Source organism: Enterobacter cloacae complex sp. 2015409 (assembly GCF_041365315.1).
Taxonomy (GTDB): Bacteria; Pseudomonadota; Gammaproteobacteria; order Enterobacterales; family Enterobacteriaceae; genus Enterobacter; species Enterobacter pseudoroggenkampii.
Genome location: NZ_JBFTVM010000002.1, coordinates 57672 through 115342, shown reverse-complemented (window position 1 = coordinate 115342; position 57671 = coordinate 57672). Strand labels below are relative to the sequence as shown.

The window sequence follows — 57671 nt, the reverse complement described above, 5'->3', positions numbered from 1 at the left end:
GCTCGTCAGCCACGCCGCCGTCGATTACCCCTTTCAGCGTTTTCTGGGCCAGGGCAACTTCCTGATTGATGTTTTTTACCGCGTTGGCCGCATCGTCCAGCATGCCGATTTCCATCATGCGGACGGCCTGACCCGCTTCATTGCGCGCGCGCAGGATCAGCGTATAGCCAGAATTAAGCTGCACCATCTGCTCACCCTGAAGGTGATTAATACGCTGCAGCGAAGAAGAACTCTGTGTGAGGGCATAAATGCCAATGCCGCTGACAATCAGCAGCAGAAGGGTCATAACGGCCAGTAAAGAGAGCAAGCCGGTACGAATCGATAGCGTTTTAAGCATGATATTATTTCCGGTAGCGAGATATTTCTGGGCATAAAAAAAGAGTATCGGCCGCTACCGGAAAATGTTTAGACTTTAAGCAAATTCAGCATGTTATCGCTCTGTTACCGATGTGTTTACGCGGGTAACAGGCGAGCTTTGACGGTTCTCCCAGAGCACCGTCAGCCCCCGCTGCAGGGCAATAAAAATAAACAGCAGAATGCCGATGGCGATCTTCGTCCACCAGGAGCTGAGCGTGCCGTCAAAGTTGATATAGGTTTGTATCAGCCCCTGAATCGCCACGCCGAACAGCGTCCCCAGCACCGTGCCCACCCCGCCGCTGAGCAGCGTGCCGCCGATAACCACAGAAGCAATCGCATCCAGCTCAACGCCAACGCCCGCCAGCGCGTAACCGGCCTGGGTATAAACCGAGAAGACAATGCCCGCCAGCGTCGCCAGCCCGGTAGAAAGCATATAGATGCGGATGGTGGTGCTGCGGGTGGAGATCCCCATCAGGTTGGCCGACGTGGCGTTGCCGCCAATGGCGTACACCTGGTTGCCAAACCGGGTGCGGTGGGCGAGGAAGATGCCAATGACCACCACGCCCAGCATCAGAAGCCCCATCGCGCTCAGACGGCCGCCGCCGGGGATTTTCCACGCCAGGCTGGAGAGCGTGTCGTAGATGGGGTGGTTAATTGGAATCGACTCTTCCGACACCAGATAGCTCACCCCACGGAGGAAGAACATTCCCGCGAGGGTAATGATAAACGCCGGGATTTTCAGCGCGTCGATCAGTAGCCCCATAAAGGCGCCAAACGCGCAGCCCATCGCCAGCACCAGCGGAAACGCCACCAGCGGAGAGATGCCCCAGAAGCCGATTGCCTTCGCGAGGAACACGCCCGTAAACGCGATCACCGACCCAACGGAGAGATCGATCCCGCCGGAGAGGATCACAAAGGTCATACCGACGGCGATAATGCCTAAAAAGGCGTTATCGGTCAGGATATTGCAAATCACGCGCGTCGAGGCAAAACCGGGGAACTGCGTCAGACAGTAGAGGTACCCCAGCACAAACACGCCCAGCGTGATCATTAACGGTAAATTACGTTTTATCATGGCCACGGATCCCCTTAATGATGCTGACAAAGCGCGGCGACTGGACGATCAGCACGCAGAGCACGACCACCGCCTTCACCACCTGGTTAAGCTCCGGCTGGAATCCCGACAGCAGGATCCCGGTGTTCATGCCCTGAATGATCAGGGCGCCGATCACCGAGAGCAGCAGGTTAAAGCGCCCGCCCATCAGCGACCCGCCGCCGATCACCACCGCGAGGATCGCGTCCAGCTCCAGCCAGAGTCCCGCGTTGTTGGCATCGGCCCCGCGAATATCCGCCGCGACGATGACCCCGGCGATGGCGGCGCAGACGCCGCTCAGCACGTAGGTCAGCATTACCATCAGCCGGGTGTTGACGCCGGCGTTCCGCGCGGCGCGGATGTTGATCCCGACGGCCTCAATGAACATGCCCAGCGCCGTTTTGCGGGTGAAGAGCCAGAAGACAACGAGCGTGACCAGGGCAATAATCACCGGCGTCGGGAAGAACAGAAGGTTGCCGCTACCGAGCCACGCCAGGCTCGGGGAGTTGAAGGTCACAATCTGGCCGGAGGTTATCAGCTGCGCGACGCCGCGCCCGGCCACCATTAAAATCAGCGTGGCAACGAAGGGCTGAATTTTCAGTACCGCCACCAGAATACCGTTCCATAATCCTGCCAGCACGCCGGTGCCTAAGGCTGCCAGCAGGATCACCGGCAGGCTATGTCCGGCCACGGTCATGGAGGCGGCCGTAGCCCCGGCGATAGCCATCACCGCGCCGACGGAGAGGTCAATCCCGCCTGTGGCGATGACCAGCGTCATCCCGATGGCCAGCAGCGCCACGGGCGCGGCACGGTTTAAAATGTCTATCGGGCTGCCAAACAGGCGGCCATCCTGCACGATGATCTGGAAGAAATGCGGCGCGACCAGGCTATCCACCAGCAGAACCACCAGCAGCGCCGCGATTTGCGGCGTGCCGGTTGGCCAGCTGAAGCGGCGCTTTGACTCACCGGTTTGCGAAAGCGAACGGGGCATCACGATTCACTCCTTATGCCGCGATGGCATTCATGATCGCCGGAACGGACAGCTTATCCAGCGGGATCTCTGCCACCTGCTTGCGATCGCGCATGATGATGACGCGATCGGCATAGCCCACCAGCTCTTCCAGCTCGGAGGAAATGACCAGCAGCGCCAGACCGTCCGCGCACAGGGTTTCGATAAGCCGGATAATTTCGGCGTGCGCCCCCACGTCAATGCCGCGGGTCGGTTCGTCGAGGATCAGGAACTGGGGTTTGGTCAGCAGCCAGCGCGACAGCAGCACTTTCTGCTGGTTACCGCCGGAGAGAAATTCAATGGGCTGTTCCGCGCTCGGGGTGCGGATGCCGAGCTGGCGGATAAAGCGCTCGGCAATGGCGTTTTGCTCGCGTTTAGGGATCGGCCGTAGCCAGCCGCGCTGCGCCTGTAGCGCCAGAATGATATTTTCCCGCACCGAGGCCGCGGCAATAATGCCGTCCGTTTTCCGGTCCTCCGGGCAGAAGCCGACGCCCAGACAGGAGGCCTGATGCGGCGATCGCAGGGTCTGCGGTTTGCCCTTGATCAGCGCGCTGCCGCTGTCGGCTGGCTTGATCCCGAAGATCACCTCGGCGGTCTCGGTCCGGCCGGAGCCCAGCAGGCCCGCCAGCCCGACAATTTCGCCTGGTCGCACCTCAAGGTTAAACGGCGAGATCACCCCTTTTTTGCCGTAATCACTGAACGCGGCGACCGGTTTCTCGCTCAGCAGCGTGCGCCCTGCACGCTGGAGGGCGTTGGTCTCGAGCTCGCGGCCAAGCATCATTTTTACCAGCTCGATTTGCGGCAGCTCGCGGGTTTCGCGGCAGCCGACAAAGCTGCCGTTGCGCAGCACCGTAATGCGATCGCTCACCTCATACACCTGATCGAGGAAGTGGGTGACGAAGATCAGGCTGACGCCCTGATCGCGCAGCTGGCGCATCAGGGTAAAGAGCATCTCCACCTCCTGGGTATCGAGGCTGGCGGTGGGTTCGTCAAGGATCAGCACCTTTGCCGAGAGATCGATCGCGCGACAAATGGCGACGATCTGCTGCATCGCCACGGAAAAGCGGTTCAGCGGCTCGCGGACGTCGAGGGAGAAGCCGTACGATTCCATCAGCGTTGTCGCCCGCGCTTCCATCTCTTTGCGGCGCAGCAGGCCAAAACGACGTGGTTCACGGCCAATAAACAGGTTATCCGCCACCGACATATTCGGCAGCAGGTTCACTTCCTGGTACACCGTCCCGATCCCCAGCTGCTGGGCATGGGCGGTATTTTTGGGCGAAATGGCGTTGCCTTCCAGCCAGATGGTGCCACGGTCGGCGTGATAAACACCGGTCAGAGATTTAATCAGCGTCGATTTTCCCGCCCCGTTCTCGCCCAGCAGCGCCATGATCTCCCCGCGCCGCAGGCTGAAATCAACGCTATCCAGCGCTTTTACGCCGGGGAAGAATTTACTCAAGCCCTCTGTGCGGAGGATTTCCTGGTGTTGTTCAGTGGTCATGGTTTCCCCCTCACCCTGACCCTCTCCCCGGAGGGGAGAGGGGATTGATCGTGCCAATTGTTAATATCCAGCTCCGCCCTGCCTTTCTCCCTCTCCCCTCCGGGGAGAGGGCTGGGGTGAGGGGCGCGGGTCTTAATAGCCCATATTTTTCTTCTTCTCTAACTCTTCTTTCGCCGTATCAGGCAGGTAGAGGGTGGACTTGGTGACCGTCACTTTCTCCGGCATCGTGCCGTCTTTCTTGAATTTCTCCAGCGCGTCGAATGCCGGGCCCGCCATGTTTGGCGTCAGCTCCACGCTGGCGTTGGCTTCGCCGTCGATCATCGCTTTGTAGATGTCCGGCACACCGTCGATAGAGCCGGTGAGGATATCTTTGCCCGGCTTCAGGCCCGCTTCTTTAATTGCCTGAATCGCACCGATCACCATGTCATCGTTGTGGGCGTAAACCATGCAGATGTTCTTGCCGTTGTTTTCAGCCTTAATGAAGCTCTCCATAACCTCTTTACCTTTACTACGGGTAAAGTCGCCGGACTGAGAGCGGATAATCTTGATGTTTGGCGCTTTCGCGATGGCTTCAGCAAAGCCTTTTTTACGGTCGATGGCCACGCTCGCCCCGACGGTACCCTGCAGCTCAACGACGTTACACGGCTTGCCGTCGACCTGCTTCACCAGCCAGTCGCCAATCAATTGCCCTTCAAGCACGTTGTTGGCGGTGACGGTGGTCATATAGAGGGATTTGTCTTTGACGTCGATGGAACGGTCGAGCAGGAAGACCGGGATCTCAGCGTCTTTCGCTTCCTTCAGGACGGGTTCCCAGCCGGTCGCCACGACGGGTGCAATAAAGATGGCATCCACGCCCTGGGCGATAAAGGAGCGCACGGCTTTGATCTGATTCTCTTGTTTTTGCTGACCATCGGCGATTTTCAGGGTAATGCCGCGTTTCTGAGCCTCGCTTTTCGCCACGTTGGTTTCAGCCGCTCGCCAGCCAGATTCAGAGCCGACTTGCGAAAAACCTACGGTTAAGGGAGCGGCCATCGCCATAGACGACATGGCTGCCGAAACTGCTGTGACCAGGAGTAAGCGCTTCCACATATGAACGTCCTCGTAGGGTGAGTTATTGTTGGTTAAAAGATGTTCTGCGGAATGACTATAGCCCATGAAATATGTAACGAATTGCGTTACATCACACTTCAGAAAAGTGAATAAAACGTTAATCACAAGTTTGTAATCGCTTTCATTTCGCCATGAAAAATGCGGCTGAGTTTATGGATTTTCCTGTCATGGAATCGGTCTGAAAAGTGGAGAAAGCGGGGAGATAAAGCGAAAACAGGCGGAGACATTCAGCGCGAGTTGGCTATAATACCTGCCACTTGTTTACCATCCATTTTAAAGGACACCGACATGAGCTTACTCAACGTCCCAGCGGGTAAAGAACTGCCAGAAGACATCTACGTAGTTATCGAAATCCCGGCTAACGCAGATCCGATCAAATACGAAGTGGACAAAGAGAGCGGCGCCCTGTTCGTAGACCGTTTCATGTCTACCGCGATGTTCTATCCGTGCAACTACGGTTACATCAACCACACCCTGTCTCTGGACGGTGACCCGGTTGACGTGCTGGTCCCAACGCCATACCCACTGGAGCCAGGCTCCGTCATTCGCTGCCGTCCAGTTGGCGTGCTGAAAATGACCGACGAATCCGGTGAAGATGCGAAGCTGGTTGCGGTACCGCACACCAAGCTGAGCAAAGAATACGATCACATCAAAGATGTGAACGACCTGCCAGAGCTGCTGAAAGCGCAGATCACTCACTTCTTCGAGCACTACAAAGACCTCGAAAAAGGCAAGTGGGTTAAAGTTGACGGCTGGGACAACGCAGAAGCAGCGAAAGCGGAAATCATCGCCTCTTTCGAACGCGCTGCTAAGAAGTAATTCTTACTGCTGATTGATGAAAGCCCCGCATGTCGGGGCTTTTTGTTGCCTTTGAAAAAGACATACACTCCTGACCATCAAGATCGTGAGCGTTATACATGCTAAGTTTCTTTCTTCAAAGCATCAAGATGGGCTACATAAAGGCGTTTGACTGTTACGGCAAAGACAGCAAATGGCAGTATCTCTGCATCATGACATTCCAGCTTGCCTGGTTTTTGTTTTACTTATGGATCCCTTATCGAAGCGATTATGCGATTCTGCTGTTTTTACTGTTTTTCCTGCCCGTCATTTCAAGCAATACGCGGTGCATAAACTACTATGGCCGTTCACGCGCCCTGTGTTTGTTATGGCTTATAGCCCCCTACATCATGCTGTTCGTTCCTCTTTTTTTAACCCGGCGCCGGGATACGGAAGAGAGTTGAAGGAACAAAAAAACAACGCCACCTCACGGTGGCGTTGTCTTTTTTCAGTACTGGTCTCTGTCTAACCAGTTACCGCTTACAATCCGCGTTAACCCTTCGACCGGACGCTGGTAGACATACATCCACGCACTTCCGTACGGCGTCTGGATCAACTGGCGCGCGTATTCACCGCCCCTGGTGCGCAAGGCATCAAGTTCGGCAAGCGTCGCGTTATCAATACGATAGACTTCACCCTGTACTGTTCCTTCGCCCGGAACCGCGCCTGGATAGTGGCCCAGGCTGTACAACTGGTAGTTCTCGATATTGTAATTCCCCAGCAGCAGGGCATTGGTCATCCAGTGACTGTTGCCTTGCCTGGTTCTTAAACTGCCGTAGACAAATATTCGCATTGCTAAAACTCAAACTGATAGAGCAGATCAAGTGCCTGGTCTACGCCGGACACTGCTTCCAGATATAGCTTAGGCATCAGGCGATAGCGTAGCGTGAGTGTTGCCAGTGAGTCAAAGATCCCCACACCATATTTTACCTGCAGACCCGGCAGTACATAGCCGCTGACCACCACCTGCGAGGAGTCACCCACGCCCTGGGTGTCCAGCGCCAGATTGCTTACGCCGAACGTCTCGCCGATTTTACCCACAACCTGCCCACTTTGTGCAACCCCCAGACCCACTAACATCGAGGTCATCGCCGCACTGTCGCTTTGTCCGCTGTCCAGACCTTGTCCACGCAGCAGATAAGAGAGGGCTTCCTGCTGCGACATCGCCGGGTCAGAGAAGATCTCCGCCTTCGGTTCGTCGGCGGAACCGGTGACGCGAACGCCAGCAATAACGTCGTTTTCCGTCGCTTCCGGGTTACGAATCGCTTCAATGTTCAACAGGGGCTGATCCGGTGGGCCGGAGAACAGCAGCTCGCCTTTACGAACAATCAGATCCTGACCATAGGCATGGAAACGCCCTTCAGGAATGTTGATCTGCCCGTTCAGGCCAAGCCCTTGTTTATCCTGCGCCACTTTCAGGTCGCCCGTGAGCCTCGCCTTCAGCCCAAACGCATCCAACCGCACGTTATTCCCCACGTGCACGGTAAGGTTACTATTAATCGGTATGCCAGCGCTCTTCTGTTCGGCAGGTTTCAGATTTTCATTGAGCATAACTTCATCACTTGAGACGCCGACCGCACTTTCCGGCACGTCGTGAACCACGATGCGCGCCCACGGCACGTCGACGCGACCGTCAAGCGTGAAGAGGCTTGGCGTGGCTTCAAAGACCACATCAGGCGAGACGTCCAGACGCACCATCGGTGGTACGGTGATGCGCACCTTACTGCCCTTCGCGGCAATACGGGCGCGCCAGTTGTCGAGCTGGCTCCAGTCCGCGTCACCGCTCAGGTTGATTTGCCCTTGCTGCGTTAATACCGAGCCGCTCAGCGTCGAGCTCATGCCGTTGAAGTTCATCGCGATCTGGCTGGGCTGCATGTCAAACGGCATGAAGTTGCCGTCAATATCCACGCCGCTGAGGCGCAGCTGGCCAAACAGCTGAGGGCTTTGCGCGTTGCCGGCCAGGCGCAGGTTAGCGTTCAACATGCCTTCGGCTTTTTCCCCACGCGCGAAAATCGGGTTCACCATCGCCAGGTTGAAGTTTCGGATGTTAACGTTGCCGCCCAGATTACGCCGTCCCTGCGGGTCGGTAATCTGGACCTGACCATCCAACTGACCGTTATTGGTCAGGCGGATTGTCCACCCCAGCTGCGCGCGATTGTTATGCAGATCGGCACTCAGGTTCAGGGTGTCGAACGCCACCGGCAGCGGCGCGTCGTTGACCTCCTGCGTCACCTTCACGTTACGCCCGGAGAGCGTCACGCTGCCCTGCGGCAGCCCCTCTTTGGTGGTGTCCCAGGCGACATCGGCTTTCCCGCTGAAGACGCCGCTCGCCTGCGTGGTATCCGGCATAAACGGTTTTAGCATCGCCAGATCGAAGCGGTTGAGGTTGATCTGCGCGCGCCCTTCCGCGCCCGCATCGATGGTCTGCGGCACGCACAGTTCCGCATTCGGGTTGGTCCAGCAGTGTGGCCCAATGCTGATCTTCTGCTCGGCGTTGCGGTAGTCCAGCGCAATCGAGCGAGACAGCGCCAGCGGCCCAACAGGGGTGTTGAAACGGGTGTTATCCAGCGTCCCTTTCCAGCGCTCCTCTTTGCGGTCGAAGCTGCCGGTCAGGTGCAGCTGGCCGGAGACCGGCTCGCCCTGCACCCGCAGCTGCAGGTCGTGCTGCTTCTCGTTGCCTTTAGCGTCCAGGGTGACCAGGCTAATGTTCACGTCCGGCTGAGAAATACGCTCCACGCGCAGGTTCAGGTTACCGCCGATCTGGTCGGTGGATTTCACATCCCCCTCCACGCGAACCCGGGCAACGCTCAACTCCTGCCAGCGCAGGCTATTGGCGGTGATATCCGCCAGCAGCTGCGGCGCGTCTACCGTGCCGCGCACCTTCACGAGCCCCTTCGCCGTACCGCCAAGCCCCGGCAGGGCGTTATCCAGATTCGGTGCGTCGATGGTGGCATCCAGATTGAGATCTTTCACCCCCAGCTCGCCTTTGATATCCGCCGTGTTGCGACCCAGGGCCACGTGCAGGCCCGGGATAACCCACTGCAGATAGCTGTTGCCTTTCACCGAGCCTTCAACGTTTACCTTGTTCTGCTTCACGTTCCCGGTGAGCTTGATCTCCGGCACGTCCATCTGCCACGTGCCGCCGTACAGGCTGCCGCGCGTTTTTATCAGGCCATCCAGCTTCGACGGCCAGTCCGGCACCTCTTTGGCGGTGTTAATGCCCGTCAGCTTCAGTTCGCCGCGCCAGCTGATCGCCTGCTGCCAGTCGAGCAGCGCGGTCAGCTCGGTTTTGCCCTCCAGCGCCGCGACGGTCAGCTTGTCGAGGTTGACCTGCTGCTCGTTGCCCTTCGCATCCAGGGTGATGTTCGCGGGCGGCACGCCCTGCCCCTTCACCGCGGTGCGGAACGAGAGCGTGTAGTCGGTCATCTTGCCGCTCAGCTTCAGCTTCAGGTCATCGGCCTGGAACTGCTTTTCACCGGTGAACGGCCAGGAAAGCTGCTTGCTGACAACCTCAAGATTGAGCGGCAGCCCGGCCTCCGCCAGCTGGGTTTGCGCACGCAGGGCCATATCCACCGGGCCGGAGAGATTCACGCCAACATCGAGCTTATCGCGCAGCGCCCCGCCCACCTTGACCTTCACTTTCTCGCCTTTCAGCGGGTCAATGTTCAGGGTGCTATTCAGCGTGATATCCACCGGCCAGCTGTCGCGCAGCAGCGCATTACCCGACGCATTTACCGAGCCCTGGTTGGTGTCGATATCCAGCGCGTCGAGCTTCATGTTGCCGTCAATGCTGCTGACCTTCAGCAGCATGTTATAGACCGTCAGGTCGGTATCACCGGTCAGGCGCAGCTGTTCGCCTTTGAATTCCTCAATGTTAAGGTTCAGCGGCAGATGAACGTCGGTCATTTCCGGCAGCACTGGCTTCGAGAAGAGGTCTTTCAGCGTTTCGCCCAGCGGCTTTTCTTCCGGCTGCGGGTTCTGGATCTTCGGCTCGACGATTTCTTCCTGCGCCACGTCGGCCACTTTCGGCAGCGCGATCAGCAAGCCCTGCAGGGACGTTGGCGTCAGGGTGAGGTTTTTCTCCTGCCAGCGCAGGCCGGAGGTGAAATCCATCACGGACACGGTGGTGTCGTCGATTTTGATGTTGACGTTATCGAGCGCCACCCGATAAAGCGCGATCGGGTATGGCGTGGAGAGATTCAGCGGGCCGCTGTCTTCTTCTTCAACCGGCGCAGACTTCGGCATTTTCTTCGAGTCTATCGCCACGTTGACATCTTTTAGCGACAGATCGTTGACGCAGAGCTTGCTGTCCCGCAAACAGCCCAGCTTTACCGCGAGGTGGAATTCCCCGGCGTTCACCGCCACGCCCGGCTGCTCATAGCGGATGTTCTTCAGGCGCAGGTCGCGCCAGCCGCCCGTCACCTGACCAATCTCCAGCCCCGGCACCCAGCGGTTCGCGGCGTTAAACAGCAGATGCAGCCCGGTCGTCGTTCCTACCAGAAACGCCACCGTCCCGAGCAGCAGCACGATAAAGATCAGCACTCCGAGGCTTATTTTCTTCCATAAACTCATAATTCAGGCCCCAGACCGATGTAAAACTGTAATCCGTGTTCATCTTTGTCGCCGACAGGCACGGCAAAATCGAGCTTGATGGGCCCGACGGGTGACTGCCAGCGCACGCCGACGCCCGCGCCGGTTTTAAAGTCGCTGCGGCGGATATCGTTTACCGCTTCACCGCCGTCAACAAACATCGCGCCCCACCACTTTCCGCTGACGTTGTACTGGTACTCCAGCGATCCCGTGGCCAGTTTTGACGCACCGGTCAGCTGGCCCTTTTCGTTCTCAGGTGAGATCGATTTGTACTTATACCCGCGAATGCTGCGGTCGCCCCCGGCGAAGAAGCGCAGGTCCGGCGGAACGCGCTCGAAATCTCCCGTTTCAATCCAGCCGAGATTGCCGCGCATCACAAAGCGATGTTTGTCGTACAGCGTACGGATCCAGACGTTTTGCGCCTGCATGACGGAGAAGTCCACGTCGGAGCCCCAGGCGGAGTTGGAATAATCGATGGAGTAGCGCTGCGAGTCGCCCCAGGTCGGCATCAGGCCCCCACGCGAGCGGGTACGGCTGATCATCACGCCCGGATAAAGCAGCATGGTGGTATTGGTGACGTTGGCCTGGGTAAAGTGGTCCAGGCTCCAGCGCAGGTTAATGGCGCGCTGCCAGCCGCTGGAGAGATCCCAGAAGCGGGAGACCGCAAGCGTCGTAGAGTCCTGCTTTGTGTCGTTTAAATCGGTGCGCTTAAAACCGCCCTGCAGAAGGTAATATTGCTCAAGCGGATTTTTCAGCAGCGGCATTTTGTAGCTGAAGTCCAGCTGCTGCTCGGGCGCAGAGAGGCTCAGGCTGGTGGTCAGGCTGTGACCGTACGAGTTCATCCACGGTTTTTTCCACGAGGTTTTCACGCGTGGTCCCACATCCGTCGAGTAACCAACACCGGTCTCAATGGTGTTCTCGGTGCGCGGCGAAACAACGCCATGCAGCGGCAACACCTTGGTTTTGCGAGACTTATCAAATTCCGGCGCGACAACCACGGAGTTAAACCAGCCGGTAGCAGAGAGGCGTCGGTTCAGCTCTCCGAGATCGCTCGACTGGTAGTAATCCCCTTTTTTGAACGGCACGAGGTTTTGCAGGTACTCTTCACGAATTTGCGAACCTTCAAACGTCACGTCGCCAAAGCGGTAGCGTTCCCCGCTGTCGTAGTCGATATCCCAGAAGGCCTGACGTCGCGCCAGCGCAATGCCCAGCTGGCTTTTGTTGAACTGGCTGTCAAAGTAGCCCTTACGCAGGGAAACGCTCGTCAGCTCTTTTTTGAAATGGTCGTAGTCACCGTGGTTGAGTACGGTGCCGACTTTTGGCCGCGTGCTGAGCAGGTCCAGGTAGTCCCGATCGGTACGCGCCCCGCCGCGCAGGATGACGTTCGTGCCGCCAATCAGTACCGGCTCACCGGGCGAAACGCGGGCAATGAGGACCTGGCGCCCCTTCTTTGGCGGCGGGCGAAGATCAAAATCAATGGTGGGTTCGTAATACCCCAGCGCTTTCAGCCCCTCGCGGATCGCATCATCGACGCGCGCGCGAAAACGCCGGTCCGGCGTCACCTCATCACTCTGGATGGTCGATAGCTGCGCACGCACGTTTTTTTCCAGCGCCCCGGATAACCCCTCAACCTGCAAACGGACATTCGCCGCGCTGGCAATCCCGCTTGTCAGCAACACACTGACTAAACATAACTGGCGGATTTTTGTCACGTTTTCTCCTGAATATCCCTGTTTCCACCCTGGAAGCAAATGAAGTGCCGCTCCGCGGCAAAATACGGCCTGTTGGCCAAAAACCCGAATCGCGGGTTGAAAATGGGTGTAACACCCAAATATTTCTTATGATTAAATCTAGACTCATTCAGCGCATTTATTGTGTTCAATTAAACGCTTCGTGACAACCTTAACTGAAACATCGCACCCCGGGAGGCCCCATCGTGAGTTTATTCGACAAAAAGCATCTGGTTTCACAAACCGATGCATTACCGGGACGCAACACCCCTATGCCTGTGGCGACCTTACACGCCGTCAATGGCCATTCCATGACCAACGTGCCGGAGGGAATGGAAATCGCCCTGTTCGCCATGGGCTGCTTCTGGGGCGTTGAGCGCCTCTTCTGGCAGTTGCCCGGCGTTTACAGCACGGCGGCTGGCTACACGGGCGGCTACACGCCAAATCCTACCTATCGCGAAGTCTGTTCCGGCGAAACCGGGCATGCGGAAGCGGTACGCGTGGTGTACGACCCTGCGGTAATTAGCTACGAGCAGCTTCTGCAGGTCTTCTGGGAAAACCATGACCCGGCGCAGGGCATGCGTCAGGGCAACGACCACGGCACCCAGTACCGTTCGGCTATCTATCCGCTCACGCCTGAGCAGAATGCCGCCGCGCGCGCCAGCCTGGAGCGTTTCCAGCAGGCCATGCGTGAAGCGGGCGATACGCGCGAGGTGACCACGGAAATCGCGACGGCGAAACCGTTCTACTACGCCGAGGACGATCACCAGCAGTACCTGCATAAAAACCCGTACGGCTACTGCGGCATCGGGGGCATCGGCGTCTGCCTGCCGCCACAGCTAGCCTGATTACTCATCCAGCGCCACGCGAGCCGCGTGGCGCGTGGCGTTGCTGACTGAACCGTAATCCATCACTTTGCCCTGTAACAGCAGGTTAAAGACCGCTGCCTGCGGTCGGTTGAGCCGCGTTTGCAGCAGGTGAACGGCCTCAATCCCCAGCTCGCGGCAGGGCACCGTGACGCCGGTGACCGGTTTTTCCAGACGGTGCGCTAAATTCCATGCAAAATCGGTCGTAATCAGCGAAATGTCTTCCGGAATGCGCAGCCCGTGGCGCGTTAACACCCTCACCACCCCTTCCACCATGCGGGTACTGTTCGGGAAAATCACCTCCGGCCACTGGGATCGGTCATGACTCACTAACCACGCATCCAGCGCCTGCTCGGCCTCTTCAGCGGTAAACCACTCCGTCACGAGCAAATCGCGCTGCGGGTCAAAGGCGACGTGAAAATGGCGATACGCCTCTTTGATGCCGTCCAGACGCGCGTACAGCGTATCCCGACGCAGGCAGGTGAGCGTTAACACGCGGCGATGACCCTGCTCGAAAAGGTACTGCATGGCGGTGAAGCCAATCGCCCGGTGATCGGGCGACACGGCATCCAGCACCCGATCCCGATCGACGGAATTAATCAACACGCAGGGCTTATTCAGCGTGCTGGCCAGTTTAAATATGGTGGAATCATCAGTGCCAATAATAATTATCGCGTTGATATTCTTATGACTGGCCTTTTCCATAAAGACTTTCACATCGGCGTGCTGTTCTTCTAAACCACAGCACGTGACCCACACATTATGCCGCGCGCAGGCTTCCGCAATTCCTTTCGTCACTTCCAGATAAAAAATATCCCCGCGTCCCTGAAAGGTTCTTTCCGGCGCAAAAACAGCGATTCCGTTAATTAGTAGTCTTCCGCTCGCCATGGACTCCAGCACGCCTAATTCTCGCGCGGTGCGAACGATCGCCTCCCTGGCTTTATCACTGGTGTAAGACTTGCCGCTTAATACCCGCGAAACCGTGCTGACGGAATATCCCGTCAGGGCCGCAATTTCCTCCATTTTTAACTTGCCCGGCATAGTGTGACCTCGCTCTCATTCAGTTTTTGCAAATATTTGCAGAAACAGTCCGTTGATTTTAAAACTAAATTTCAGAAAGCCTGGAGATTACTTAATCACCTTGCGAGTATTCTCACAAAAACACATTGTCGCTGCGGCTCCCCTTTCCTATTTTCCGGTCATCACTCATTTCAACTGAAATTAAGGTGTGACATGGAGAAGGTACGTTTTGGCATTATTGGAATAGGGAATATCGGTACGGTCCACGCGCGTTATTTACTGGCGGGTACGGTCAGCGACGCCTGCCTGGCGGCGGTTTGTGATAATGCACCGGAAAAGCATCCGGCTATTCGCCAGTTGGTCGGCACCCTCCCCTTATTCAGCGACGCGCAGGAGATGCTCCAGAGCGGGCTTATCGACGCGGTGATTGTCGCCACGCCGCACTACGAGCATCCGCGCCTGTCGATGCTGGCGATGCGCAACGGCATCCACACCCTGTGTGAAAAACCGGCGGGCGTGTATACCGCCCAGGTGCAGGAGATGAACGCCTGCGCCCAGGCGTGCGATGTGGTGTTCGGCATCATGTACAACCAGCGTCCGAACCCGCTCTACCAGAAGGTGAAAGATCTGATCGACAGCGGCGAGCTGGGTGAGATCCGCCGCTCCAACTGGATCATCACCAACTGGTATCGCTCGCAGAGCTATTACAACTCCGGCGGCTGGCGCGCCACCTGGAAAGGGGAAGGCGGCGGCGTGCTGCTCAACCAGGACCCGCACCAGCTCGATCTCTGGCAGTGGCTGGTCGGCATGCCGGTCCGCCTGCGCGCGTTCTGCCAGTTCGGTAAGCATCGTCAAATCGAAGTGGAAGACGAGGTCACCGCCTACGCCGAGTATGCCAACGGCGCGACGGGCGTGTTTATCACCACCGTGGCGGAAACGCCGGGCACCAACCGGCTGGAAATCGTCGGCGATCGCGGCAAGGTGGTCGTCGAAGAGGGCAAGCTGCGGTACTGGCGGCTGCGGGAATCTGAAACCGCCTTCAACGCCCGCTGGCAAAACGGTTTTGGAGAGCCTGAATGCTGGGAGGTCACGCTTCCCGTCGCCCCGGAATGCAGCGAACATCACGTTATTACCGCCAACTTCTGTGCCGCCATTCTGCGCGGCGAGCCGCTCATTGCGCCGGGTCTGGAAGGGATCCGCGGGTTGACGCTCTCCAATGCCATGCACCTCTCTACCTGGATCGACGACTGGGTCGAACTCCCGCTCAACGAAAAACAGTATTTGCGCCTGCTTCAGCAGCGCATCAGCACCTCAGTGGCTAAAGAGACAGCCAGCGTCACGCTGGATGCCTCCGGCACCTGGTAACTCCGGAGAAGAAACGATGTTAAATGTCGCTATCGTGGGAACAGGGAATATCTCGCACAACCATATTCAGGGCTATTTGCAGTTTGGTCAGCGCTGCCGGATCGTCGCGCTGGTGGATATCTACCCGGAAAAAGCCCACGAGAAAAAAACGCGCTACGGCCTGACGGACGCCCGGGTGTATGACAGCCACCAGCAGATGCTGGCATCAGAGCCGGATATCGATATCGTCGACGTCTGCACGCCGCCCTACGTCCACGCAGAGATCGGCATTGATGCCCTGAACGCGGGCTGCCACGTGCTGTGCGAAAAACCGATGGCCGCCTCGCTGGAGGAGTGCGACGCGATGATCGCCGCACAAAAGGCCAGCGGCAAAACGCTCTCCATCATTGCCCAAAACCGCTTTACCGATGCCTTCTGGCGCTTAAAAGCAGCGCTGGATTCGGAGCTTGCGGGCAAGGTTTGCCACGCGCAGGTGGACTCCTTCTGGTGGCGCGGACACTGCTACTACGACCTGTGGTGGCGCGGCACCTGGGAAAAAGAGGGCGGCGGCTGCACCCTTAACCACGCGGTTCACCACATCGACGCCATTCAGTGGATGCTCGGCTTCCCGTCCGAGGTGGTGGCGATGATGACCAACGTGGCGCACGACAACGCTGAAGTCGAAGACCTCAGCGCCGCGATCTTCAAATACCCCAGCGGCGCGCTCACCCAGCTTACCGCCTCGGTCGTGCACCACGGGGAAGACCAGAAAATCATTATTCAGGGTGACAAGGCACGTATCTCTGCGCCGTGGCAGGCCTTTGCCAGCGTCAGCGCCGATAACGGCTTCCCGCAGGAGACTAACGATCTGACGCGAGAAGCGCAGCTCAACGCCGTTTTTCAGGAGACGCCGAAGCTCGAGTGGACGCTGCACACCGGGCAGATTAATAACCTGCTTTCCGCCATCGAGCACGGCACGGCGCCGTTAGTGGATGGCCTGCAGGGCAAACGCTCGCTGGAGCTGATTACCGCGATCTACAAATCCGCCATTACCCGCACCGTGGTCTCGCTGCCGATTCAGCGCGATGACCCGTTTTACCGTACCGGCGGGACGAATGCCCTCGCCCCCCGTTTTTATGAAAAATCCGCAAGCGTCGCCAACTTCAGCGAAGTGGGTGCGATCCCCCTTGGCAAAGATCTGGATTAAGGAGTGACACCATGAACAAAAATGACGGAATGAACTACGCCCCGGTGGGTAAACCCCAGCCGGTTGTCCGCGAGGGGGAATTTGTTTTTGCCGCTGCCGCGCTCGACCACGGCCATATCTACGGGATGAGTAACGGGCTGATTGAAGCCGGAGCCACGCTGAAGTGGGTATACGATCCCGATCCGGCCAAAGTGGATAAATTCATCCAGCAATACCCGCAGGCAAAAGTGGCGGAGTCGCTGGAGGTGATACTCAACGACGACGAGGTGCGTCTGGTGGCCGGTGCGGCCATCCCCTCCGAGCGCTGTGTGCTGGGGCTGAAAGCCATGGCCGCAGGCAAGGACTACTTCACGGATAAAGCGCCGCTCACCACTCTTGAACAGCTGGCGGATGCCAAAGCGATGGTTGAGAAAACCGGGCGGAAATACGCCGTGTACTACAGCGAACGTCTCCACGTGGAGAGTGCGGTGTTTGCCGGACAGCTGGTGCAGCAGGGGGCCATTGGCCGCGTCGTCCAAACCCTGGGAACCGGCCCGCACCGGGAAGGGGCCGGCCGCCCGGACTGGTTCTACGATCGTCGCTATTTTGGCGGCATTCTGTGCGACATCGGCAGCCACCAGATTGAGCAATTTCTGTTTTACACGGGCAACAGTGAGGCATGCGTGGTCGCCAGCCAGGCACGCAATTTCAACCATCCGCAGCATCCGGCATTTGAAGATTTCGGTGACGCAACAATCAGGGGCGAAAACGGCGCCAGCGGCTATTTCCGCTGCGACTGGTTCACCCCGGACGGGCTCTCAACCTGGGGCGACGGCCGTCTGACGCTGCTCGGCACCGACGGGTATATCGAGATCCGCAAATATGTCGATCTCACCCGCGGCGAGCAGGACGTGGTTTATCTCGTCAATAAAGAGGGGGAATTCCGCTATCCGGTCGCCGGACAGGTCGGGTTCCCGTTCTTTGGCGAACTGATCCTCGACTGTCTGCATCGTACCGAAAACGCCATGACGCAGGCGCACGCCTTCAAAGCGGCGGAGCTCTGCGTGAAGGCCCAGATGCTGGCCAACGCGACGGAATAACGGGAGGCGACAATGACGATCCTGAACACGGCGGTTATCGGTGCCGGAGCGATTCACGGCTGCCATATGAATGCGTTGCGCCAGATGCCCAACGTCGCGCTACGCGCGCTGGTGGACATCGACAGCGTCAAAGGGCTGGAGCTGGCAATGCGCTATCAGTGCCGCTTCTATCAGGATTACCGGGAAATGCTGCTGGATGATGCCATCGACGTGGTCCACATCTGCACGCCGCATTTCGAGCATAAGAACATGATCCTGGCGGCGCTCGCCGCCGGGAAGCATGTTTTCTGCGAAAAACCGGTGGGCATGAACAGCAGCGAACTCGTGGACATCACCCGTGCCGCCGAACAGGCGTCGGGTCTGCTCGGCGTGTGCTACCAGAACCGCCTCAACCCCACCAGCCTGCGCATTCGCCAGATGCTGGAGGACGGCGAGCTGGGAAAAATGCTCAGCATTAAGGCCGTGCTGACCTGGTCACGCTCGGGCGCGTACTACACCGAAAGCCCGTGGCGCGGGCGGCTGGCAACGGAGGGTGGCAGCCTGCTGATCAACCAGGCTATTCATACCCTCGACCTGATGCAGTGGTTCGCCGGCGGCGTAACGCGCGTGAAAGGCGTGGTGGACAGCGGCGAGCTGGCGGACGTGACCGAAGGGGAAGACAGCGCGATGGCCACGCTGCATTTTGCCAACGGCGCGCGCGGCCTGTTTTACGCCAGCAACTGCAATACCACCGATTCCCCGCTTCTGATGGAGATCCACTGCGAACAGGGCTCGCTGCTGCTGCATAACAACGTCCTCTGGTGCATCGCCCGCGGCGAGCGGCTCAGGCTGGCCAGCGATAACTCCCCTGACGGCCAGATCAAAAGCTACTGGGGATTGGGGCACGAGCAGGCGATCCGCCGTTTTTATCATGCTATTTCTCATCCCGGAAACACGGATTACACCGACATCCATGAAGCCGGAAAATCACTCACCCTTGTGGAGGCTATTTACCGCTCATCTCAGTTAAGACAATGGATAGATATCAATAACTAGAACGTAATTTGTATTCCAGCACTCAATAAAAAAACGACCCGGAAAACGGGTTAATCATTACCCTACACTGGATATTATTATGGTCAAACCAACTGAACGTAGAGTGGGTTATGGCGTGGCGCTCGGCTACGGCGTAACCGATCTTTTTGGCGGGGGTGCGTTTACCATTATCGGCACCTGGCTGTTATTTTTTTACACCACCTATTGCGGACTCTCAGTCATTGAAGCGGGATCTATATTCGCCATTGCCCGCGTGATTGATGCGCTATTAAGCCCGATTATGGGCTATATCACCGATAACTTCGGGGATACCTGGCTCGGGCGTAAATTTGGCCGTCGCCGCTTCTTTTTATTACTCAGCTCACCGCTCATGTTTTTGTATGCCCTGCTGTGGATGACGGACATGGGTTACTGGTATTACCTGGGCACTTACCTCTCTATTGAGCTGCTGTCGGCGATGGTGCTGGTACCCTGGGAGACCCTGGCGGCTGAGATGACGAACCGGTATGAAGAGCGTAGCCGCCTCTCAGGCGTGCGGATGATCTGCTCCCAGCTGGGCGGTTTTCTTGCGGTTTCCGTTCCCGGCGTGATTATGCAGTTTACCGGTAAAGATAATCCGTTTACCTATACCCTCACCGGGCTGATATTTTCCTGCGTATTCTGCCTTGCGGTGTTTATTACCTGGTACACCACCTGGGAAGCGAAGGATGTGCATCAAGAGTCAGATTTTAAAGTGGACAACCAGCGCAGCAGCGGAATACTCAATCACCTGAAATATCTGGTGCTGGATCTCTTTTCTTCATTCCGTATTCGCGCGTTTCGCCTGCATATCATTATTTACATCTTTTCGTTCACGGCGATGGACGTGTTCGGCTCGGTCTTTACCTATTACGTCGTGTATTGCCTGAGCCAGGATGCCTCGGCGGTTTCCGGCTGGCTGAGCATTGCCGCCTTTGCCTCGGTACCCGGCACCTATGGATTTATGCTGTTGCTGAACCGGCTGAACGTCACGCCGTCTGCCGCCCTGCGGCTCTCCTACGGCTGTATCTTCCTGGTGCTGGCCTTCCTGTTTACGGTCTACCTCACTAAAACGCAGGTGCCGACGCTGCTGTTCTCCGCGGTCTTTATTCTGCTCGGTGCCGCCCGCTCTGGCCTCTACTATATTCCGTGGAATATCTACAGCTTCATTCCGGATATTGACGAGATGGTGACCCAGCAGCGCCGCGAAGGGATTTTTGCCGGCGTGATGGTCCTGACCCGTAAGAGCACCGTGGCGATTGCCATCATGATCATTGGCCTGGTGCTGCAGGAGTCCGGCTTCGTCAAAGGCAGCGGCGCGCAGCCTGAAAGCGCGCTGGGGGCAATTATCGGCCTGATGATCTTCGCAACGGCAGCCCTGCTGGCGGTCAGCTTCTTCACCACCTACAGGTTCAAGCTCACCCGTGAGACGCACAAGCTGCTTCTGAAGGAGATTGCGCGCCGTAAGCTGGGCGGGGATTACCGCGACTGCGACGCCGGGACCCGCTTGGTGATCAAGCAGCTCACGGGCTATGAATACGATCAGGTATGGGGAGGCGATGCTACCCGTCGGGCGGTGGGCGATGTGCGCCTGTCTACCGTGAAATAACGCGATGTACCGGACAGCGCCCGCTGTCCGGTCTGTTTTATGCCAAAAATGTGACCTCTGGCAGATTTACATCTCTTTACGCTATACTACCCGCTGAAATAATCGGCTCAACGCTACGAGCTGACGTTCAATGTGTTTTCACACAAATGGTATCAATTCCCCTTCTGAGGATCTGGCGAGAAGCCGGATAAACTATGTTAAACAGTATTTTAGTAATACTTTGTCTGATTGCCGTCAGTGCATTTTTCTCGATATCTGAGATCTCGCTGGCCGCGTCCCGTAAAATCAAACTGAAGCTGCTTGCCGATGAAGGCAACATCAATGCCACCCGCATTCTGAAAATGCAGGAAAACCCCGGCATGTTCTTCACCGTGGTGCAGATCGGCCTCAACGCGGTCGCCATTCTCGGCGGTATCGTGGGCGATGCGGCGTTTTCCCCGGCGTTTTATAGCCTCTTTGTTAAGTACATGTCCGTTGAGCTGGCCGAACAGCTGAGCTTTATCCTCTCCTTCTCGCTGGTCACCGGCCTGTTTATCCTCTTTGCCGACCTGACCCCGAAACGCATCGGTATGATTGCGCCAGAAGCTGTGGCTTTGCGTATCATCAACCCGATGCGCTTCTGTCTGTACGTGTTTCGTCCGCTGGTGTGGTTCTTCAACGGCCTGGCGAACGTGATTTTCCGCATCTTTAAGCTGCCGATGGTGCGTAAAGACGACATCACCTCTGACGACATCTATGCGGTCGTGGAAGCCGGCGCGCTGGCCGGTGTGCTGCGCAAGCAGGAGCACGAGCTGATTGAGAACGTATTTGAACTGGAATCCCGTACCGTGCCGTCTTCCATGACGGGCCGTGAAAGCATTATCTGGTTCGATTTACATGAAGATGAGCAGAGCCTGAAGAACAAAGTGGCGCAGCATCCGCACTCCAAGTTCTTGGTCTGTAATGAAGATATCGACCACATCATCGGCTACGTCGACTCCAAAGACCTGCTGAACCGCGTGCTGGCAAACCAGAGCCTGGCGCTCAACAGCGGCGTGCAGATCCGCAATACCCTGATTGTGCCGGACACCCTGACGCTCTCCGAAGCGCTGGAAAGTTTCAAAACCGCCGGGGAAGACTTCGCGGTTATCATGAACGAATACGCGCTGGTGGTGGGTATTATCACCCTGAACGACGTGATGACCACGCTGATGGGCGACCTGGTTGGCCAGGGGCTGGAAGAGCAGATTGTTCAGCGTGACGATAATTCATGGCTGATTGATGGCGGCACGCCGATTGAAGACGTGATGCGCGTGCTGGATATCGACGAGTTCCCGCAGTCCGGCAACTACGAGACCATCGGCGGCTTTATGATGTTTATGCTGCGTAAGATCCCGAAACGTACCGACTCGGTGAAGTTCTCCGGCTACAAGTTTGAGGTGGTGGATATTGATAACTACCGCATCGACCAGCTGCTGGTGACGCGCATCGACAACAAACCGACCGTACTGGTGCCGAAGCTGCCGGACGCGGAAGAGAAGGTGTCGGCGTAACGTTCCAGCCCCTACAAACATCAACGGCTCCCATCGGGAGCCGTCTTTTTAACTACTGCATAGCACGTTGGTTAAGCCATCTCTGTCTGCAGACGCATAACCTGACGGTTGACTTCGGACATCACAGACAGGTGCTGTTTGTCCTTCACTTTTGGGACAAGGATCTTGCCCTTATCAAACTCAAAAGCGCCAACATCCTTGATATACAACCGTCCACGGAACAGGATCTTCACGTACTTCGCCACTTGAAGCGGGTTGTAGCGTTGGAAAATTTTCATTCTTGTATCTCCTGCGAATCATACGCTCTTGCGGTGCCACAATCGGCCCGACTGTCCTGAGCGCAAATTTTAATGCCCAATGACTATAGACCAGAACTACGGTGTTACCCAGTGTGCATAAGTTTATTTACCGTTTGATTACAATTATTCAGAATAATCTTTGCAAAGCGTGACTGAGAGCAGTATAAGCCGTCGTTTTTTCATGGATATGTGCGTTCACCCGCAAACTGGCATCGGGATTGCGGGAAAACCACATTGATCGCACTTATCATTAAAAGCGCAAGACCAAGTGGTCGGATCACCTGCAAACAATAAGGAAACGCCATGACCCTACGTAATATCCTTGCAGCAGCCTGCCTGCTGCTGCCCCTGTGGGCTTCCGCTCACAGCATTGAAAAAGGACAACGTGTACCGCCAGTCGGCATTGCTGACCGGGGAGAATTGATTCTCGACAATGATAAGTTTAGCTACAAAGCCTGGAATAGCGCGCAGCTCGCGGGCAAAGTGAGAGTTGTACAACATATTGCCGGTCGTACATCCGCAAAAGAGAAAAATGCCAACCTGGTGGAAGCGATCAAGGCCGCAAAATTCCCTCACGACCGCTACCAGACCACCACGATCGTGAATACCGATGACGCCATTCCGGGCTCCGGGATGTTTGTGCGTTCAAGCCTTGAGAGCAATAAAAAGCTCTACCCGTGGTCGCAGTTTATCGTCGACAGCAACGGCGTCACCCGTAAGGCCTGGCAACTGGAAGAAGAGAGCTCCGCCATTATCGTGCTGGATAAAGAAGGTCGCGTTCAATGGGTGAAAGACGGTGCGTTAACCCAGGAAGAGGTGCAGCAGGTTGTTGACCTGCTGCATAAGCTGCTGGCTCAATAAATCGAGACGCGGAAGCCGGGGTTGAGGAAGGATTCGCGCGGGGTATAGTCCAGCGGCTTGCCCTGCCAGTCATGAACGTGCGCCCCGGCTGCCGCGGCAACGGCATGCCCGGCGGCGGTATCCCAGACGTTGGTTGGCCCGAAACGGGGGTAGAGCTGCGCATGACCTTCCGCCACCAGGCAGAATTTCAGCGATGAGCCAATCGAGGTGGTCTGGTGTTCACCCAGCTGTTGCAGATACTCCTGCAGCTCGCTGTCGCTGTGCGAGCGGCTAATCACCACCAGCGGTGGACGCGCATCGCGCACCTGGATCTGCTTGCGCACGCCGCACTCTTCCTTCCACGCCTTCCCTTCTGCGGCGCTGTACATCACTTTCATGACCGGCGCATAGACCACACCCAGCACCGCTTTTCCCTTTTCAATCAGGGCGATATTGACGGTGAATTCACCGTTGCGCTTGATGAACTCTTTTGTCCCGTCCAGCGGATCGACCAGCCAGTAGCGCTGCCAGTGCTGACGCTCCTCCCAGCTTTGCGGCGCTTCTTCTGACAGGACGGGGATGTCCGGCGTTAAGGCCTGTAACCCTTTCAGGATCACCTTATGCGCCGCAATATCTGCCGCCGTGACCGGAGAGTCGTCGGCTTTGCTGACCACCTCCATAGGTTTACTACCGTCATACACCTGCATGATGGCATCTCCCGCATCCCGTGCGAGCTGACAAATTTTATCTAGCATTTTCCACCTCTTTGTTAACGCAGTGAGGTTAACTCTTTGTTTTAGTTATATCGTAATGTGAACAATTCCGCTATCTGTGAAGCAATTCCGGTTTCAGGTTACATTTTTCTGTCAGGATTCACATTTCTGTAAGCAACAAGCTATAGATACATACTCTTTTGTGGTCTGCATCGAAAAAAGGACTCCTCTGATGATTAAGTTTAGTGCAACGCTTCTGGCGACGCTGATAGCAGCGAGCGTTCAGGCGGCGACGGTAGATCTGCGTATTCTGGAAACGACCGATCTGCACAGCAACATGATGGACTTCGATTACTACAAAGATACCCCGACGGAAAAATTCGGACTGGTACGTACGGCAAGTTTGATCAATGCCGCACGTGGCGAAGTGAAAAACAGCGTGCTGGTCGACAATGGCGATCTCATTCAGGGCAGTCCGCTCGGAGATTACATGGCGACCAAGGGGTTGAAAAAAGGCGAGATCCATCCTGTTTATAAAGCGATGAACACCCTGGATTATACCGTCGGAAACCTTGGCAACCATGAATTCAACTACGGTCTGAAATATCTCCATGACGCCCTGGCCGGTGCGAAATTCCCGTACGTTAATGCCAATATCATCGACGTTAAGACCCAAAAGCCGCTCTTTACCCCTTACCTGATTAAAGGGACAAGCGTCGTCGACAAGGACGGTAAAAAACAGACGCTAAAAATCGGCTATATCGGTTTTGTCCCGCCGCAGATCATGACGTGGGATAAGGCCAACCTCGACGGTAAAGTGACCGTGAACGACATCACCGAAACCGCGCGCAAATACGTGCCGGAAATGCGTAAAAAAGGCGCCGATCTGGTGGTCGTTGTCGCCCACTCGGGTCTCTCCGCCGATCCGTACCAGGCCATGGCAGAAAACTCCGTTTACTACCTGAGTGAAGTCCCGGGCGTTGACGCAATCCTCTTCGGCCATGCCCACGCGGTCTTCCCTGGCAAAGATTTTGCCGGCATCAAAGGGGCGGACATTGAGAAAGGCACGCTCAACGGCGTGCCGTCGGTGATGCCGGGCATGTGGGGCGATCATCTTGGCGTGGTGGATCTGGTGCTGAATAACGACAGCGGCAGCTGGAAGGTGACGCAGTCAAAAGCCGAAGCGCGCCCGATTTACGACGCTGCGGCTAAAAAATCACTGGCGGCTGAAGATAAAAAACTGGTCGACGTGCTGAAGCACGATCACGACGCCACGCGCGAATTCGTCAGCAAGCCGATCGGCAAATCCGCCGACAACATGTACAGCTTCCTGGCGCTGGTGCAGGATGACCCGACCGTTCAGGTCGTCAATATGGCGCAGAAAGCCTATGCCGAACATTTTGTGCAGGGCGATCCGGATCTGGCAAAACTGCCTGTCCTGTCGGCCGCAGCGCCATTCAAAGTGGGCGGACGTAAGAATGACCCGGCAAGCTATGTGGAGGTCGAAAAGGGCCAGTTGACCTTCCGTAACGCCGCCGATCTCTACCTCTATCCGAATACTTTGGTGGTGGTTAAATCCACCGGGAAAGAGGTAAAGGAGTGGCTGGAATGCTCTGCCGGACAGTTTAACCAGATTGATCCGCACAGCAGCAAGCCGCAGTCGCTGATTAACTGGGACGGCTTCCGTACCTACAACTTCGACGTGATCGACGGCGTGAACTACCAGATTGACGTCACCCAGCCGGCGAAATATGACGGCGAGTGTCAGGCGATCAACCCGCAGGCGGAGCGCATCAAAAACCTGACCTTCAACGGCAAGGCGATCGACCCGAATGCCACTTTCCTGGTGGTGACCAATAACTACCGTGCCTACGGCGGTAAGTTTGCCGGTACGGGCGATAGCCACATCGCCTTTGCTTCTCCAGATGAGAACCGCTCGGTGCTGGCGGCGTGGATCAGCGCGGAGTCGAAAAAAGCGGGAGAAATTCATCCGGCAGTGGATAACAACTGGCGTCTCGCGCCGATCCACAGCGATACGCCGCTGGATATCCGTTTTGAAACGTCACCGTCCGATAAGGCAGCCGCGTTTATTAAGCAGAAGGCGCAGTACCCGATGAAACAGGTCGCGACGGATGATATCGGGTTCGCGATTTATCAGGTGGATTTGAGCAAGTAAAAGCAAAACGGCAACGCACGTTCCGTTTTTGGTGTTTGTTCCCTCTCCCTGTGGGAGAGGGCCAGGGTGAGGGCATCAGGCCGCACATACCCGGCTTTTACGCCGCGCGATCGTCCCTGTTCGCCATCACCTTCGGCGTATTAACCTCAATCCAGTCCGCCAGCGCGGCGACCTTCTCGCTCACCTCAACGCCCAGCGGCGTCAGGCTATACTCTACGTGCGGCGGCACCACCGGATACGACACGCGATCGACAAACCCGTCCAGCTCCAGCGCCTGGAGCGACTGGGACAGCATCTTTTCGCTCACCCCGCCCATTTTACGGCGCAGATCGCTAAAGCGATGCGTTCCCTGGCGCAGGGCCAGCAGAATCAGGACACCCCAGCGGCTGGTCACGTGTTTGAGCACCTCGCGTGAAGGGCACTGCTCCGCGAAAAGATTGCCATCGCGCATTTGTTCGCTGAGCGTCGGTATCGTTGTTTTCATACTTACCTTTTTGTACGTACTTACTAAAAGTTAGCTATGGTGCTAGTGTGCCACAACATCAGACAAACACGAAGGAGATTCACCATGATCGCGATTACCGGCGCTACAGGCCAGCTTGGCCATCTCGTTATCGAACAGCTGTTGAAAACCGTACCGGCTAACCAGATTGTAGCTATCGTACGTAACCCGGCGAAAGCGCAAGCCTTAAGCCAGCAGGGAATTGTTGTGCGTCAGGCGGACTACACGGATGAAGCCGCCTTCGCCGCCGCGCTGAGCGGCGTGGATAAGCTGCTGCTGATCTCTTCCAGTGAAGTCGGCCAGCGCGCAACCCAGCACCAGAACGTGATTAACGCCGCCAAAACGGCAGGAGTGAAATTTATCGCCTACACCAGCCTGCTGCACGCGGACAACTCACCGCTCGGTCTGCACGTTGAACACGTTGCCACTGAAAACGCGCTGGCGGCGTCCGGCATTCCTTATGCCCTGCTGCGCAACGGCTGGTATACCGAAAACTATCTGGCGAGCGCGCCGCCTGCGCTGGAACACGGCGTGTTTATTGGTGCGGCAGGCGAAGGCAAAATTGCCTCTGCCACCCGCGCAGACTATGCCGCGGCGGCAGCCAAAGTGATTGCTGAAGAGGGCCACGCGGGCAAGGTGTATGAACTGGCGGGCGACCACGGCTGGACGCTGAGCGAACTGGCGGCTGAACTCAGCAAACAGAGCGGGAAGCCGGTCACCTATCAGAATCTCAGTGAAGCGGATTTTGCCGCCGCGCTGAAAAGCGTCGGCCTGCCTGCCGGGCTGGCAGATATGCTGGCGGACTCCGATGTCGGTGCCTCCAAAGGGGGACTTTTTGACGATAGCCATACGCTGAGCAAACTGATCGGGCGCGCAACGACGCCGCTGGCGCAGAGCATCAAAGCCATTCTGTAACGGCCTGACCGTTTTCTCCCGCGGCCGGGTGATTCCCCTTACCCGGCACGCACTTATATGGCATTCTGTCCTCCCGACAGATACCGAAACCCTGCTATGTTTACTGTGATAAACACGGATTCCGCGCCCCCTTTTATTCACTCCGTTGAGATGGGCAACGTCGCCCCTTTCCCCGCACTGCGCTACTGCCTGGTCTCATTCACCGCGCGTGATTACCATGACGGGCTCTTTGATAAATGGGGTATCCCCTTTCCCGCTCCGCTCAACAGCGCCGTGGTAAAACGCCGGGCGGAGTATCTTGCGGCGCGTTACGCCGCGCAGCGGGTGCTGAGATCCTTCGGCTGTGACGCTACGCCGGGCAGCGCGCCGGATCGTTCTCCGGTGTGGCCTTCCGGCTGGCGGGGAAGCCTGTCACATTCTCATGAGTGGGCGCTGGCGGTCATCGCGCCAGAGGCGTCTGGCCTGACGCCGGGCGTCGACATTGAGTTTTTTGCCCCCGGGATGATGCAGCGGACAGCGCACCTGTTTACCACACCGCAGGAGCGGGAATGTCTTGCCGCCAGCCCGTTCGACGAGGCCAGCGCGCTACTCATCACCTTTTCCGCGAAAGAGAGCCTCTATAAAGCGCTCTATCCTGAGGTTGGCCGCGCCCTCGATTTTGACGCGGCCCGCGTGTGCCACATCGCGCCTGAAGAGCAGAGGATCACCCTGGAGCTGACCCAAACGCTGTCACCTCAACGCGTAAAGGGCAGCCGGATCCAGGGCTATTATCAGCTCTCAGGCGACAGGGTTATCACGATCATTGCCTGACGCCAGCAAGGGAGCCAGATACGCCATCACCATGTCGATGCCCTCCCCCGGACGGCGCAGCGGATTATGTCCCTGACCGTGGGTCTCTGCCAGCCTCGCGCCAGGCCAGGCGTTGACCAGGCATTCCGCTTCGACCCGCAATACGATGTCATCGCTGCTGTCGTGAATAACAAGAGCGGGCTGATCGACCTGCTGCAGCCCCTCATAGGCGTTAAAGCGCTGCCAGACCGCCTCGCCAATACCAAAGTACCCTTCAATATACCGTCGTAGCCTTTGCTGCTGACGACCCGGGAGATTCAGGATCGCGGCATATTTGGTGACCAGCCCGCTAAAGTGCGTCGGCGCCCCCACGATAACCAGCGCGCGGGTCCGCAATCCCGCTTTTACCGCATTAATAACGGATAACCCGCCAAACGAGTGCGCCACAATCGCGTCAAAACCCCCTTCCTGCTGCGCCAGCTGTTCAATGATTTCAATGAACTCGACGATGCTGCTCTGACGTCCAGCCGCGTTGCCATGTGCGGGGGCGTCAAACCCGATGACCTGAAAGCCCTTTTCGACCAGCGTCTTGATCAGCCTGCCAAAGTGGGAAGCCCTCGACTCCCAGCCGTGGGCTAACAGCACGGTAGGTCCCTCGCTGCCCCAGCGGTACACCACCGCATGTTTACCATTACTCAAAGGGAGAGACTCAATGCGGCTCGCCAGCGCCGTCATCTCTTTATCGCCTGCACGCGTCGGCACCCGGCGCGGCGTAAAAAACCGATTGCCCAGCCAGTCGGCGGTCGCCCCCGGCACAACCCGATCCATCAGGCGGATACCGGCCTTCACGCATGACACCATCGGCGAGCGCAGGTAGGCGGGGCCACGATACTGCTGGTAGGCTTGCTCAATCAGACGATCAAATTGCTCACTCATGGGACTCTCCGGAAACACAGGGAACAGTGGACTTAACCGCGGATGATTCAGACTGACGGATCAGGGCACGCTCTGCGTCACTGGCAACGTGTTCGTCCCAGTACGCGAGTTTTGCCTCCATTCGCTTAAACCACAGCGGCGGGATCAGCGCGTAAAAAATATGGGCGACATACCCTTTTTCGATTCCCACCGCGTAGCTGTGCGCCTGCAAATTCCAGTATTCACGACGCGGATGGGTGTGATGATCGGAGTGGCGCGTCAGGTTCAGCAGACCGGCCGACGAGGCCCGGTTATTGCAATCCCAGCTGTGTCGCGGCTCCACCCGCGTGCCGGGAAGGCGGACCAGACCGTAGTGCTGGATGTAATTCACCGTTTCAAACAGGAATTTAGAGACCAGCATGGTCACCAGGCACGCCAGCGCGCCCCGGACGCCCGCCGCTGTAAAGCAGATCGCCACGATCAGCAGGCTCATCAGCACCCCGCTCACCACCCGGTTCACCAGCATGGCGCCGCCTCGGTTCTGAAGCGACAGCCGCTGCGCTTCCACCTGCCAGGATTCAACATACTGCGACAGAGAAGAACGGATAAAGAAGCGATACACACTCTCCCCACGACGCGCCGTCGCGCCGTCCGCCGGGGTCGCCACGTTAGGATGATGCGAATAGACGTGTGAAATCGAAAACTGTGCATCGCCGACCAGCGCCAGAAGCCAGCGCCCGACCATCATCGCCGCCAGGCTGTGGGTTTTGTGGATAAGCTCATGGGCCACCACGGTATTGGTGCTCATGGTATAGCCGGTGGAGGCCGCCGCAAGCAGCAGCTCAGGCTGGGTAAGGTGATGCAACGCCATAAAGTTGTGACCCGTCAGGGCGGAAAGCCATGCGCCAAACCCGAGCAGATCGCCCGGCGCGGCCTGCCAGATAAGGGCGAACAACGCCAGCAGCGCGGCCGGGAGCTGTAAATACGGGATGATTTCCAGCAGCGCCGGCAGCCGGTAGTGGCGATCGGCGGTGTCGTGCGTGGTTGCGTTATCGAAAAGGAGATAGCTCAGCGTCACGCAGAGCATGGAGACGACGATCCACACGCCGCCGAGCACGGTTGTGAGCGCGGTCAGCGGAAAAAAAACGCAGGGGACAAGGGCAAATCTCAGGTAACTCAACATACGGGCTCCTTATTGTTATGACTGTTTTTTGCACCGACCGGCGGGGAGAAGCAGTCCATTTCAAGCAGGTGGCTCATCACCCCTCCGGCAAGCAGCCTTTGCCGGCACGCCTGCGCCAGCGCAGGATTGCCGCAAATCACGACGCGCCATTCGGCTACCGCCGTCCGGCGGGGATAGAGGGCGCGCCAGTCGTCAAGCCAGCAGGTAATACGTCCTGCCAGCTCCAGCGCCTGAACCTCACGCTCCCGGGATAACGCGTGCAGATAGTGAAAACCGGGATAGTGCTGACGCAGACGCTGCAGTTCCTGCAGGTCGAATGTGTCCTGCCGCCTGCGAACCGCGTGGATCAGCATGACCTCGCGGTGGGGATGACGCGCCAGCGCGGCGCGGACCAGACCCAGCGTCGTTCCTAGCCCCGATCCACTGGCGATAGCCAGCAGAGGACCGTTACCGTCATCCCGCTGGCCGAACTGCCCCAGGCAGTCTGAGAGCCACACCTTCCGTCCAGTCGCCTGTTCATCACACAGCAGTGGGGATAGCCGCCCCTCTTCACGGCGCGTGATATCCAGAACAATCTCTCGCCCCTGGCTCGGCCAGCTCACGGAGAAGCTCCGGATATCCTTATCCTTTTCGAGACCGACCTGAACGTATTGTCCTGGCTGAAAGGGCAACGCCTGCTCCGCCAGCAGCGTCACGCGCCATACCGTGGATGAGAGCGCCACAGTCCGCTTAACTCGCGCAGGCGTCCAGGACGCGGATGCCGCGGCCAGCGTTAAATCCGATTCTGGCAGGCACTGGCATGCCAGCACGTGGCCAGCGGCAATCTCTTCCTGGCTGAGCAAATAGCTCAGGTCGACAAGCGAACGCACCTTGCCGCTCGTTACCCGGCAAAGACAGGATTTACACGAGCCGACCTGGCAGTTATACGGCAGGGAAACGCCGGCGTTGAGCGCGCTTTCGAGAAGCGTATGGCCGGACGGCAGGGGGAATTCATGTCCCTCAAGCGTCCCCTGAAAATGACCGCGGCGGGAAAACCATCTCTTCAGCATCTTATTGCTCCCCGCACAGCAGCAGCCCGTCGTCAAAGACGCTGCCCATCATCACTTTTCCGCCCATGGGCGCGGCAACGCTGACTGCCGCCAGCGACGCACCGTGGCTTTGATAGAAAATAGTGGCCTGACTGATTTCACCCTGTGCACCGGTTGTCAGCCGCCACACCATGGACGGTGAACGCGCCTGGGCATCTTTCTGATAGGCGGCCAGCTTCAGAAGCTGCGGGTGCGCCGCCACCAGCATTCCCTGCCCGTCCGGCAGGATATTGTCGACGCCATGCAGACCGCTGAAGCGCCCCAGCAGGACGGGCGCAGCCTCATTCGGCTGCCACGCCCAGCTGCTCACCGCGCCGCGGGTGGTTTCCGCCACGTACAGACGCCCCAATTGTCGGTTGTAGTAAATGCCGTTCGCAAAATGCAGGTCATCGATCAGGGTATGCAGCCCCGCCTCGTCTGCCAGCAGGACGCTGGACAGCGGCAGTCGCAGATAGTCCTCCACGCGTCCCGCGAAGCCCGTCCACCGGTGGTCCCGCGTCAGCAGCCAGCGGGTTTTATCAATCACGCTGATATCATTGATGTTGTTTCCGACCGCGCGCGACAGGGCGGGCTGATACTCAAGACGCATCTGCGCGCGATTAAAGCGAAACACATCAATGCTGTCCTCCTGGGGACGGTGGTTCACCACGTAGATCCACGTCTCGCCCTCCTGCTGCCAGACATCGATACCGTGCGGGAAAAAGGCATCCGGATAGTCACCGGCTAATCGCTGCGGCCTGTCGCTGCCGTTGAGATAATAGAGCGCCCCGGGCGCGCTGCCGTGTCGGTTGAGGCTGCTGGCTATTGCCCCGCCATCCGATAAAGGAGCGATATCTTCCGCGCCCTCAATGCCGGTGATTTTTTGGCACTGTTCACCGCCGCGCTCCTGCACCTGATAAAACAGTCCGGCATCGATCAGCAGATTAACCACGAACGCCAGCACGGCGCCTGCGAGGACGATAATCGTCAGCTTTTTCATGATGCGGCCAGTACCTCTGACGACGAGAATAATGCTTCGGCAGCCTCTTCGCCCTGCTCGGCCAGCACGGTTATCGCCTTCAGGAAGTGCTCCAGCAACGCACGGGCGCTCGCCTCGGTGAAATAGCGTATCTGGTAGTCCAGCTCGACGGACAGCCCCTCTTTCGTCTCGAGAATGTTAACCATCAGCGGGAATTCGACGGCGCCGATCGGGAGGAGCGACAGGCTGGCCTCCCACTGCCGCAGCTCTGCCAGCGGAGCATGCGGCTCGACGTTAAAGGTCGCCAGCAGCGGAAGCGGCGCATCCTGACCGTGGAAGCAGCGTGACGGCAGGGCGGGCTCGTCGCGCTGCGCGAGGATGCCGTCATGGATTGCCCTGGCGACATCAGATAACGACGCACAGGCGGCGCTGTCGATACACAGCGGCAACAGCCGGACGCACTGGCCGATAAGCGCATCGCCCTGCCCGAAATCCCGCCCGGCATCCGGCACGCCGACCGGCACCGGGGAATGACCGACCGCCTTCTCAAGCGTCAGGGTAAAGAGCGCATTCAGCATCGCGAAGCGGGTCACCCGCAGCTCGGCGGAGGCTTTGCGCAGCTGCGCGGTCAGGCCCGGATACGACAAGCGCTGTACCAGCCGCTGCCCCTGATACGTCCGGGAAGGTGCCAGCACGGTAAGGACGTCTGGCGTTGCCCGGCGGGCAGGTAGCGCCGCAAGACGCGCAGGTAGCGCTGCCTCGCTGACGATGTTCTGCGCACGGATAGCCTGCAGATAGCTTGCCGCAGCCGCCAGGTCAGGGCGTTTACCCGACGCCAGAACATCGTAAAGATGCAGCAGCTCGCGCAGCATCACCATGAACGACCAGCCGTCCGCCACCGAATGATGTGCCGCGATGGCGAGCGTGGTTTTCCCCTCATGGCGGACCAGCAGCAGGCGGGCCAGCGGCGCGGCGGTCAGGTCAAAGGGACGCGCGGCAAACTCAGCGAGACAGGCGGCAGGCGCCGCGTTTTCCTCGCAGACGTCGACTGTGGGCGCCAGGGCCACCTGAAGTTCGCCTGCGTCAGTGAACTGCATACGCAGCGCGTCATGGCGCTCGCACAGCAGTTGCCAGGCGGCAAGCATGATCTCGCTGTCTACGTTGCGCGGCGTTTCAATGACGCCGCCGATCGTCCCGGCCAACCGCCCGCTTTCATCCCGCGCGGCCAGCTGCAGAAAACGCTGCTGGCTGTCTGCAACGGCATAGCGCGTGTCGGGGCGCAATCCGGCCTGTCCAAAGAAGCCGTCCACGCGCATAGCGTTAACGCTCTCTTTCACTGCCGCAATAAAGCGGTCGATATCCTCGTCCGTGTGCGCGACCGAGACAAAGCAGTTACGCCCTTCCCAGATGAAAATGCCGCGCAGCATCAGGTGGTGGAAGAGGATGTCGTAGTTGCCGTTGAATTTGAAACGGAACAGGCTGCCGGCAGAGACGATCTCAATCGGCGTACCGGTTGCAGAGAACCAGGTATTTAGCGACATCGTCAGACGCGCGGTTTTTTGGTTGATGTCGTCATACAGCGCCGGGTGGGCTTTGATGTACTCCAGCACGGCTTTGCTTGCCGCCATGGTCAGCGGATGCTTGGAGAAGGTACCGGCAAAGAAGATCAGTTCAGCCTGCGGCCAGGAGTCATCGCCATACTGCCAGAATCCGCCGTCGATACTGTCCATAAAGCGGGCAGAGCCTGCAATCACGCCGATCGGCATACCGCCGCCGACAATCTTACCGTAGGAGGCGATATCCGCCTGAACGCCGTAATAGGCCTGCGCGCCGCCGGCCGCCAGACGGAAACCGGTGATCACCTCGTCAAACATCAGCGCAATATTGTGGGTTGTCGTCAGCTCGCGGAGGGTATGCAGGTATTCGCGCGGCTGATGATCGGGATAACGGCTCTGCACCGGTTCGACGATCACCACCGCCAGCTCGGCGGCATAGCGGGCGATAAGCGCCAGGCTCTCTTCGCTGCCGTAATCGAGCACCAGCAGGTCGTCCACCAGCGATGGCGGCGTACCGGCGGCAATCGGCGTGGCGCGCTCGGGGGTTTCTCCGCCCTGCTGCCGCCCCAGAATGCCGTCAAACACGCCGTGATATGAGCCGCTAAACAGCGCGACTTTATTTTTCCCCGTAACGGCGCGCGCCAGGCGCACGGCGCTCATTACCGCTTCAGAGCCGGAGTTACAAAATGCCACCCGCTGCTGGCCGGTCAGCTCGCTGATAAGCGTTGCCACCTCGCCCGCCAGCGCGCTTTGCGGCCCGATCTGCATGCCCCGCGCCAGCTGGTCGGCAACGGCCTGCTGCACGCAGTCCGGTGCATGCCCCAGCAGGTTGGCGCCAAACCCCATCGTAAAATCAATATACTCGTTGCCATCAACGTCCCAGATGCGCGAGCCCTGAGAGCGTTCCCCCACTAAGGGATAAAGCATCTCCTTGGTGGATAAACGAAAGCCCGCAGAGGCCCGGTTATCCGCCAGCACGGCGCGGTACTGCTGGGCATTGCGTTTCGATCCGCCCGTTTTATCGACAAACCGCTGGGTGAGCTGCTCCAGATGCTGGTCGCGCTCGGTGCCCAGGGAGACCTTTTTCGTCTCTTTTTTAAACCAGCTGCTGTGCGCGCTGGCCTTCACCGGTGCAGCCGGGGTGGCGACAGGCGCTGGCGCGATGACATCCGGCATCGTTGGCGCGACGGGCATCGGGAGAGTCTGCGCCGCGCCGTTGAGCAGCGTGAGCTGCTGGGACATAAGCTCCAGCTGGCGGGCAATCAGATCCTGAACCGCGCCAGGCACCGGCTTGCTGGTTTCCTGCATGGCCACGACAGGCTGCGCCGCCTGCCCGGCGGTTTCCGGGGTGCTGAGCGGAGCCGCATCCGCCGCTGGCTGCGCGTGCTCCACCACATAACCGATCACCGCGTCCAGCGTATTGAGCTCTTCAAACAGCGCCCGTACCGGGATAGCCACGCCGTAGCGGTCTTTAATGGTATTGATGGCATCCAGCAGCACCAGCGAGTCCGCCCCCATTTCCAGGAAGGGCAGTTCGTCGTCAAGCGTGGCGGGATCCGCCTCAAGAAAACCGGCAATAATCGCTTTTATTTCAGCGGCTAAATGGTGTTGATTTGACATAGCGTCCTCTTTTGCAGATGGGGTCTGCGCTGGCGTCTCATCCGCCAGCCAGTAACGTTTGCGGCAGAACTGGATGGCAGGCAGGTTTAACGCCTCCCGCGTGGTCGCGTGGTACAGCCCGCTCCAGTTGATGTCGTGCCCTTGCTGCCACAGCGTTCCCAGCAGCGTCAGCAGTGATTTGTACTCATGTCGCCGATCGCCTGCGGCCAGCACCCGGTGACGGCGGTCGGTGGCGGTCACAAATTTGCCCAGCGAACTGTCCGCGCTCAGATCGATAAAGGTGAACTCACCCTGCGCAAGCACGTTTTGCACGCCCTGAAGGAAACGAACGGGCTGGCGAATTTGCCGGGTCCAGTAGTCGGCGTCGGTTTGGTCGCGCGCCTCGCCGTTCAGGTTGCTGTAAAACGGGATCGTCCCGCGGGTGAAGGTGACGTTGTTGACCAGCCACTCGCGCCAGGCACCGAGGATCGGATCCATCATCGAGGAGTGAAATGCGCTGGCGGTTTTAATTTTTCTGGCGTGGCCTCCCTGAGCAGAAATGGCCTGGAGACAGGCGTCAATCGCCGTCTGGCTACCTGCGATGGTGGTCAGCGTCGGGGTGTTGAATGCGGCAATATCAATGTCACCCGCCCAGGGTGAAATCAGCTGGCACACCTCGGCTTCACCGCTGAAGACAACCGCCATCGCCCCTTCCTGCGTCAGGGCTGACATCAACAGCGCGCGCTGATGAACCATAGCCAGCCCGTCGTCGAGCGAGAGATAACCTGCGATGACCGCCGCGCAGTACTCTCCCAGGCTGTGCCCCATCACGGCAGCCGGACGGGGTCCAAACTGCATCACGCTCTGAGCAAGCGCGTAGCTACAGGCAAATAAGGAGAGCTGACAGGTTCTGGCGCAGCGCTGCCAGCTATCGTCACGGGCAAACAGCGCCTGTGTGATATCAATCTGATAACGCTGCCGAATGGTCGTCGCCAGCGCGTCAAACTGGGCGCGATAGTGCGGCAGATGGTGGTACAGCTCGGCCCCCATGCCGATTTGCTGGGTGCCCTGCCCCGGGAAGAGCCAGACCTGAGGCTGGGTTTTACCTGCTTTGCAGGCCGTGAGCTGCGCAAGGCTGTCCGCCAGCTGGGCGCGGTCCGCGCCATACGCCACGCCGCGATAGCGGGCCGCGTCGTAGCGGGTGTTCACCAGCCGACACCAGGTGACGATATCGCTCTCCTGACATGTCGATAACCCTTTTTTGACCGCCTCCCGCTGAAGGGGAAACGCCCCTTCATCATGTGAACCGATCAGAAGCAGACCGTGGGGCGCAGCGGGCTCCTGGCGTTTTTCCACCGCTGGCGCGCTGCGCAAAATCACGTGACCGTTGGTGCCGCCGAAGCCAAAGCTGCTTACGCCCGCGTAGCGTGCGTCACCATCGGCATGCCATGAGGCAGGCTGCGCACCGCTTACCTCAACATGACGGCTAATCGCCGCAATATGCGGGTTTTTATGCTGGAAATTGAGGTGCGGCACGTATTGTCGGTAGTGCAACATCAGAGACGTTTTCACCACGCCCAGCACGCCCGCCGCCGCCTCCAGGTGGCCAATGTTGGTTTTAATCGACCCCACCTGGACAGGTGCGGTTTTTTTCCGGTCCGCAAATACCGCTTCCAGCGCCTGATATTCAATCAGATCGCCCAGCGCCGTTCCCGTCCCGTGCGCTTCGATATAGTCAATGCTGTCGCTGTCCACTCCGGCATCCGCCATTGCCTGCCGGATGACCGCCTGCTGCGATGGGCCATTTGGCGCGGTAATGCCGTTGCTGCGGCCGTCCTGGTTCACGGCGCTCGCCACCAGCGTGGCATAGACCCGATCGCCATCCGCCAGCGCCTGCGAAAGCGGCTTGAGCACCACAACGCCACACCCTTCGCCACGAACGTAACCATCGGCGCGGGCGTCAAAGGTTTTACACCGGCCGTCGGGGGCCAGCATCTGGGCATCGGTGAAGACTTTTTGCAAATGCGGCGTCAGCGCCAGATTAACGCCTCCGGCAATGGCCAGAGAACTCCGTCCGGCCCGCAGGCTTTGCATTGCCCCCTCTATCGCCACCAGCGAGGAAGAGCATGCCGTGTCGACAGCGACGCTTGGCCCTTTTAAATCATAAAGATAAGAAATTCGGTTGGCCGCGATGCTGTGCGCGTTGCCTAAGCCGCTGTAGGCCGAGACGTTATCGCCGCAGGCCAGGGCATAGTCGCTGGCGCTGATCCCGACATAAACCGCCGTATCGCTACCGCGCAGGGAGGATGCCTTAAGGCCGGCATCGGTGAGCGCCTGTTGAACGGTTTCTAACAGCAGACGATGTTGCGGATCGATATAGACGGCTTCGCGGGGAGAGATGCCGAAGTAGCCTGCGTCGAAGGCGTCAACCTCGTCAAAGAAACTGCCTTTACGGTTAAAGCCGTCAAGGGACGAGGTACGCCAGCGCTGCGCCGGGATCTCGCCGGTCGTGCTGTGGCCCTGCTGCAGCAGCGACCACAGCGCCTCCACGCCGCTATGCCCCGGCAGCTCCACACCGATACCAATCACCGCAATGGCGCTTTCCGCGACGGCGGCGCTGACCGGCCGGACCGCAGCCGGTTCTCCCAGCGCGACCGCCAGCTGATTGATGGTGGGATAGTCGTAAATCAGCGCGGGAGAGAGCTCGCGGCCCAGCCGCTGTTCAAGCTCGCCAATGACGCCCACCGCCTGCAAAGAGCTCAAGCCAAAGTCGGTAAACGCGTCATCCCACCGGGATTCGCCGATCGTCGTGTTCAGCGTGTTGCCAATTATCCCGGCAATCAGCGCCGCCAGCGCGGGAGGGGTTTCCCCCGCGTGTTCAACCGGTTTTGACGCGTCCTGGCGGCTGCGCCAGGCCACGTCCAGGCTCCCCTGCTGATACATCATCTTCGCGCGGGTGCGCTGTAATTTCCCGCTGGTGGTGCGGGGGATTGCCCTTCGTTCGACAAGGAGCAGTTCATCCAGCGTAATGCCGTGGCGCTCCGCCACCGCCGCGGTCACGGACGGTGCCAGCGTCGCCATATCGAGATCATTTTTATGGCGCGTCATCAGCTCAAGCAGCGCTACCGGGCGCTCGTCTTCACTGGCAAACACGCAGACCGTCGCTTCCGCCAGCGCGGGAGCGGACCGGCGGATCGTCTCTTCAATATCCGTCGGGTAGTGGTTCTGGCCGTTGATAATCAGCAGCTCTTTGAGCCGTCCGGTGACGTACAAATGGCCGGACTGGAGAAAACCCATATCGCCGCTGCGCAGCCACGGGTGCGGATCGCCTGCCAGAGACGCCCGGAAGGTTTCGCGCGTGGCGGCATCATTGGCCCAGTATCCGGCGGCAACGCTCGGACCACGCAGCCATATTTCTCCGCTCTCACCGTCAGCAAGCGGCTGATGGTGGTCAGGATCGACAATACGCACCTCGGTATCAGTCAGAGCCTGCCCGCAGCTCACCACACCGGCCTCGTCCGACACGCGGAGCCCCTGCCCTTTGTCCATTCCGGTGACGATGAGCGTGGTTTCCGCCATGCCGTAGCAGGGCAGGAACGCGCCGGGCCGGAACCCTGCGGGCGCAAAGTGTTCGCTAAACTGCGCTAGCGTGGCGGGCCGAATCGGCTCTGCGCCACAGAAAGCCACGTCCCAGCGCGAAAGATCCAGTACCTCAACCTGCTCTCGGCCAATCTTACGCACGCACAGATCGTAGGCGAAATTAGGGCCGCCGGAGGTCGTGGCCTGATAGTCGGAAATCTGTTTGAGCCAGTTAAGGGGGTTTTTCATTAACATCATCGGCGACATCACCCGACAGGGGAAGGCGCCGAACACGGGCTGCAGTAGACCGCCAATAAGCCCCATATCATGAAAATGCGGCAGCCAGATCGTGCCCCGGCTTTCGCTGTGGTGGCCGAAAAAGCGGTGAATGGCATGTGAGTTAGCCCACAGGTTGCCATGGGTCACCATCACGCCTTTCGGGGAGCCCGTCGAACCCGAGGTGTACTGTAAAAAAGCCAGATCGTTGTCTGCTACCGGAACGGGGTGAAATGCCCCGGAGAAGGTGCGTTCAAGATGATGCAGACGATAACCCGCAGGTAGCGCAGCTGTGTCTGGTTTGTCGAAGGTAAAAATAAGCGGGGATAACGGAAGTGATAGCTGGCCTAGCGTTTCTGCCCCCCTGGCTGTCGTAACAATACAGTCCGTTTGCGCATTACGTAATACGCCGGCAAAACGCTCCCACGCGCTTCCTGACGATTTTGCGGGCATCGGGACGGGAACCGCCACTCTGCCGGCGTAAAGACAGCCAAAAAAAGCGCCAATAAAATCTTCACCATCCGGATAAAGCAATATGACCCTGTCGCCCCGCTGCCCGTACTGCATTAAAGCCTCTGCAAGCGACGCGGCGCGCTGGTGTAGCTGGTCATAGCTTTGGCTGTGAATTTCACTGGCGCTGCGGACGAATTCAAATGCCGTCTGAGTAGTCTGTTGAACAGCAAGTTCGGGCAAAAGCTGGTTGAAGGAATGATATCCCCTGTTAAACAACTGATGAGACGGCATCATAATTCGCTCTATATTTTCAAATGTAATGAGGGTGGGAAGATTATTTTCCGGCGCGGCCAGCCAGCAGATCGTTACAGAAGTCGTTCCAGACCTTCAGCCACAGATCGACACGCTGTTCCATCTCGGCGTAGCGGTCTTCCGTCAGCGCCTGGCAGAACAGGATCCATGCATCTTCGGAGTGACCATCTTCAATGGATTCTCCCGTTTCGCTTTCTACATGGATGCTGTGATAGCCCTTCGTGACGTCAATATCCGTTGCTTTATCAACACCTTTTGCCCACGGCGTGGCAAAGTCATGGAAGACGGTCTCGGCCACGGCCAGCAAACCCACCAGCTGGGTATAGTCGCCATAGGCATTCTCGAAGGTTGCGCGGCAGGCCAGAGAGCTGGACATCGGCAGCCAGGATTTCACCTCGTGCTCCGTCATCCCCAGCTGCTGGATGGTCGTAAAGAACTGCACGTAGTGCGCCAGCGCGGGCTGGCCGTTGTAATTGCCCTCGGCGTCTTCGCCAGGGTGGAAGCCCAGCTCATCCAGCAGGTTGATTTGCAGCAGAAAACGGGCCGCCATTTTCGCCTGCGCGCCCAGCGGCGCTTCCAGCTGTTTCGCCGCGCTTAACGCTTCAATAACGGCATCGGTAAAGACTTGCGCAAACGCGTGATAAAATTCCAGATGGAATACGCGCATCTGTTGAATATCAACTTCGCCGCTGTTCATTTTTGCCAAAATAGGGCTGCGCATCAGCGGATGGGATTCAATCCGGTCAATAAGCCTGTTGGCAAAGGCGCGGTTTTCGGTATAAACGTGCTTATCTACGGTCGCGACAATAGCGTCCCGACCCAGCTGGCGGGTATTCAGTAACGTTTTCATTTTTATTTCTCAGGTAGGTGATAGTTTACAGGGCGGAAACCCTGCCAATTGCCATTACAACTAACGCATACATTCCACAGCTAAACGGTATAACCTGCACATATTTAAATGGCAGATAAAAACACGATGCAATCAGCAGCACCGGAATACCCACCGAAAGTATCATCATGCAAATAACGGCATAATATTTATAGGTATAAGACACGGCGAGGTCATCAATACACATGCCATAGAGCATGGATATTAACGGCAGCATAATAAAGGCAATATGTGCCAGCCTTAACATTCTGCGATTTAAATCGGTATAGTTTTCATGTCCTTTGGGGGCGCGAAACGGTCCCTTAAAAGCGTACATCCCCATTAACCCACCCATCATTATGCCGACGACAATACCGCTCCAGCCAAAGGCAATCAGTATTGCACTGAGATTAGCCACTTTCTTTCTCCTGTTTAGTGGTGCACAAAGGTAAGGCGCCTGAGAAAATACAAGCACCTTTATTTATTAAAAATAAAATCAAATATAACGATTAAAAATCCGGGTATTCTTTAGCCGTCGCGTATGTAATCGGTTTTTCAAATCCAGGAATGGTGATGCCATTCATATCAATCTTAATATCTTCCTCATTTATCCCCTGCTGGCCAAACAGATAAATGACATTGAGTTCACCCTGCGAAGCCGCCTCATCATACGCGTTAGCCTGACGTCGCACCTGGCGGTTACGCTGCTGATACTCCGCAAACACCGCTTCCCCATAGCGTTTGCGCAACCATTGATGGGTAAGCTTTGGCGAGTAAACCACCCCCGTGGCATTATTACCGCCAAAGCCTTTTGAATTTATAAAGGCAATCTGCCCCTGGCCTTCCTCTAATTTGCAGTCCTGAACAGGTATGGTTAAGCGTGCGTTGTTCACCTGTGGCGCAATGTGCGACACGCTTTTAATTCCTGGCAAAATACCATAGCGGAAGACGCCGAGGCAGCTGATGAGCTGGTCGCCGCTGGCGGGCCCCAGGGAGTGACCAAGATACGATTTCACCGCCGTCACCGGCCAGTCGCGAATCGAAAAGGCTTGCGCAACGCGGTCAAAAATATCCGCCTCGGAGACGCAATTCTTCGGCGTGCTTGAACCGTGCGCCTGAATAAACGATCCCTTCTGCACCGTCTCTATCCCCGCCATCGATACCGCAGAGGCTACCGCTTTCGCCATGGTGATGTAGTTCCCCGGCCCCGGTGACGCGATAGAACGCTTAAAGCCGTCAGCGTTGATGAAGACATTCCCCACCGAACCGTGGATCTCTGCCCCAAGCTGCAGCGCCAGCTCGTCGTCCATTAACACGACGTACTGGCTGGATTCTGCGATCACAAAACCGCAGCTGTTGCCAAACGGGCGGCTGCTGTTGCGCCAGTCGGCCGTATCCGTTTCATCAATATGCTTAAGCTTGCTCTCCGTTGCCAGGGCGCCCATGGCATCGAATCCTTCAATCACCTCTGAGGTGACCGGCGCTTCGGCGCTGCCCACAACGGCAACGCGAATGCGCCCCGCTTTAATATCTTCAACTGCCGCATTCAGGTTATACAGAAACGTGGCGCATGCCCCCAGCGTGGCGCTGGTATGACCGACGCTACCCAGCACATACGCATTGAGGAAATCGGCGCACATGCTGTTCAGGCCCAGCGGACACTGTTTGGCGCTGACGCGATGGCCTTTCAGGCGCGACTGGAGCATACCGCCAAAGCCATAATCGTCGAGCTGTCCCATGATATTGCCCGAATAGACCCCGAGCTGATCCGGCGTGATGTTGGCCTGTATCTCTCGCCACGGGATCCCCAGGGCGTTGATGGCGTCTGACGCTCCGACAATCGCCATTTGTAGCGCCCGCGGATGGAACTGCGAATTGTAATGGTCACCCGGGCGGAATCCCTGCGGCAACAAACCTGCAGCCTGAACCTCCGTGCGCAACAATGCCTCAATTTTACAGTCCATCTCTCCCTTAACGGTAATACGCACACGCTGATCCGCTAATTCTTCAACGTGCCATCCCGCCGGTAAGGGTTGAGGTAATTGTCTGGAAGATATATTAAAACTGAATCCTTCTTCGCCTGAAACCATATTCAATTTTGCATGGCTGACGATAGCATCGACATCAAAATAGTCGCGCGTAATTTTTCGGATAAGGGTTCCCTCAAGCGCCTCGTCTTTTATCTTCGCGGCAGCCTGAGCAGGTGTAAATCTTTTACCGGAAATGTCGCAATATCCGCCCTCATCATATTTAAGCACGCCCATCAGAATGGCTAACGATAATAACGTCGCTTGCCTTTCCTCTTCTGATAATGACTCAATAATCATTCGACGAAATGCATGATGTGAAGAACTACGACCAGCTGGACCATAGCCGCCAAAAGCCGTTATTACGGGTAATTTCGCCATAATTCATCCTGTAGTGGTCGTGGATTTATTTTGTTAAGTAAGTGCGATAATTTCAGATATTAGTTTACAAATTACCAACAAAAGCTAATATGAAAATCCAGCCAAAATGCTGACTTTTTTGGCCAGGACAACGATGAGCTACCAAAAATAATAGTCAAAACAGGTATTAATCAAAAATGACAAATACACAAATAGGATTTGTGTTATGTGAACGCATGCTAAGTTCCGGTCTCAGTCTTCCGATTGAAATGTGGAAAGCCGCAGCCAGTAGCTATTTAGCCGAGCAAAAAACAACATCCCACGCAGACACGCACAAACCGGAGACGTCTTCATTCAGGCTCTGTCGTCCGGAGAATATACTGAAAGTTCATACTATTGGCATAAATAACGAGCCCATCCTGACGCACAGTGGCTTCAGCATTACCGCCGATACCACCCTTGCCGCAGACAGGCACTATGACGTTATCTATCTTCCCGCCCTGTGGCGCAATCCTCGCGCGGTGGTTAGACAACAGCCTGAGCTCCTGGCATGGCTTAGCGAACAGGCGGCGCGAGGGACCCGCATCGCGGCCGTCGGAACGGGCTGCTGTTTCCTGGCGGAGTCGGGATTGCTCAACGGGAAACCCGCCACCACCCACTGGCACTACTTCAAACAGTTCTCGCGCGACTACCCCAACGTAAAATTACAAACCAAACATTTTCTCACGCAGGCCGATAATATTTACTGTGCCGCCAGCGTCAAAGCCCTCTCAGATCTGACCATCCATTTCATCGAAACGATATACGGGAAACGCGTAGCCACACATACCCAGCGGACCTTTTTCCATGAAATTCGAAGTCAGTTCGATCGCCAGTGTTACAGTGAAGAAAACAAACCGCATCCGGATGAAGATATTGTTCAAATTCAAATCTGGATAAAAGCAAACTGCGCCTCGGATATATCTATGCAAAATCTTGCCGATATGGCTGGCATGAGTTTGCGCAACTTCAACCGTCGCTTTAAAAATGCCACCGACATGTCCCCCCTGCAGTATTTATTAACCGCCAGAATTGAATCCGCCATGACGATGCTGCAATCCACCAATTTGAGCATTCAGGAGATCGCCAATGCGGTTGGATATCAGGACATTGCGCACTTTAACCGCCAGTTTAAGCATAAAACCACGGTGTCACCGGGGGATTATCGTAAGACGGTCCGGGCAAAGATGTTTAGTGCATAAACTCCGGTCATCTCTGATAATAAAATAGATGACCGCGAGGAGGCTCACCGTGCAAGGCGTACCGGAACAGTTTAATGATGAAAGAGACAGCGCGCGCTTTCGCCATCTGGCGCAGCTGCCGGGCCTGGAGCTTTATCATGCCCATATTTCTGACTACGCCTTTGAGCCTCACACCCATGAAGCCTTCGGGATCGGCACGATTGAAACCGGTGCCGAGCGCTTTCGCTATCGCGGGACACAGCATCTCGCGGCGGAAAAATCCGTCGTTACCATGAACCCGGACGAGATCCACACCGGCGAATCCGCCACCGAGGGCGGCTGGCGCTACCGGATGGTCTATATCGAACCCGACCTGCTGGAAGAGGTGACCGGCCTCCGGCACTGGTGGTTTAGCGACGTAACGCGTCATGACCCGCTGCGCTCGCAGCAAATCGGCAGGCTCATTTACGGCCTGTGGCACACGGACGATCCGCTTGCGCAAAAAGGATTACTGCTGGATCTGATTGAGACCTTCCAGCCGTTTGCTCATCACGCGCCGCGGGTTCAGGAAGGTGCGCACCGCTTTGAACGGGTACGCGAGTATCTGCATGACAACTATATGCGCGCTCTGACGCTGGACGAGCTCGCCAGCGTCGTTTCACTCAGCCCGTATCATTTCCAGCGCCAGTTCAAAGCTCATTTTCACGTGACGCCACATCAGATGCTGATGGCCATTCGCCTCTGGCGCGCCAAAGCGTTCCTCACGCACGGCATGCCCGCGGCAGAGGTCGCCGCCGCAACCGGGCTGACCGATCAGTCGCATCTCACCCGCGCGTTTACCCACCGCTACGGCATTACCCCCGTGCGCTACCAGAAGCAGGTCACCCGGCGCTAATGCGCAACCTCATACAATACGCGCGCATTTGCCCCACCTACACTGAGAACAGCGTAAATACCTGTGGATGGAAAAATGATTAGTGGAGTGTTGTATGCCCTGCTGGCCGGGATGATGTGGGGGCTGATTTTTGTCGGCCCGCTGATCGTACCCGAGTATCCGGCAATACTGCAGTCGACCGGCCGTTATCTGGCGCTGGGGCTGATTGCCCTGCCCCTGGCGTGGCTGGGACGGGCGCGCTTGCGTCAGCTCAGCCGTCAGGACTGGGGGACCGCGCTGGCGCTGACCATGATGGGCAATCTCATCTATTACGTTTGCCTCGCGAGTGCCATTCAGCGTACCGGTGCGCCGGTATCGACCATGATTATCGGCACGCTGCCGGTCGTCATCCCCGTCTTTGCTAACCTGCTCTACAGCCACCGCGATGGCAAACTGGCGTGGTCAAAAATGGCACCGGCGCTGATCTGCACCGCCCTGGGGCTGATATGCGTCAATATTGCCGAGCTGCGTCATGGGCAGGCGGATGTTGACCTGTGGCGTTACGGTTCTGGCATTCTGCTGGCGTTCATTTCCGTGGCGTGCTGGGCATGGTATGCCCTGCGCAATGCGCGCTGGCTGCGTGAGAATCCGGACAAGCATCCGATGATGTGGGCAACGGCGCAGGCGCTGGTCACGCTGCCCGTATCCATCGTGGGATATCTCGGCGCATGCCTCTGGCTGGGCCATCAGCAGCCGGACTTCACCCAGCCCTTCGGGCCAAGACCGTGGGTGTTTATCGGCCTGATGGTGGCGATTGCGGTGCTGTGTTCATGGGTGGGCGCGCTGTGCTGGAACATTGCCAGCCAGAAGCTGCCGACGGTGATCTTAGGGCCGCTGATTGTCTTCGAAACCCTGGCCGGGCTGCTTTATACCTTCCTGATGCGCCAGAGCGTGCCGCCGTTATTCACGGCCTGCGGGATCGCGCTGTTGGTCATAGGGGTGGTGATGGCGGTGAGAGCGAAGCCGGAAAAACCGCGGGTTATTCCGGCGTCGGAGATGTAATTTTTGCCGGGTGGCGTAGCCGCCACCCAGCAAACCCTTAAAACGTTTCCCAGTTCCCTTCTGACGCCGCGGCTACAGGCTGCGATTTTGGCACATAGGTTTTCACCGGTGCCGCTTTAACCGCCTGATTGCGGGTGATTTTGAACACCGCTACCGCTTCGTTCAGGCGTGCAGCCTGATCTTCCAGCGCAGCCGCTGCGGCCGCAGACTCCTCCACCAGCGAGGCGTTCTGCTGGGTCACGCGGTCCATCTCGGCTACCGCCTGGCCCACCTGGTCGATACCGCGGCTCTGCTCGTCAGAGGCCGAGGCAATTTCGCCCATGATGTCGGTGACGCGGGTAACCGCATTGACGATCTCGGCCATCGTGGCGCCGGCTTCGTTAACCAGCTGCGAGCCCGCGTTCACGCGCTCACCGGAATCATCAATAAGCGCTTTGATCTCTTTCGCCGCCTGAGCGCTGCGCTGCGCGAGGGTACGCACTTCCCCTGCCACCACCGCAAAACCACGGCCCTGCTCGCCCGCGCGCGCCGCTTCCACCGCCGCGTTCAACGCCAGAATGTTCGTCTGGAAGGCAATACCGTCGATCACGTTAGTAATTTGCGCGATTTTGCTGGAACTGGTGGCGATCTCATCCATCGTACGTACGACGCCTTCAACCACGTTACCGCCCTTCTTCGCCGTTGAGGAGGCGTCCAGCGCCAGACGGGACGCCTGACGCGCGTTATCGGCGTTCTGCTTCACGGTTGCTGTCAGCTGTTCCATGCTGGCTGCCGTTTCTTCAAGAGAAGCGGCCTGCTGCTCGGTACGGGAAGAGAGATCGTTACTGCCCGCAGAGATTTCGCCTGCACCGGTGTAAATCGTATCTGCGCCTTCACGCACCACGCCCACCGTGTTCGCCAGCGAGGTTTGCATCTCCTGAACGTTGCGCGCCAGGATGGCCATCTCATTTTTACCGTCAGCCTGAATCGGCTGGGTTAAATCCCCTGCCGCAATGGCGCGAATATGGTTAATCACCTCTTCCAGCGGCAGCAGCAGCACGCGGCGCATAGCAATCCAGCTGGAGATAATCACCACAATCACCAGCAGCATGACCGCAGAGAGGATCCACAGGATGTGCTTGTAATCACTTTCGTTATCCTGAATGCCTTTATCGGTGAGCGCGGCCTGCGCTTCACGCCATTCACGATAAACCGCCTGCATCGCGTTTTGTTTTTGTTCGGCATTCTGCTTGAACATATCTTCCAGATTGCCCTGGCTCAGCAGAACGTTCATTTGCGTCAGCGTTGTAGAGTAATTACGGTACTGCTCCTCAAGGCGATTAGTCAGGTTCTCATCCAGGCCTGGCGTATTCGGCAAGGCATAGTATTTATCGTAATGAACCTGCGCTTCAGTCAGCAGATTTTTCGCCGTGGTCACCAGCTCATTCAGCTGACCGCCGTTAATTTGAGAGGCCATGCTGCTTTGCAGGCGCAGCATCCCGCGGTTCAGGGTGACGCGCGCCTGGTTCAGACTGATCCACGCATCGGTAAACTCCGCCACGTTCTTGCTGGAGAGCTGCGCCACGGTGAAGTTGTCTTTATCGTTGTTCAGGGCGTTGATAAAGATACCGGCGGAAATCACTTGCATGATGCCGAGCACGAGCAGCACCGAAATCAAAAGGGTAATGACTTTTATACGTTTAAACATGCGTTGCCTTTGTTATATGCAGGTTTGTCTGACGTGGATATATCGGCAGGCGCAGCGGGTTGTTTACTGTTTCTCCACCTTTAAAAAGTTTCGAAACCACTTTCCTGAGCCCATTCAGAGAGTTAAATCGGATATTTTTTTGTGATCTGCATCTCACTTTTTCCCGTCCCTCTAAAGGGTTATAGCGCCGGCTTAAAGATGCATTTAATATGCATCTTATATTATTGATGACGAGGTAACTGCTATGGCCTTTCGCGACCAACCCCTTGGCGAGCTGGCGCTCTCCATTCCTCGCGCTTCTGCGCTGTTCCGTAAATACGATATGGATTACTGCTGCGGCGGTAAGCAAACCCTGGCGCGTGCGGCTTCACGCAAAGAGCTGGACGTTGAGGTGATTGAAGCAGAACTGGCGCAGCTGGCCGAGCAGCCCGTCGACAAAGACTGGCGAACCGCTCCGCTCGCGGAAATCATCGACCATATCCTCGTGCGATACCATGACCGTCACCGTGAACAGCTGCCGGAGCTGATCCTGCAGGCGACCAAAGTCGAGCGCGTCCATGCCGACAAACCTTCCGTACCGCGCGGTCTGGCAAAGTACCTGACCCTGCTGCACGAAGAGCTTTCCAGCCACATGATGAAAGAAGAGCAGATCCTCTTCCCGATGATTAAACAGGGAATGGGAAGCCAGGCGATGGGACCCATCAGCGTGATGGAAAGCGAGCACGATGACGCGGGTGAACTGCTGGAAGTGATCAAACACACCACCCACAACGTCACGCCGCCGCCAGAAGCGTGCACAACGTGGAAAGCGATGTACAACGGCATTAACGAAACGATCGACGACCTGATGGAACACATCAGTCTTGAGAACAACGTTTTGTTCCCGCGGGCTTTAGCGGGGGAATAAAAAAGGCCGCTGCGGCCTGATGCCCTCACCCCGACCCTCTCCCACAGGGAGAGGGTGCAAAAACTAAAAACGGCAACTGACGTTGCCGTTTTGCTTTTACCTTACGCCTGCCATCCGTTTCTTACCGATAAACACCCAGCCCAGCCCCAGCGCGATAAACCACAGCGGCGTGACGATAAGTGCCTGGCGGGTATCATCTTCCAGCGTCAGCAGAACCAGCACGAAGACGAAGAACGCCATGCACACCCAGCACATTAGCTTGCCCAGCGGCATCTTGTAGATCGATTTTTCATGCAGGTGTGGACGCTGCTTGCGGTACACCAGGTATGAACAGAGGATGATGGTCCAGACGAACATAAACAGGATCGCAGAGACCGTGGTAATCATGGTGAACGCGCCAATCACGCTTGGGTTCACGTAGAGCATCACCACACCGCCCAGCAGGCACATGCAGGAGAAGGTCAACCCTTTTGCCGGTACCGCACGCTTAGAGAGCTTGGCGAACGCGCTCGGCGCCACGCCCTCCTGCGCCAGACCAAACAGCATACGGCTGGTGGAGAATACGCCGCTGTTGGCAGACGAGGCAGCAGAGGTCAGCACCACGAAGTTAATCAGGCTCGCGGCAGCAGGCAGGCCTACCAGCACGAACAGCTCGACGAACGGGCTCTTGGTAGGTACCACGGAGCTCCACGGCGTCACGGACATAATGATGACCAGCGCGAAGACGTAGAACATGATGATACGCACCGGAATGGAGTTGATGGCGCGCGGCAGGGACTTCTCCGGATCTTTGGTTTCCGCAGCGGTCGTTCCGACAAGCTCAATCCCCACAAACGCGAACACCGCAATCTGGAAACCAGCAAAGAAGCCGCTGATGCCTTTCGGGAACCAGCCGCCGTCATTCCACAGATGGGTAAACGACGCCTGAACGCCGGTTGGTGACTGGAAGTGGGTAAGCACCATTACCAGGCCCACCACGATGAGCCCAACAATGGCCACGATTTTGATCATCGCAAACCAGAACTCCATCTCACCGAACATTTTGACGGTGGCGAGGTTCAGGCTCAGCAGCAGCACAATAACCGCCAGCGAGGCCACCCAGTCCGACAGCCCCGGGAACCAGAACTGCGCATAGGCGGTAATCGCTACGACGTCCGCCATACCGGTGACGACCCAGCAGAACCAGTAGGTCCAGCCGGTAAAATAGCCCGCCCATGGCCCGAGCAGGTCTGAAGCGAAGTCGCTGAAGGATTTGTATTCAAGGTTCGAGAGCAGCAGTTCACCCATTGCACGCATCACGAAGAACAGCATAAAACCGATAATCATATAAACGAATATGATTGACGGTCCGGCGAGACTGATGGTTTTGCCTGACCCCATAAACAGCCCGGTACCGATGGCACCCCCAATCGCAATGAGCTGAATATGACGGTTTGTGAGATTGCGCCGTAGCGACTGTTCGGACGACGCCTCTTCGTCGGCGACGACTTTGACCTGATCTACCATGTGATATTTTCCTGTTTATGCCTGTCTGTGTTGTTAAGGCTCTTCTGGCCTTTAAATACGTCAAAAGATGACGTTCCCTTGTAAGGGCTAATCGATATTAGGTAAGAATCGGCGGGATGAATACTATGATTTAGATATTATGTTAATAATATGTTGAAAGTGAGTGTCATATCACTCATACAGCGCGAAACAGCTCACAAAAATACACGCAACAGTTTCGTTTGCAAGATAAAATGTTGATAGCACCGTAACTATAGGTTTTTACACTATTTTCCTCTCCCCAACCGGGGAGAGGAAATAAGAAAATTCGATTACAGAATTTCCAGCAGCTCGACTTCAAAGACCAGGGTGCTGAATGGCGGGATGGACGCGCCAGCGCCGCGCTCGCCGTAGGCCAGGTTATGCGGGATAGTCAGTTCCCATTTGGAACCCACTGGCATCAGGGTCAGGGCTTCGATCCAGCCTGCGATAACGCCATTTACCGGGAACTCAGCCGGTTCGCCGCGCGCCACGGAGCTGTCGAAGACGGTACCGTCGATCAGCTTACCGGTGTAGTGCACGCGAACGTGGTCGGTACGCGCCGGGATTGCGCCGTCGCCCTGATTGATCACGCGGAACTGCAGACCGGATTCGGTGCTGTTCACGCCTTCACGTTCGCGGTTCTCTTCCAGATATTTCACACCTTCGGCGGCCATCTCTTCAAAGCGCGCACGACGCACGGCGTCAGCACGTTCGTGGATTTCACGCAGCGCACGGTGCACGACGTCAACCGGAACGGCAGGCTGTTTGCCTTCCAGCGCGTCAGCGATACCCGCCACCAGCGCTTCTGGTAACAGACCTTCCAGGCCGGATTCGCTCAGCTGCTGTCCTACCTGCAAGCCGATACCGTAACTTGCCTGCGCTTCGATAGTGTCAAAAGTCGGGGTGGTCATGGGTTTTCCTTCCATCACATTTAAAGTAGCGGGCAGCATATCAGCCATGCCCTTATGGGTAAAACTTTGTCTGAAGTTAAGGTGACAAACCGCGACGAAACAGAAACAATAGAGATAACCAGGATTAATCCCGAACTGATGTCACGGATGTCGGGTTTACTACGCCGTTCAGGCAGTTAGCAAACTATACTTCGGGGCACAGGATAAAAAATACGCGGAGCAGGAGGAGTGCCATGCCCGGGCGATTTGAACTGAAACCTACCCTGGCGAAAATCTGGCAGGCGCCGGACAATTTTCGCATCATGGACCCGCTGCCTCCTCTGCATCGCAGAGGGATCATCATTGGCGCACTGATGGTGATCGTGGGCTTCCTGCTTCCTTCCGGGGGCGATGATGTCGATACCGCACCCGTCACCCGCAATGCCCAACTGGACATTCAGTCGCAGACGCGGCCGCAGCCTGACGCACAGCCGATGCAGACGCAGCTCGTCTCCCCGTCTAACGATCCGGGTCAGGTTGCGCCGGTTGAGCCAGAGCCCATTCAGGATGAACAGCCGCAGGATCAAGCCGCCGCCCCGTCTCAGCCTCAGACGCAGCAGCCCACCGGCATTGAGCAACAGTGGCGCTCCTATCGCGTAGAGCCGGGCAAAACCCTGGCACAGCTGTTCCGCGACCACAACCTGCCGCCAACCGACGTGTATGCCATGGCGAAGGTGGAAGGTGCGGGTAAACCGCTCAGTAACCTGCAGAATGGTCAGATGGTACAGATTCGCCAGAATGCCAGCGGGGTGGTGACAGGGTTAACGATTGATACGGGAAGTGGACAACAGGTACTGTTTACCCGCCAGCCAGACGGCAGTTTTATCAGGGCGCGTTAAGAGCCCGGATCTCTAAAACGCAAAACGCCGGCACAAGGCCGGCGTTTCAACGTGAGCAGAGTAAAAAATTACTCAGCTACAACGTTAACAACCAGTTTAGCGAACACTTCGCTGTGAACCTGGAAGTCAACTTCGTGCTCACCAGTGGTACGCAGAACGCCGTTCGGCAGACGAACTTCGCTCTTAGCCACTTTAACGCCTGCAGCAGATACTGCATCAGCGATATCACGGGTACCGATGGAACCGAACAGTTTACCTTCGTCGCCAGATTTAGACGCGATGGTAACGGTGCCCAGTGCGTTGATTGCTTCAGCGCGAGCGTTAGCAGCCGCCAGAACGTCAGCCAGTTTGGCTTCCAGTTCAGCGCGACGTGCTTCGAAAAACTCTACGTTTTTCTTGGTAGCTGGAACAGCTTTACCCTGTGGAACCAGGAAGTTACGTGCGTAACCCGCTTTAACGTTAACCTGATCACCCAGGCTGCCCAGGTTTGCTACTTTATCAAGCAGAATAACTTGCATTACCTTATCCTCTTAAAGTCGTATTAATGGACCGTGCCCGATTACTGATGACGATCAGTGTACGGCAGCAGGGACAGGTAGCGAGCGCGTTTGATAGCGCGAGCCAGCTGACGCTGGTATTTTGCACGAGTACCGGTGATACGGCTTGGGACAATCTTACCGCTTTCGGTGATGTAGTTTTTCAGCGTTGCGATATCTTTATAGTCGATCTCTTGAACGCCTTCCGCGGTGAAACGGCAGAACTTGCGACGACGGAAATAACGTGCCATATGGCTAGTCTCCAGAATCTATCAAATCAATCTGCTCGGCATGCAGAACCATTTTGCTCAGGCCGTTCTTTGCCTTGTGGCAAGAGATGAACCCCTGAACGATTACTGCGCTACCGACCGTTAAACTGTGAGTAATGGCTTGGTTTTCGTGTCCGCTAATAATAACGGGCATTTGGCACCACGCCTGCCGGTGAAACCCGGCTTCCTCTTGCACAGAACGATGCTCAAGCACGAACTGGCAATGCGGAATTCCTGATGGACTGACCTTTCGAAGGGGAGCCCTGCATACGATGCCGGACAACGCCAGACGGTTGGTCATCAGAAATTACTCTTCAGAATCCCCAGCATCAGAATCATCTGCGGTTTCGTTTGCGAAATCATCGCGACGCTCACGGCGCTCGTCTTTCGCTTTAACCATCGGAGATGCTTCGGTAACTGCGTTTTTGGTACGCATAACCATGCTGCGGATAACGGCATCGTTGAAGCGGAAGGTAGTTTCCAGCTCATCGATCACTTCCTGCGGCGCTTCAACGTTCATCAGAACGTAGTGTGCTTTGTGCAGTTTGTTGATCGGGTAAGCCAGCTGACGGCGGCCCCAGTCTTCCAGACGGTGGATCGTACCTTCTGCACCAGTGATGGCAGCAGAGTAACGCTCGATCATACCCGGAACCTGTTCGCTCTGGTCAGGATGGACCATAAAAACGATTTCGTAATGACGCATCGAATTGCTCCTTACGGATTATTCAGCCTCCTGTCTGGGTCAGCCGAGGCCCGGGGAGGCAAGGAACGTGTTAAAGGTCGGCTGAAAAATTGACGCGTCATAATACTTGCGCGTCCCTGGAAACTCAAGCTGATTGCACAAATAATTCGCACAAAGCGCGAAGTGGGTCTAAGTGGGTGATTTAAAATTGGTCACACCCGGAAGCGTTGTTTTTTTGAACAACTGCATCAGAAATGGTCACGCATCCCCGCCGGATGAGTGATTACACTTTAATCAGAGATCACCTGAATTAAAGAAGGAGCATCCCCCCTCTCGCAGCACGCAGTCGTGGAGCGCATATCATGAAAAAAATCGCATTAGCCATAATGGCGGCGCTTTTGCTCAGTGCAAACGCGATGGCAGCCATCAAGATAGACAGCCGACAGGCCAGAAACATGGATGATGTGCAAAGCTTGGGCGTCATTTACATCAATCATAATTTCGCCACGAAAAGTGAAGCAGATCAGGCCCTTAATGAAGAAACCGATGCGCAGGGCGCAACCTATTACCACGTGATGTTAACCCGTGAGCCCGGCAGCAACGGCAACATGCACGCCAGTGCAGATATTTACCGATAACGCATTAACGCTAGCACCAGGAAAGCCAACAACGAGAACATAGCCATAGTTGACGTTGCCCCCTGCCCGGGGGCTTTTTTTTGTGAATGGCTCCGGAATACCACCGGTTACAACTGTTTTTCGGTATTCCAGAGCACTTATTCACTTCTGCCCGTAGTAGGCATTCGGGCCGTGCTTGCGCATGAAATGCTTGTTCATCAGGTAATCATCAATGCCCTGCAGCTGTGGGTTGATGCCACGGGCAATCCACGCCATTTTGGCCACCTCTTCCATCACCACGGCATTATGTACCGCGTCGTAAGCATCCCTACCCCAGGCGAATGGACCATGCTGATACACCACAATCCCCGGCGTATGCAGCGGTTCGCTTTCACTCAACGTTTCGATTATGACCTTACCGGTGTTGAGCTCGTACTCCCCTTCCACTTCATCCTGCGTTAATGCCCGCGTGCAGGGGATGTCGCCAAAGAAGTAGTCCGCGTGGGTCGTGCCCAGCGCCGGGATGGGCAGCCCGGCCTGTGCCCAGGCCGTCGCGTGCGTGGAGTGGGTATGCACCACGCCGCCGAGGGACGGATAACGCCGGTACAGCGCCAGATGGGTTGCGGTATCTGAAGAGGGACGCCATTCTCCCTCCACGACGTTTCCGTCGAGATCCACCACCACCATATCGTCTGCTTTCATGGTGTCATACGCCACACCGCTCGGCTTAATCACGATCAGTCCCTGCTCGCGGTCGATAGCGCTGACGTTCCCCCAGGTGAAGGTGACCAGGCCATAGTGCGGCAGATCCATATTGGCTTCAAAGACCTGCTGTTTAAGCTTAAGCATGTTCAGCCTCCAGCAACCCTGCCCGCGCCATACGTTCGCGCACCCAGTCCCGCGCCTTCGCCACTTCCGCTGCCGGGTTGTCCGACGTCTCGCTCCACATCTCAATCAGGTAAGGCCCGCAATAGCCTGTCTGCCTGAGCGTCTCGAAGCACCGTTCAAAATCCACCACCCCGGTGCCGAACGGTACGTTTTTAAACACGCCAGGACGGGTATCTTTGACGTGCACCGCCACGATATGCCCCATGCCTGCCTGCAGCTCCATCTGCACGTCGTTATCCCATGCTGACAGGTTGCCGATATCGGGATAAAGCTGGAACCACGGGTTATTCAGATAGTGCGCGTAGCCCAGCGCCTTGCTGATGGAATTCATTAACGGGTAGTCCATGATCTCCATCGCCAGCGTGACCTGCGCGCGGCTGGCCATCTCAACGCTCTCTTTCAGGCCGTCACGGAAACGACGGCGCGTTTCATCGTTGGCTTCCTGATAGTAAACGTCATAACCCGCCAGCTGGATCACGCGGATACCGACATCCTGCGCAAAGCGAATGGCTTTACGCATGATCTCCAGCCCCTGCGCGCGTACGGCATCGTCTTCGCTGCCGAGCGGAAAACGACGGTGGGCGCTCAGGCACATGGATGGCACGCGCACGCCCGTTTCAGCAACTGCGCTCACCAGCGCCAGGCGCTGTTCGCGGCTCCAGTCGAGGCGAGAGAGGCGTTCGTCCGTCTCATCAACGGACATTTCGACAAAATCGAAGCCCAGCTGTTTTGCCAGCTGTAACCGCTCCAGCCAGCACTCCCCCGCAGGGAGTGCTTTTTCATAGATGCCAAGCGGGACCTGTTTGGACAACATACCCGCTCCTTAGCCCCAAAGCTGAGCGATTGAGCGTTTGAACTGACGCGCCGCTTCCACCGGAGACGCCGCATCACGAATGCTGCGACCGGCAATAAAGACGTGAATCGGAATGCCCTTGAACAGCGGCAGATCTTCCAGTGCCAGACCGCCGGTAACGGTGACTTTAAAGCCCATATCCGCCAGACGTTTGATCGCGCTGATATCCGCTTCGCCCCACGCCACGCCTGCGGCCTGCGCGTCGCGGCTGCGGTGGTACACCACCTGCTGAATGCCCGCATCGCGCCACTCCTGCGCCTGCTCCCAGGTCCAGAAGCCGGTCAACTCAATCTGCACGTCGCCGTTAAACTCTTTTGCCACGTCCAGCGCGCCCTTGGCGGTGTTGATATCCGCACAGCAGATCACGGTGACCCAGTCAGCATTCGCTTCGAAGCACATGCGGGAGAGGATTTTCCCTGCGTCGGCAATTTTGGCATCTGCCAGCACGATTTTGTGCGGATAAAGCGCCTTCAGGTCGCGAACGGCACGCACGCCTTCGCCCACGCACAGAATGGTGCCCACTTCGATGATATCGACTTCTTCCGCGATCAGGCGGGTGGTTTCGTAAGCGTGGGACAGAGTTTGGTTATCCAGCGCAACCTGCAACATAGGTAATGACATGTTCAATTCCTCTTAGACTGCCGCCGCTGTGGCGTTATCAATTAAATCCAGCACGTCCTGCTCGGTACGGCAGGCGCGTAAACGGTCGAAATTAGCTTCGTCATCAAACAGGTTGACGATCTGCATGATGCCCACCTCCTGGTGGGTGTTAGCATCGACCGCGGCCATGGTGATCAGGATATCGACCGGATCGTTATCTTCGTGGTTGAACACCAGCGGCGTTTTCAGCGTCACCAGCGCGAAGCCGGTTTTCTTCACGCCCTCTTCAGGACGCCCATGCGGCATTGCCAGCCCTGGCGCAATCACAAAGTAAGGGCCGTGCTGCGCGACGCCATCAAGAATGGCCTGGTAGTAACGCGGCTCGACAACGTCAGCCTTAACCAGCAGATCCACGCTCAGCTTCACCGCTTCCTGCCAGGTGCTGGCCTCAGCCTGTAAAAGGATGGAGTTATTCTCTGCCAGCGAATCACGTAGTTTCATGTGGCGTCCTTACTTCACGTCTTGTGGGAAGTGCTCTTTAATCACTTCCAGCAGTTTTGGTCCGAAATCCGCAGGCGAAAGCATGTTGCGCACGCCCACCACATATTTATTGCCCGACACGCTAATTTCGCCGGCGATATGGGTAGAGGCGATGATGATGTCCGCGCCGTTGAGTTCACTTTTGTATTCACCCACCGCGCAGCTGTTCACCGTGTGGTCGATGTTTGACTGGGTTAAAAACTGGTCCACTTTCATCTTCATGATCATGGAGCTGCCTTGCCCATTGCCACACACAGCCAGGATACGTACGGTCATAA

At 57.1% G+C, this 57671-nt stretch carries 51 protein-coding genes (1 of these 51 only partly in view); 19 read left to right on the top strand and 32 right to left on the bottom strand.

Going from position 1 to position 57671, the window contains the following annotated elements:
* The 5 genes from ACDO57_RS14180 to ytfQ form a co-directional block, all read right to left on the bottom strand.
* On the bottom strand, positions 1-337 hold the start of the coding sequence (locus ACDO57_RS14180) for a methyl-accepting chemotaxis protein (RefSeq protein WP_208763445.1). 1235 nt of this gene lie to the left of the window's left edge; the window shows 337 of its 1572 coding nt (coding positions 1-337); it begins with the start codon at positions 335-337; the stop codon falls past the left edge of the window.
* 93 nt (positions 338-430) lie between these two features.
* Positions 431-1432, bottom strand: a complete 1002-nt coding sequence (gene yjfF / locus ACDO57_RS14175) for a galactofuranose ABC transporter, permease protein YjfF (protein WP_023334296.1) — start codon at positions 1430-1432, stop codon at positions 431-433.
* Positions 1419-2444, bottom strand: a complete 1026-nt coding sequence (ytfT, locus tag ACDO57_RS14170; protein ID WP_024907286.1) for a galactofuranose ABC transporter, ATP-binding protein YtfT — start codon at positions 2442-2444, stop codon at positions 1419-1421. The genes yjfF and ytfT overlap by 14 nt, the downstream gene beginning before the upstream one ends.
* 10 nt (positions 2445-2454) lie before the next feature.
* Complete coding sequence (gene ytfR / locus ACDO57_RS14165; RefSeq protein ID WP_024907287.1) at positions 2455-3957, bottom strand: galactofuranose ABC transporter, ATP-binding protein YtfR; 1503 nt, start codon at positions 3955-3957, stop codon at positions 2455-2457.
* Positions 3958-4089: 132 nt separating this feature from the next.
* On the bottom strand, positions 4090-5046 hold the full coding sequence (gene ytfQ, locus ACDO57_RS14160; protein WP_014882271.1) for a galactofuranose ABC transporter substrate-binding protein YtfQ: 957 nt from the start codon (positions 5044-5046) through the stop codon (positions 4090-4092).
* Between the two features lie 309 nt (positions 5047-5355).
* Between ytfQ and ppa the strand changes: the two genes are divergently transcribed.
* A complete protein-coding gene (gene ppa, locus ACDO57_RS14155; RefSeq protein WP_010427397.1) occupies positions 5356-5886 on the top strand; it encodes an inorganic diphosphatase in 531 nt (176 codons plus the stop codon).
* A 98-nt stretch (positions 5887-5984) separates the two neighbouring features.
* The gene (locus ACDO57_RS14150) at positions 5985-6308 is read left to right on the top strand and encodes a hypothetical protein (protein ID WP_023334291.1); all 324 of its coding nucleotides are present in this window, start codon (positions 5985-5987) and stop codon (positions 6306-6308) included.
* 44 nt (positions 6309-6352) lie between these two features.
* On the opposite strand, the gene ACDO57_RS14145 is transcribed toward ACDO57_RS14150, so the two are convergent.
* Genes ACDO57_RS14145 through tamA form a run of 3 tightly spaced genes read right to left on the bottom strand, consistent with a single transcriptional unit; the run spans position 6353 to position 12206 of the window.
* A complete protein-coding gene (locus ACDO57_RS14145) occupies positions 6353-6697 on the bottom strand; it encodes a gamma-glutamylcyclotransferase (RefSeq protein ID WP_024907288.1) in 345 nt (114 codons plus the stop codon).
* A gap of 2 nt (positions 6698-6699) precedes the next feature.
* Positions 6700-10476 (bottom strand): autotransporter assembly complex protein TamB, encoded by a 3777-nt coding sequence (gene tamB, locus ACDO57_RS14140; RefSeq protein ID WP_370884154.1) that lies wholly within the window; start codon positions 10474-10476, stop codon positions 6700-6702.
* Complete coding sequence (gene tamA / locus ACDO57_RS14135) at positions 10473-12206, bottom strand: autotransporter assembly complex protein TamA (RefSeq protein WP_024907290.1); 1734 nt, start codon at positions 12204-12206, stop codon at positions 10473-10475. The genes tamB and tamA overlap by 4 nt, the downstream gene beginning before the upstream one ends.
* Before the next feature lie 224 nt (positions 12207-12430).
* Here tamA and msrA point away from each other — a divergent pair, with 224 nt between their 5' ends.
* Positions 12431-13072, top strand: coding sequence for a peptide-methionine (S)-S-oxide reductase MsrA (gene msrA / locus ACDO57_RS14130; RefSeq protein ID WP_061716072.1), 642 nt, complete (start codon positions 12431-12433; stop codon positions 13070-13072).
* Here msrA and ACDO57_RS14125 read toward each other — a convergent pair whose 3' ends face one another.
* Positions 13073-14131: a LacI family DNA-binding transcriptional regulator gene (locus ACDO57_RS14125; RefSeq protein WP_024907292.1), complete on the bottom strand. Its 1059-nt coding sequence runs from the start codon at positions 14129-14131 to the stop codon at positions 13073-13075.
* Positions 14132-14323: 192 nt separating this feature from the next.
* On the opposite strand from ACDO57_RS14125, the gene ACDO57_RS14120 reads away from it, so the two are divergent.
* From ACDO57_RS14120 to ACDO57_RS14095, 6 genes are all read left to right on the top strand, one after another.
* A complete protein-coding gene (locus ACDO57_RS14120) occupies positions 14324-15475 on the top strand; it encodes a Gfo/Idh/MocA family protein (RefSeq protein WP_061716073.1) in 1152 nt (383 codons plus the stop codon).
* A gap of 16 nt (positions 15476-15491) precedes the next feature.
* Complete coding sequence (locus ACDO57_RS14115; RefSeq protein ID WP_032645199.1) at positions 15492-16661, top strand: Gfo/Idh/MocA family protein; 1170 nt, start codon at positions 15492-15494, stop codon at positions 16659-16661.
* Between the two features lie 11 nt (positions 16662-16672).
* Positions 16673-17740 (top strand): Gfo/Idh/MocA family protein, encoded by a 1068-nt coding sequence (locus ACDO57_RS14110; RefSeq protein WP_290095284.1) that lies wholly within the window; start codon positions 16673-16675, stop codon positions 17738-17740.
* Positions 17741-17752: 12 nt separating this feature from the next.
* Positions 17753-18775, top strand: a complete 1023-nt coding sequence (locus ACDO57_RS14105; RefSeq protein ID WP_061716075.1) for a Gfo/Idh/MocA family protein — start codon at positions 17753-17755, stop codon at positions 18773-18775.
* Between the two features lie 79 nt (positions 18776-18854).
* The gene (locus tag ACDO57_RS14100; protein WP_248272841.1) at positions 18855-20402 is read left to right on the top strand and encodes an MFS transporter; all 1548 of its coding nucleotides are present in this window, start codon (positions 18855-18857) and stop codon (positions 20400-20402) included.
* Positions 20403-20596: 194 nt separating this feature from the next.
* On the top strand, positions 20597-21934 hold the full coding sequence (locus ACDO57_RS14095; protein WP_023310162.1) for a hemolysin family protein: 1338 nt from the start codon (positions 20597-20599) through the stop codon (positions 21932-21934).
* A gap of 71 nt (positions 21935-22005) precedes the next feature.
* Here ACDO57_RS14095 and ACDO57_RS14090 read toward each other — a convergent pair whose 3' ends face one another.
* Entirely contained in the window at positions 22006-22212 is a 207-nt protein-coding gene (locus ACDO57_RS14090; RefSeq protein ID WP_008501430.1) for a DUF1107 domain-containing protein, read from the bottom strand.
* A 324-nt stretch (positions 22213-22536) separates the two neighbouring features.
* Between ACDO57_RS14090 and ACDO57_RS14085 the strand changes: the two genes are divergently transcribed.
* Complete coding sequence (locus ACDO57_RS14085; RefSeq protein ID WP_032651402.1) at positions 22537-23094, top strand: YtfJ family protein; 558 nt, start codon at positions 22537-22539, stop codon at positions 23092-23094.
* Here the strand turns inward: ACDO57_RS14085 and cysQ are convergent.
* The gene (cysQ, locus tag ACDO57_RS14080; RefSeq protein ID WP_024907298.1) at positions 23088-23828 is read right to left on the bottom strand and encodes a 3'(2'),5'-bisphosphate nucleotidase CysQ; all 741 of its coding nucleotides are present in this window, start codon (positions 23826-23828) and stop codon (positions 23088-23090) included. The two genes, ACDO57_RS14085 and cysQ, sit on opposite strands and share 7 nt — an antisense overlap.
* A 190-nt stretch (positions 23829-24018) precedes the next feature.
* On the opposite strand from cysQ, the gene ACDO57_RS14075 reads away from it, so the two are divergent.
* Positions 24019-25962 carry a bifunctional 2',3'-cyclic-nucleotide 2'-phosphodiesterase/3'-nucleotidase gene (locus tag ACDO57_RS14075; protein WP_370884153.1) on the top strand — a complete coding sequence of 648 codons (1944 nt, stop codon included), beginning with the start codon at positions 24019-24021 and terminating at the stop codon, positions 25960-25962.
* 97 nt (positions 25963-26059) lie between these two features.
* On the opposite strand, the gene ACDO57_RS14070 is transcribed toward ACDO57_RS14075, so the two are convergent.
* Positions 26060-26446 (bottom strand): helix-turn-helix domain-containing protein, encoded by a 387-nt coding sequence (locus ACDO57_RS14070; protein ID WP_023334278.1) that lies wholly within the window; start codon positions 26444-26446, stop codon positions 26060-26062.
* 84 nt (positions 26447-26530) lie between these two features.
* On the opposite strand from ACDO57_RS14070, the gene ACDO57_RS14065 reads away from it, so the two are divergent.
* Positions 26531-27379, top strand: a complete 849-nt coding sequence (locus tag ACDO57_RS14065) for an SDR family oxidoreductase (RefSeq protein ID WP_370884152.1) — start codon at positions 26531-26533, stop codon at positions 27377-27379.
* 96 nt (positions 27380-27475) lie between these two features.
* The gene (locus ACDO57_RS14060; protein ID WP_157188516.1) at positions 27476-28189 is read left to right on the top strand and encodes a 4'-phosphopantetheinyl transferase; all 714 of its coding nucleotides are present in this window, start codon (positions 27476-27478) and stop codon (positions 28187-28189) included.
* On the opposite strand, the gene ACDO57_RS14055 is transcribed toward ACDO57_RS14060, so the two are convergent.
* The 8 genes from ACDO57_RS14055 to ACDO57_RS14020 all read right to left on the bottom strand — a co-directional run bounded on the left by ACDO57_RS14055 (position 28157) and on the right by ACDO57_RS14020 (position 42943).
* Positions 28157-29104, bottom strand: coding sequence for an alpha/beta fold hydrolase (locus ACDO57_RS14055; RefSeq protein ID WP_032651394.1), 948 nt, complete (start codon positions 29102-29104; stop codon positions 28157-28159). The two genes, ACDO57_RS14060 and ACDO57_RS14055, sit on opposite strands and share 33 nt — an antisense overlap.
* The gene (locus ACDO57_RS14050; RefSeq protein WP_370884151.1) at positions 29097-30266 is read right to left on the bottom strand and encodes an alkane 1-monooxygenase; all 1170 of its coding nucleotides are present in this window, start codon (positions 30264-30266) and stop codon (positions 29097-29099) included. Before ACDO57_RS14050 ends, ACDO57_RS14055 begins: the two co-directional genes overlap by 8 nt.
* The gene (locus tag ACDO57_RS14045) at positions 30260-31315 is read right to left on the bottom strand and encodes a 2Fe-2S iron-sulfur cluster binding domain-containing protein (RefSeq protein ID WP_370884150.1); all 1056 of its coding nucleotides are present in this window, start codon (positions 31313-31315) and stop codon (positions 30260-30262) included. The genes ACDO57_RS14050 and ACDO57_RS14045 overlap by 7 nt, the downstream gene beginning before the upstream one ends.
* Position 31316: 1 nt before the next feature.
* A complete protein-coding gene (locus ACDO57_RS14040; RefSeq protein WP_248165825.1) occupies positions 31317-32333 on the bottom strand; it encodes an arylesterase in 1017 nt (338 codons plus the stop codon).
* Positions 32330-40066, bottom strand: a complete 7737-nt coding sequence (locus ACDO57_RS14035) for an aminotransferase class III-fold pyridoxal phosphate-dependent enzyme (protein WP_370884255.1) — start codon at positions 40064-40066, stop codon at positions 32330-32332. The genes ACDO57_RS14040 and ACDO57_RS14035 overlap by 4 nt, the downstream gene beginning before the upstream one ends.
* A gap of 43 nt (positions 40067-40109) precedes the next feature.
* Complete coding sequence (locus ACDO57_RS14030; protein WP_032651384.1) at positions 40110-40937, bottom strand: hypothetical protein; 828 nt, start codon at positions 40935-40937, stop codon at positions 40110-40112.
* A gap of 25 nt (positions 40938-40962) precedes the next feature.
* On the bottom strand, positions 40963-41373 hold the full coding sequence (locus tag ACDO57_RS14025) for a membrane protein (protein WP_024907308.1): 411 nt from the start codon (positions 41371-41373) through the stop codon (positions 40963-40965).
* Positions 41374-41464: 91 nt separating this feature from the next.
* A complete protein-coding gene (locus tag ACDO57_RS14020; protein WP_370884149.1) occupies positions 41465-42943 on the bottom strand; it encodes a beta-ketoacyl synthase in 1479 nt (492 codons plus the stop codon).
* A 596-nt stretch (positions 42944-43539) separates the two neighbouring features.
* Between ACDO57_RS14020 and ACDO57_RS14015 the strand changes: the two genes are divergently transcribed.
* From ACDO57_RS14015 to ACDO57_RS14005, 3 genes are all read left to right on the top strand, one after another.
* On the top strand, positions 43540-44583 hold the full coding sequence (locus tag ACDO57_RS14015; RefSeq protein WP_228117543.1) for a GlxA family transcriptional regulator: 1044 nt from the start codon (positions 43540-43542) through the stop codon (positions 44581-44583).
* A gap of 49 nt (positions 44584-44632) precedes the next feature.
* Positions 44633-45457, top strand: a complete 825-nt coding sequence (locus tag ACDO57_RS14010; RefSeq protein ID WP_024907311.1) for an AraC family transcriptional regulator — start codon at positions 44633-44635, stop codon at positions 45455-45457.
* Positions 45458-45532: 75 nt separating this feature from the next.
* The gene (locus ACDO57_RS14005; protein WP_024907312.1) at positions 45533-46498 is read left to right on the top strand and encodes a DMT family transporter; all 966 of its coding nucleotides are present in this window, start codon (positions 45533-45535) and stop codon (positions 46496-46498) included.
* A 37-nt stretch (positions 46499-46535) separates the two neighbouring features.
* Here the strand turns inward: ACDO57_RS14005 and ACDO57_RS14000 are convergent, their stop codons facing one another.
* Positions 46536-48185 (bottom strand): methyl-accepting chemotaxis protein, encoded by a 1650-nt coding sequence (locus tag ACDO57_RS14000; RefSeq protein ID WP_024907313.1) that lies wholly within the window; start codon positions 48183-48185, stop codon positions 46536-46538.
* A 244-nt stretch (positions 48186-48429) separates the two neighbouring features.
* Here ACDO57_RS14000 and ytfE point away from each other — a divergent pair, with 244 nt between their 5' ends.
* Positions 48430-49092 carry an iron-sulfur cluster repair protein YtfE gene (gene ytfE / locus ACDO57_RS13995; RefSeq protein ID WP_024907314.1) on the top strand — a complete coding sequence of 221 codons (663 nt, stop codon included), beginning with the start codon at positions 48430-48432 and terminating at the stop codon, positions 49090-49092.
* A 96-nt stretch (positions 49093-49188) separates the two neighbouring features.
* On the opposite strand, the gene cycA is transcribed toward ytfE, so the two are convergent.
* Both cycA and fklB read right to left on the bottom strand, forming a co-directional pair.
* On the bottom strand, positions 49189-50598 hold the full coding sequence (gene cycA / locus ACDO57_RS13990) for a D-serine/D-alanine/glycine transporter (RefSeq protein WP_024907315.1): 1410 nt from the start codon (positions 50596-50598) through the stop codon (positions 49189-49191).
* Between the two features lie 311 nt (positions 50599-50909).
* Positions 50910-51530, bottom strand: coding sequence for an FKBP-type peptidyl-prolyl cis-trans isomerase (gene fklB, locus ACDO57_RS13985; RefSeq protein ID WP_008502892.1), 621 nt, complete (start codon positions 51528-51530; stop codon positions 50910-50912).
* 233 nt (positions 51531-51763) lie between these two features.
* Here fklB and ACDO57_RS13980 point away from each other — a divergent pair, with 233 nt between their 5' ends.
* Positions 51764-52408, top strand: a complete 645-nt coding sequence (locus ACDO57_RS13980; protein ID WP_048989485.1) for an OapA family protein — start codon at positions 51764-51766, stop codon at positions 52406-52408.
* 68 nt (positions 52409-52476) lie between these two features.
* On the opposite strand, the gene rplI is transcribed toward ACDO57_RS13980, so the two are convergent.
* From rplI to rpsF, 4 genes are read right to left on the bottom strand one after another with little or no spacing between them, the layout of a single operon-like run.
* Positions 52477-52926, bottom strand: a complete 450-nt coding sequence (gene rplI, locus ACDO57_RS13975) for a 50S ribosomal protein L9 (RefSeq protein WP_023310148.1) — start codon at positions 52924-52926, stop codon at positions 52477-52479.
* Positions 52927-52967: 41 nt separating this feature from the next.
* On the bottom strand, positions 52968-53195 hold the full coding sequence (gene rpsR / locus ACDO57_RS13970) for a 30S ribosomal protein S18 (protein ID WP_000135199.1): 228 nt from the start codon (positions 53193-53195) through the stop codon (positions 52968-52970).
* A gap of 4 nt (positions 53196-53199) precedes the next feature.
* Positions 53200-53514: a primosomal replication protein N gene (priB, locus tag ACDO57_RS13965; protein ID WP_008502895.1), complete on the bottom strand. Its 315-nt coding sequence runs from the start codon at positions 53512-53514 to the stop codon at positions 53200-53202.
* A 6-nt stretch (positions 53515-53520) separates the two neighbouring features.
* Complete coding sequence (gene rpsF, locus ACDO57_RS13960; RefSeq protein WP_014068637.1) at positions 53521-53916, bottom strand: 30S ribosomal protein S6; 396 nt, start codon at positions 53914-53916, stop codon at positions 53521-53523.
* A gap of 341 nt (positions 53917-54257) precedes the next feature.
* Here rpsF and yjfY point away from each other — a divergent pair, with 341 nt between their 5' ends.
* Positions 54258-54533: a DUF1471 family protein YjfY gene (gene yjfY, locus ACDO57_RS13955; RefSeq protein WP_370884148.1), complete on the top strand. Its 276-nt coding sequence runs from the start codon at positions 54258-54260 to the stop codon at positions 54531-54533.
* A 141-nt stretch (positions 54534-54674) separates the two neighbouring features.
* Here the strand turns inward: yjfY and ACDO57_RS13950 are convergent, their stop codons facing one another.
* From ACDO57_RS13950 to ulaB, 5 genes are read right to left on the bottom strand one after another with little or no spacing between them, the layout of a single operon-like run.
* Positions 54675-55361, bottom strand: coding sequence for an L-ribulose-5-phosphate 4-epimerase (locus ACDO57_RS13950; RefSeq protein ID WP_370884147.1), 687 nt, complete (start codon positions 55359-55361; stop codon positions 54675-54677).
* The gene (locus ACDO57_RS13945; RefSeq protein WP_024907320.1) at positions 55354-56214 is read right to left on the bottom strand and encodes an L-ribulose-5-phosphate 3-epimerase; all 861 of its coding nucleotides are present in this window, start codon (positions 56212-56214) and stop codon (positions 55354-55356) included. The genes ACDO57_RS13950 and ACDO57_RS13945 overlap by 8 nt, the downstream gene beginning before the upstream one ends.
* A 9-nt stretch (positions 56215-56223) precedes the next feature.
* Positions 56224-56874 (bottom strand): 3-keto-L-gulonate-6-phosphate decarboxylase UlaD, encoded by a 651-nt coding sequence (ulaD, locus tag ACDO57_RS13940; RefSeq protein ID WP_008502901.1) that lies wholly within the window; start codon positions 56872-56874, stop codon positions 56224-56226.
* Positions 56875-56886: 12 nt separating this feature from the next.
* Positions 56887-57354 carry a PTS ascorbate transporter subunit IIA gene (gene ulaC, locus ACDO57_RS13935; RefSeq protein ID WP_024907321.1) on the bottom strand — a complete coding sequence of 156 codons (468 nt, stop codon included), beginning with the start codon at positions 57352-57354 and terminating at the stop codon, positions 56887-56889.
* A gap of 9 nt (positions 57355-57363) precedes the next feature.
* Positions 57364-57669, bottom strand: a complete 306-nt coding sequence (gene ulaB / locus ACDO57_RS13930) for a PTS ascorbate transporter subunit IIB (RefSeq protein ID WP_003856022.1) — start codon at positions 57667-57669, stop codon at positions 57364-57366.
* Between the last annotated feature and the right edge of the window lie 2 nt (positions 57670-57671).

Excerpts from the sequence above, each read along its gene's own strand:
- ACDO57_RS14040 (WP_248165825.1), bottom strand. The coding sequence starts at position 32,333 with ATGAAAAAGCTGACGATTATCGTCCTCGCAGGCGCCGTGCTGGCGTTC.
- ACDO57_RS14030 (WP_032651384.1), bottom strand. The coding sequence starts at position 40,937 with ATGAAAACGTTACTGAATACCCGCCAGCTGGGTCGGGACGCTATTGTC.
- ytfR (WP_024907287.1), bottom strand. The coding sequence starts at position 3,957 with ATGACCACTGAACAACACCAGGAAATCCTCCGCACAGAGGGCTTGAGT.
- ulaD (WP_008502901.1), bottom strand. The coding sequence starts at position 56,874 with ATGTCATTACCTATGTTGCAGGTTGCGCTGGATAACCAAACTCTGTCC.
- ACDO57_RS14015 (WP_228117543.1), top strand. The coding sequence starts at position 43,540 with ATGACAAATACACAAATAGGATTTGTGTTATGTGAACGCATGCTAAGT.
- ACDO57_RS14110 (WP_290095284.1), top strand. The coding sequence starts at position 16,673 with ATGAACAAAAATGACGGAATGAACTACGCCCCGGTGGGTAAACCCCAG.
- cycA (WP_024907315.1), bottom strand. The coding sequence starts at position 50,598 with ATGGTAGATCAGGTCAAAGTCGTCGCCGACGAAGAGGCGTCGTCCGAA.
- ACDO57_RS14005 (WP_024907312.1), top strand. The coding sequence starts at position 45,533 with ATGATTAGTGGAGTGTTGTATGCCCTGCTGGCCGGGATGATGTGGGGG.
- ACDO57_RS14145 (WP_024907288.1), bottom strand. The coding sequence starts at position 6,697 with ATGCGAATATTTGTCTACGGCAGTTTAAGAACCAGGCAAGGCAACAGT.
- ACDO57_RS14120 (WP_061716073.1), top strand. The coding sequence starts at position 14,324 with ATGGAGAAGGTACGTTTTGGCATTATTGGAATAGGGAATATCGGTACG.
- ACDO57_RS14085 (WP_032651402.1), top strand. The coding sequence starts at position 22,537 with ATGACCCTACGTAATATCCTTGCAGCAGCCTGCCTGCTGCTGCCCCTG.
- rpsR (WP_000135199.1), bottom strand. The coding sequence starts at position 53,195 with ATGGCACGTTATTTCCGTCGTCGCAAGTTCTGCCGTTTCACCGCGGAA.
- ppa (WP_010427397.1), top strand. The coding sequence starts at position 5,356 with ATGAGCTTACTCAACGTCCCAGCGGGTAAAGAACTGCCAGAAGACATC.
- ytfQ (WP_014882271.1), bottom strand. The coding sequence starts at position 5,046 with ATGTGGAAGCGCTTACTCCTGGTCACAGCAGTTTCGGCAGCCATGTCG.
- rpsF (WP_014068637.1), bottom strand. The coding sequence starts at position 53,916 with ATGCGTCATTACGAAATCGTTTTTATGGTCCATCCTGACCAGAGCGAA.
- ACDO57_RS13980 (WP_048989485.1), top strand. The coding sequence starts at position 51,764 with ATGCCCGGGCGATTTGAACTGAAACCTACCCTGGCGAAAATCTGGCAG.
- yjfY (WP_370884148.1), top strand. The coding sequence starts at position 54,258 with ATGAAAAAAATCGCATTAGCCATAATGGCGGCGCTTTTGCTCAGTGCA.
- ulaB (WP_003856022.1), bottom strand. The coding sequence starts at position 57,669 with ATGACCGTACGTATCCTGGCTGTGTGTGGCAATGGGCAAGGCAGCTCC.
- ACDO57_RS14090 (WP_008501430.1), bottom strand. The coding sequence starts at position 22,212 with ATGAAAATTTTCCAACGCTACAACCCGCTTCAAGTGGCGAAGTACGTG.
- ACDO57_RS14060 (WP_157188516.1), top strand. The coding sequence starts at position 27,476 with ATGTTTACTGTGATAAACACGGATTCCGCGCCCCCTTTTATTCACTCC.
- ACDO57_RS13950 (WP_370884147.1), bottom strand. The coding sequence starts at position 55,361 with ATGCTTAAGCTTAAACAGCAGGTCTTTGAAGCCAATATGGATCTGCCG.
- ACDO57_RS14100 (WP_248272841.1), top strand. The coding sequence starts at position 18,855 with ATGGTCAAACCAACTGAACGTAGAGTGGGTTATGGCGTGGCGCTCGGC.
- cysQ (WP_024907298.1), bottom strand. The coding sequence starts at position 23,828 with ATGCTAGATAAAATTTGTCAGCTCGCACGGGATGCGGGAGATGCCATC.
- ACDO57_RS14050 (WP_370884151.1), bottom strand. The coding sequence starts at position 30,266 with ATGTTGAGTTACCTGAGATTTGCCCTTGTCCCCTGCGTTTTTTTTCCG.
- ACDO57_RS14000 (WP_024907313.1), bottom strand. The coding sequence starts at position 48,185 with ATGTTTAAACGTATAAAAGTCATTACCCTTTTGATTTCGGTGCTGCTC.
- ACDO57_RS14055 (WP_032651394.1), bottom strand. The coding sequence starts at position 29,104 with ATGAGTGAGCAATTTGATCGTCTGATTGAGCAAGCCTACCAGCAGTAT.
- tamB (WP_370884154.1), bottom strand. The coding sequence starts at position 10,476 with ATGAGTTTATGGAAGAAAATAAGCCTCGGAGTGCTGATCTTTATCGTG.
- fklB (WP_008502892.1), bottom strand. The coding sequence starts at position 51,530 with ATGACCACCCCGACTTTTGACACTATCGAAGCGCAGGCAAGTTACGGT.
- ACDO57_RS13945 (WP_024907320.1), bottom strand. The coding sequence starts at position 56,214 with ATGTTGTCCAAACAGGTCCCGCTTGGCATCTATGAAAAAGCACTCCCT.
- priB (WP_008502895.1), bottom strand. The coding sequence starts at position 53,514 with ATGACCAACCGTCTGGCGTTGTCCGGCATCGTATGCAGGGCTCCCCTT.
- ulaC (WP_024907321.1), bottom strand. The coding sequence starts at position 57,354 with ATGAAACTACGTGATTCGCTGGCAGAGAATAACTCCATCCTTTTACAG.
- ACDO57_RS14150 (WP_023334291.1), top strand. The coding sequence starts at position 5,985 with ATGCTAAGTTTCTTTCTTCAAAGCATCAAGATGGGCTACATAAAGGCG.
- ACDO57_RS14065 (WP_370884152.1), top strand. The coding sequence starts at position 26,531 with ATGATCGCGATTACCGGCGCTACAGGCCAGCTTGGCCATCTCGTTATC.
- ACDO57_RS14045 (WP_370884150.1), bottom strand. The coding sequence starts at position 31,315 with ATGCTGAAGAGATGGTTTTCCCGCCGCGGTCATTTTCAGGGGACGCTT.
- ACDO57_RS14035 (WP_370884255.1), bottom strand. The coding sequence starts at position 40,066 with ATGCCGTCTCATCAGTTGTTTAACAGGGGATATCATTCCTTCAACCAG.
- ACDO57_RS14075 (WP_370884153.1), top strand. The coding sequence starts at position 24,019 with ATGATTAAGTTTAGTGCAACGCTTCTGGCGACGCTGATAGCAGCGAGC.
- ACDO57_RS14115 (WP_032645199.1), top strand. The coding sequence starts at position 15,492 with ATGTTAAATGTCGCTATCGTGGGAACAGGGAATATCTCGCACAACCAT.
- rplI (WP_023310148.1), bottom strand. The coding sequence starts at position 52,926 with ATGCAAGTTATTCTGCTTGATAAAGTAGCAAACCTGGGCAGCCTGGGT.
- yjfF (WP_023334296.1), bottom strand. The coding sequence starts at position 1,432 with ATGATAAAACGTAATTTACCGTTAATGATCACGCTGGGCGTGTTTGTG.
- ACDO57_RS14070 (WP_023334278.1), bottom strand. The coding sequence starts at position 26,446 with ATGAAAACAACGATACCGACGCTCAGCGAACAAATGCGCGATGGCAAT.
- ACDO57_RS14095 (WP_023310162.1), top strand. The coding sequence starts at position 20,597 with ATGTTAAACAGTATTTTAGTAATACTTTGTCTGATTGCCGTCAGTGCA.
- ACDO57_RS14125 (WP_024907292.1), bottom strand. The coding sequence starts at position 14,131 with ATGCCGGGCAAGTTAAAAATGGAGGAAATTGCGGCCCTGACGGGATAT.
- ytfE (WP_024907314.1), top strand. The coding sequence starts at position 48,430 with ATGGCCTTTCGCGACCAACCCCTTGGCGAGCTGGCGCTCTCCATTCCT.
- ACDO57_RS14105 (WP_061716075.1), top strand. The coding sequence starts at position 17,753 with ATGACGATCCTGAACACGGCGGTTATCGGTGCCGGAGCGATTCACGGC.